General features: G+C 68.0%; 57 protein-coding genes (1 of these 57 cut by a window edge). 31 read left to right on the forward strand and 26 right to left on the reverse strand.

The window, feature by feature from the left end:
* The first annotated feature begins 605 nt into the window (after nucleotides 1-605).
* Nucleotides 606-1,064 carry a RidA family protein gene (locus tag ACTIEW_RS13555; protein WP_439478435.1) on the forward strand — a complete coding sequence of 153 codons (459 nt, stop codon included), beginning with the start codon at nucleotides 606-608 and terminating at the stop codon, nucleotides 1,062-1,064.
* Between the two features lie 157 nt (nucleotides 1,065-1,221).
* The gene (locus tag ACTIEW_RS13560; protein ID WP_439478436.1) at nucleotides 1,222-2,370 is read left to right on the forward strand and encodes a GNAT family N-acetyltransferase; all 1,149 of its coding nucleotides are present in this window, start codon (nucleotides 1,222-1,224) and stop codon (nucleotides 2,368-2,370) included.
* A 4-nt stretch (nucleotides 2,371-2,374) separates the two neighbouring features.
* Here ACTIEW_RS13560 and ACTIEW_RS13565 read toward each other — a convergent pair whose 3' ends face one another.
* The gene (locus ACTIEW_RS13565) at nucleotides 2,375-2,740 is read right to left on the reverse strand and encodes a phage holin family protein (RefSeq protein ID WP_439478437.1); all 366 of its coding nucleotides are present in this window, start codon (nucleotides 2,738-2,740) and stop codon (nucleotides 2,375-2,377) included.
* A 102-nt stretch (nucleotides 2,741-2,842) separates the two neighbouring features.
* On the opposite strand from ACTIEW_RS13565, the gene ACTIEW_RS13570 reads away from it, so the two are divergent.
* The 3 genes from ACTIEW_RS13570 (at nucleotide 2,843) to ACTIEW_RS13580 (ending at nucleotide 4,859) form a co-directional block, all read left to right on the forward strand.
* Nucleotides 2,843-3,280, forward strand: a complete 438-nt coding sequence (locus ACTIEW_RS13570) for an HIT family protein (RefSeq protein ID WP_439478438.1) — start codon at nucleotides 2,843-2,845, stop codon at nucleotides 3,278-3,280.
* A gap of 80 nt (nucleotides 3,281-3,360) precedes the next feature.
* Nucleotides 3,361-3,771, forward strand: coding sequence for a DUF1761 domain-containing protein (locus ACTIEW_RS13575; RefSeq protein WP_439478439.1), 411 nt, complete (start codon nucleotides 3,361-3,363; stop codon nucleotides 3,769-3,771).
* A gap of 44 nt (nucleotides 3,772-3,815) precedes the next feature.
* Entirely contained in the window at nucleotides 3,816-4,859 is a 1,044-nt protein-coding gene (locus ACTIEW_RS13580; protein WP_439478440.1) for a 2OG-Fe(II) oxygenase, read from the forward strand.
* On the opposite strand, the gene ACTIEW_RS13585 is transcribed toward ACTIEW_RS13580, so the two are convergent.
* Complete coding sequence (locus tag ACTIEW_RS13585) at nucleotides 4,856-6,706, reverse strand: ABC transporter transmembrane domain-containing protein (protein ID WP_439478441.1); 1,851 nt, start codon at nucleotides 6,704-6,706, stop codon at nucleotides 4,856-4,858. The genes ACTIEW_RS13580 and ACTIEW_RS13585 overlap by 4 nt on opposite strands.
* 132 nt (nucleotides 6,707-6,838) lie before the next feature.
* Between ACTIEW_RS13585 and rpmE the strand changes: the two genes are divergently transcribed.
* Together rpmE and ACTIEW_RS13595 are read left to right on the forward strand one after the other, a co-directional pair.
* Entirely contained in the window at nucleotides 6,839-7,063 is a 225-nt protein-coding gene (gene rpmE, locus ACTIEW_RS13590; protein WP_292028857.1) for a 50S ribosomal protein L31, read from the forward strand.
* A 176-nt stretch (nucleotides 7,064-7,239) separates the two neighbouring features.
* On the forward strand, nucleotides 7,240-8,796 hold the full coding sequence (locus tag ACTIEW_RS13595) for a L,D-transpeptidase family protein (protein WP_439478442.1): 1,557 nt from the start codon (nucleotides 7,240-7,242) through the stop codon (nucleotides 8,794-8,796).
* 5 nt (nucleotides 8,797-8,801) lie between these two features.
* On the opposite strand, the gene rcdA is transcribed toward ACTIEW_RS13595, so the two are convergent.
* Nucleotides 8,802-9,317, reverse strand: coding sequence for a protease adaptor protein RcdA (rcdA, locus tag ACTIEW_RS13600; protein ID WP_439478443.1), 516 nt, complete (start codon nucleotides 9,315-9,317; stop codon nucleotides 8,802-8,804).
* A gap of 108 nt (nucleotides 9,318-9,425) precedes the next feature.
* Nucleotides 9,426-9,650, reverse strand: coding sequence for a DUF1192 domain-containing protein (locus ACTIEW_RS13605; protein ID WP_284222166.1), 225 nt, complete (start codon nucleotides 9,648-9,650; stop codon nucleotides 9,426-9,428).
* Nucleotides 9,651-9,712: 62 nt separating this feature from the next.
* Here ACTIEW_RS13605 and ACTIEW_RS13610 point away from each other — a divergent pair, with 62 nt between their 5' ends.
* On the forward strand, nucleotides 9,713-10,684 hold the full coding sequence (locus ACTIEW_RS13610) for an NAD(P)H-quinone oxidoreductase (RefSeq protein WP_439478444.1): 972 nt from the start codon (nucleotides 9,713-9,715) through the stop codon (nucleotides 10,682-10,684).
* 4 nt (nucleotides 10,685-10,688) lie between these two features.
* Here ACTIEW_RS13610 and ACTIEW_RS13615 read toward each other — a convergent pair whose 3' ends face one another.
* Nucleotides 10,689-11,306: a beta/gamma crystallin-related protein gene (locus tag ACTIEW_RS13615; protein WP_439478445.1), complete on the reverse strand. Its 618-nt coding sequence runs from the start codon at nucleotides 11,304-11,306 to the stop codon at nucleotides 10,689-10,691.
* A 216-nt stretch (nucleotides 11,307-11,522) separates the two neighbouring features.
* Between ACTIEW_RS13615 and ACTIEW_RS13620 the strand changes: the two genes are divergently transcribed.
* Nucleotides 11,523-12,194, forward strand: coding sequence for a DUF1013 domain-containing protein (locus ACTIEW_RS13620; protein WP_439478446.1), 672 nt, complete (start codon nucleotides 11,523-11,525; stop codon nucleotides 12,192-12,194).
* Between the two features lie 156 nt (nucleotides 12,195-12,350).
* Here the strand turns inward: ACTIEW_RS13620 and ACTIEW_RS13625 are convergent, their stop codons facing one another.
* Nucleotides 12,351-12,524 carry a YdcH family protein gene (locus tag ACTIEW_RS13625; RefSeq protein ID WP_439478447.1) on the reverse strand — a complete coding sequence of 58 codons (174 nt, stop codon included), beginning with the start codon at nucleotides 12,522-12,524 and terminating at the stop codon, nucleotides 12,351-12,353.
* Between the two features lie 128 nt (nucleotides 12,525-12,652).
* Between ACTIEW_RS13625 and ACTIEW_RS13630 the strand changes: the two genes are divergently transcribed.
* From ACTIEW_RS13630 to ACTIEW_RS13640, 3 genes are read left to right on the forward strand one after another with little or no spacing between them, the layout of a single operon-like run.
* Nucleotides 12,653-13,267: a UbiX family flavin prenyltransferase gene (locus tag ACTIEW_RS13630; RefSeq protein WP_439478493.1), complete on the forward strand. Its 615-nt coding sequence runs from the start codon at nucleotides 12,653-12,655 to the stop codon at nucleotides 13,265-13,267.
* Entirely contained in the window at nucleotides 13,264-13,728 is a 465-nt protein-coding gene (locus ACTIEW_RS13635) for a TIGR02444 family protein (RefSeq protein ID WP_439478448.1), read from the forward strand. Before ACTIEW_RS13630 ends, ACTIEW_RS13635 begins: the two co-directional genes overlap by 4 nt.
* A 36-nt stretch (nucleotides 13,729-13,764) precedes the next feature.
* Nucleotides 13,765-13,989, forward strand: coding sequence for a YdcH family protein (locus ACTIEW_RS13640; protein WP_439478449.1), 225 nt, complete (start codon nucleotides 13,765-13,767; stop codon nucleotides 13,987-13,989).
* 8 nt (nucleotides 13,990-13,997) lie between these two features.
* On the opposite strand, the gene ACTIEW_RS13645 is transcribed toward ACTIEW_RS13640, so the two are convergent.
* The gene (locus tag ACTIEW_RS13645; RefSeq protein WP_439478450.1) at nucleotides 13,998-14,561 is read right to left on the reverse strand and encodes a GGDEF domain-containing protein; all 564 of its coding nucleotides are present in this window, start codon (nucleotides 14,559-14,561) and stop codon (nucleotides 13,998-14,000) included.
* 125 nt (nucleotides 14,562-14,686) lie between these two features.
* On the opposite strand from ACTIEW_RS13645, the gene purE reads away from it, so the two are divergent.
* Nucleotides 14,687-15,178: a 5-(carboxyamino)imidazole ribonucleotide mutase gene (gene purE / locus ACTIEW_RS13650; protein WP_439478451.1), complete on the forward strand. Its 492-nt coding sequence runs from the start codon at nucleotides 14,687-14,689 to the stop codon at nucleotides 15,176-15,178.
* Nucleotides 15,179-16,270: a 5-(carboxyamino)imidazole ribonucleotide synthase gene (locus ACTIEW_RS13655; protein ID WP_439478452.1), complete on the forward strand. Its 1,092-nt coding sequence runs from the start codon at nucleotides 15,179-15,181 to the stop codon at nucleotides 16,268-16,270.
* Between the two features lie 183 nt (nucleotides 16,271-16,453).
* Here the strand turns inward: ACTIEW_RS13655 and ACTIEW_RS13660 are convergent, their stop codons facing one another.
* The gene (locus tag ACTIEW_RS13660; protein WP_439478453.1) at nucleotides 16,454-17,134 is read right to left on the reverse strand and encodes a COQ9 family protein; all 681 of its coding nucleotides are present in this window, start codon (nucleotides 17,132-17,134) and stop codon (nucleotides 16,454-16,456) included.
* Between the two features lie 189 nt (nucleotides 17,135-17,323).
* On the opposite strand from ACTIEW_RS13660, the gene rpsU reads away from it, so the two are divergent.
* Nucleotides 17,324-17,581, forward strand: coding sequence for a 30S ribosomal protein S21 (gene rpsU / locus ACTIEW_RS13665; RefSeq protein WP_056621430.1), 258 nt, complete (start codon nucleotides 17,324-17,326; stop codon nucleotides 17,579-17,581).
* A gap of 290 nt (nucleotides 17,582-17,871) precedes the next feature.
* On the opposite strand, the gene ACTIEW_RS13670 is transcribed toward rpsU, so the two are convergent.
* The gene (locus ACTIEW_RS13670; protein WP_439478454.1) at nucleotides 17,872-19,260 is read right to left on the reverse strand and encodes an ABC transporter permease; all 1,389 of its coding nucleotides are present in this window, start codon (nucleotides 19,258-19,260) and stop codon (nucleotides 17,872-17,874) included.
* Nucleotides 19,257-20,216 (reverse strand): ABC transporter ATP-binding protein, encoded by a 960-nt coding sequence (locus ACTIEW_RS13675; protein ID WP_439478455.1) that lies wholly within the window; start codon nucleotides 20,214-20,216, stop codon nucleotides 19,257-19,259. The genes ACTIEW_RS13670 and ACTIEW_RS13675 overlap by 4 nt, the downstream gene beginning before the upstream one ends.
* A gap of 145 nt (nucleotides 20,217-20,361) precedes the next feature.
* Between ACTIEW_RS13675 and ACTIEW_RS13680 the strand changes: the two genes are divergently transcribed.
* The 8 genes from ACTIEW_RS13680 to ACTIEW_RS13715 all read left to right on the forward strand — a co-directional run bounded on the left by ACTIEW_RS13680 (nucleotide 20,362) and on the right by ACTIEW_RS13715 (nucleotide 29,629).
* Nucleotides 20,362-21,777, forward strand: coding sequence for a sensor histidine kinase (locus ACTIEW_RS13680; protein WP_439478456.1), 1,416 nt, complete (start codon nucleotides 20,362-20,364; stop codon nucleotides 21,775-21,777).
* Between the two features lie 137 nt (nucleotides 21,778-21,914).
* A complete protein-coding gene (gene pstC, locus ACTIEW_RS13685) occupies nucleotides 21,915-23,357 on the forward strand; it encodes a phosphate ABC transporter permease subunit PstC (protein ID WP_439478457.1) in 1,443 nt (480 codons plus the stop codon).
* Entirely contained in the window at nucleotides 23,350-24,636 is a 1,287-nt protein-coding gene (pstA, locus tag ACTIEW_RS13690; protein WP_439478458.1) for a phosphate ABC transporter permease PstA, read from the forward strand. The genes pstC and pstA overlap by 8 nt, the downstream gene beginning before the upstream one ends.
* Nucleotides 24,637-24,640: 4 nt before the next feature.
* On the forward strand, nucleotides 24,641-25,507 hold the full coding sequence (gene pstB, locus ACTIEW_RS13695) for a phosphate ABC transporter ATP-binding protein PstB (protein ID WP_439478459.1): 867 nt from the start codon (nucleotides 24,641-24,643) through the stop codon (nucleotides 25,505-25,507).
* A 10-nt stretch (nucleotides 25,508-25,517) separates the two neighbouring features.
* Nucleotides 25,518-26,240, forward strand: coding sequence for a phosphate signaling complex protein PhoU (gene phoU / locus ACTIEW_RS13700; RefSeq protein ID WP_439478460.1), 723 nt, complete (start codon nucleotides 25,518-25,520; stop codon nucleotides 26,238-26,240).
* A gap of 16 nt (nucleotides 26,241-26,256) precedes the next feature.
* Nucleotides 26,257-26,946, forward strand: a complete 690-nt coding sequence (phoB, locus tag ACTIEW_RS13705; protein WP_292028821.1) for a phosphate regulon transcriptional regulator PhoB — start codon at nucleotides 26,257-26,259, stop codon at nucleotides 26,944-26,946.
* A gap of 164 nt (nucleotides 26,947-27,110) precedes the next feature.
* Nucleotides 27,111-27,710 carry a PAS domain-containing protein gene (locus ACTIEW_RS13710; RefSeq protein WP_439478461.1) on the forward strand — a complete coding sequence of 200 codons (600 nt, stop codon included), beginning with the start codon at nucleotides 27,111-27,113 and terminating at the stop codon, nucleotides 27,708-27,710.
* 86 nt (nucleotides 27,711-27,796) lie between these two features.
* The gene (locus ACTIEW_RS13715; protein WP_439478462.1) at nucleotides 27,797-29,629 is read left to right on the forward strand and encodes a gamma-glutamyltransferase family protein; all 1,833 of its coding nucleotides are present in this window, start codon (nucleotides 27,797-27,799) and stop codon (nucleotides 29,627-29,629) included.
* Nucleotides 29,630-29,704: 75 nt separating this feature from the next.
* Here ACTIEW_RS13715 and ACTIEW_RS13720 read toward each other — a convergent pair whose 3' ends face one another.
* Nucleotides 29,705-30,289: a hypothetical protein gene (locus ACTIEW_RS13720; protein ID WP_439478463.1), complete on the reverse strand. Its 585-nt coding sequence runs from the start codon at nucleotides 30,287-30,289 to the stop codon at nucleotides 29,705-29,707.
* 125 nt (nucleotides 30,290-30,414) lie between these two features.
* Complete coding sequence (locus ACTIEW_RS13725) at nucleotides 30,415-31,338, reverse strand: Hsp33 family molecular chaperone (protein WP_439478464.1); 924 nt, start codon at nucleotides 31,336-31,338, stop codon at nucleotides 30,415-30,417.
* A gap of 151 nt (nucleotides 31,339-31,489) precedes the next feature.
* Here ACTIEW_RS13725 and ACTIEW_RS13730 point away from each other — a divergent pair, with 151 nt between their 5' ends.
* From ACTIEW_RS13730 to ACTIEW_RS13750, 5 genes are all read left to right on the forward strand, one after another.
* Nucleotides 31,490-32,896 (forward strand): SDR family oxidoreductase, encoded by a 1,407-nt coding sequence (locus ACTIEW_RS13730; RefSeq protein ID WP_439478465.1) that lies wholly within the window; start codon nucleotides 31,490-31,492, stop codon nucleotides 32,894-32,896.
* 53 nt (nucleotides 32,897-32,949) lie between these two features.
* Nucleotides 32,950-34,842, forward strand: a complete 1,893-nt coding sequence (gene serA / locus ACTIEW_RS13735; RefSeq protein ID WP_439478466.1) for a phosphoglycerate dehydrogenase — start codon at nucleotides 32,950-32,952, stop codon at nucleotides 34,840-34,842.
* A gap of 91 nt (nucleotides 34,843-34,933) precedes the next feature.
* Entirely contained in the window at nucleotides 34,934-36,748 is a 1,815-nt protein-coding gene (locus ACTIEW_RS13740) for an autotransporter domain-containing protein (RefSeq protein ID WP_439478467.1), read from the forward strand.
* Nucleotides 36,749-36,964: 216 nt separating this feature from the next.
* The gene (locus ACTIEW_RS13745) at nucleotides 36,965-37,579 is read left to right on the forward strand and encodes a M23 family metallopeptidase (RefSeq protein WP_439478468.1); all 615 of its coding nucleotides are present in this window, start codon (nucleotides 36,965-36,967) and stop codon (nucleotides 37,577-37,579) included.
* Between the two features lie 70 nt (nucleotides 37,580-37,649).
* A complete protein-coding gene (locus ACTIEW_RS13750) occupies nucleotides 37,650-39,932 on the forward strand; it encodes an ATP-binding protein (protein ID WP_439478469.1) in 2,283 nt (760 codons plus the stop codon).
* A gap of 8 nt (nucleotides 39,933-39,940) precedes the next feature.
* Here ACTIEW_RS13750 and ACTIEW_RS13755 read toward each other — a convergent pair whose 3' ends face one another.
* Nucleotides 39,941-40,150, reverse strand: coding sequence for a hypothetical protein (locus tag ACTIEW_RS13755; protein WP_439478470.1), 210 nt, complete (start codon nucleotides 40,148-40,150; stop codon nucleotides 39,941-39,943).
* A gap of 18 nt (nucleotides 40,151-40,168) precedes the next feature.
* Nucleotides 40,169-41,446, reverse strand: a complete 1,278-nt coding sequence (gene aceA / locus ACTIEW_RS13760; RefSeq protein WP_439478471.1) for an isocitrate lyase — start codon at nucleotides 41,444-41,446, stop codon at nucleotides 40,169-40,171.
* Nucleotides 41,447-41,599: 153 nt separating this feature from the next.
* Here aceA and ACTIEW_RS13765 point away from each other — a divergent pair, with 153 nt between their 5' ends.
* Entirely contained in the window at nucleotides 41,600-43,033 is a 1,434-nt protein-coding gene (locus ACTIEW_RS13765; RefSeq protein WP_439478472.1) for a helix-turn-helix domain-containing protein, read from the forward strand.
* Nucleotides 43,034-43,111: 78 nt separating this feature from the next.
* A complete protein-coding gene (locus ACTIEW_RS13770; protein WP_439478473.1) occupies nucleotides 43,112-44,881 on the forward strand; it encodes an ATP-binding protein in 1,770 nt (589 codons plus the stop codon).
* Between the two features lie 69 nt (nucleotides 44,882-44,950).
* Here ACTIEW_RS13770 and ACTIEW_RS13775 read toward each other — a convergent pair whose 3' ends face one another.
* Complete coding sequence (locus ACTIEW_RS13775; protein WP_439478474.1) at nucleotides 44,951-45,934, reverse strand: helix-turn-helix transcriptional regulator; 984 nt, start codon at nucleotides 45,932-45,934, stop codon at nucleotides 44,951-44,953.
* A gap of 86 nt (nucleotides 45,935-46,020) precedes the next feature.
* On the opposite strand from ACTIEW_RS13775, the gene ACTIEW_RS13780 reads away from it, so the two are divergent.
* Entirely contained in the window at nucleotides 46,021-46,251 is a 231-nt protein-coding gene (locus ACTIEW_RS13780) for a hypothetical protein (protein ID WP_284222325.1), read from the forward strand.
* Here the strand turns inward: ACTIEW_RS13780 and ACTIEW_RS13785 are convergent, their stop codons facing one another.
* The 11 genes from ACTIEW_RS13785 to ACTIEW_RS13835 form a co-directional block, all read right to left on the reverse strand.
* Entirely contained in the window at nucleotides 46,252-46,677 is a 426-nt protein-coding gene (locus ACTIEW_RS13785; RefSeq protein WP_439478475.1) for a DUF1801 domain-containing protein, read from the reverse strand.
* A gap of 14 nt (nucleotides 46,678-46,691) precedes the next feature.
* Nucleotides 46,692-47,417, reverse strand: a complete 726-nt coding sequence (locus ACTIEW_RS13790; RefSeq protein ID WP_439478476.1) for an alternative oxidase — start codon at nucleotides 47,415-47,417, stop codon at nucleotides 46,692-46,694.
* A 389-nt stretch (nucleotides 47,418-47,806) separates the two neighbouring features.
* Nucleotides 47,807-49,267 carry an NAD(P)(+) transhydrogenase (Re/Si-specific) subunit beta gene (locus ACTIEW_RS13795; RefSeq protein ID WP_439478477.1) on the reverse strand — a complete coding sequence of 487 codons (1,461 nt, stop codon included), beginning with the start codon at nucleotides 49,265-49,267 and terminating at the stop codon, nucleotides 47,807-47,809.
* A gap of 15 nt (nucleotides 49,268-49,282) precedes the next feature.
* Nucleotides 49,283-49,576: a hypothetical protein gene (locus ACTIEW_RS13800; protein ID WP_439478478.1), complete on the reverse strand. Its 294-nt coding sequence runs from the start codon at nucleotides 49,574-49,576 to the stop codon at nucleotides 49,283-49,285.
* A complete protein-coding gene (locus ACTIEW_RS13805) occupies nucleotides 49,573-49,911 on the reverse strand; it encodes an NAD(P) transhydrogenase subunit alpha (RefSeq protein ID WP_439478479.1) in 339 nt (112 codons plus the stop codon). Before ACTIEW_RS13805 ends, ACTIEW_RS13800 begins: the two co-directional genes overlap by 4 nt.
* A 2-nt stretch (nucleotides 49,912-49,913) precedes the next feature.
* Complete coding sequence (locus ACTIEW_RS13810) at nucleotides 49,914-50,297, reverse strand: hypothetical protein (RefSeq protein ID WP_439478480.1); 384 nt, start codon at nucleotides 50,295-50,297, stop codon at nucleotides 49,914-49,916.
* On the reverse strand, nucleotides 50,294-51,427 hold the full coding sequence (locus ACTIEW_RS13815; protein WP_439478481.1) for a Re/Si-specific NAD(P)(+) transhydrogenase subunit alpha: 1,134 nt from the start codon (nucleotides 51,425-51,427) through the stop codon (nucleotides 50,294-50,296). Before ACTIEW_RS13815 ends, ACTIEW_RS13810 begins: the two co-directional genes overlap by 4 nt.
* Nucleotides 51,428-51,506: 79 nt before the next feature.
* Nucleotides 51,507-51,752, reverse strand: a complete 246-nt coding sequence (locus tag ACTIEW_RS13820) for an aa3-type cytochrome c oxidase subunit IV (RefSeq protein WP_439478482.1) — start codon at nucleotides 51,750-51,752, stop codon at nucleotides 51,507-51,509.
* Between the two features lie 85 nt (nucleotides 51,753-51,837).
* A complete protein-coding gene (locus ACTIEW_RS13825; RefSeq protein ID WP_439478483.1) occupies nucleotides 51,838-53,178 on the reverse strand; it encodes a serine hydrolase domain-containing protein in 1,341 nt (446 codons plus the stop codon).
* 44 nt (nucleotides 53,179-53,222) lie between these two features.
* Complete coding sequence (locus ACTIEW_RS13830; RefSeq protein WP_439478484.1) at nucleotides 53,223-55,025, reverse strand: M3 family oligoendopeptidase; 1,803 nt, start codon at nucleotides 55,023-55,025, stop codon at nucleotides 53,223-53,225.
* An 81-nt stretch (nucleotides 55,026-55,106) separates the two neighbouring features.
* On the reverse strand, nucleotides 55,107-55,147 hold the 3' end of the coding sequence (locus tag ACTIEW_RS13835; RefSeq protein WP_439478485.1) for a DUF2059 domain-containing protein. Its footprint extends 541 nt past the window's final position; 41 of the gene's 582 nt are visible here — the last part of the coding sequence; its start codon lies beyond the right edge, outside the window; it ends in the stop codon at nucleotides 55,107-55,109.

The raw sequence follows: 55,147 nt of genomic DNA on the forward strand, positions 1-55,147 counted from the left end.
CAAGGTGCGCCGCGCCACCTCCCCATCGCTGCGCGACAGGGAGGAGACAGGAACTATGCTGCCAATCCGCCGATTGTCAGCATATCCCGCGCCGCCAACCATCTGATTCTGCACGCCTTCAAAAAAATACAGCGTCCTTATCCCGCCACAGCTGGCCCCCGGCCTAGACTCCGGCCCATCCCGTCGGTGGGGAGGGCGTCGGATCCACGCTCCTCGATGGCGGCGGGCTGTGGTCGAGCGATGAAGCCCGGGCGGAGGAGAGCCCGGGGGTCCTCGTGGAGGTCGATGGATGGCCTCTGCTTGCTCGCCGCGCGCCTGGGGATGGAACCGCTACTGACACAGTCAGCACGTTCCGCCGTCCGGTCTTCCCGCAAGGGCGGGCCGGGCAGCCGGTGAGGCCCGAGAACGGCCGCCAGCCGGCGGGGCGCGTGGAAAACGGCTGCGCGGGGCAGGTCTGCTTCGTCGAAACGGTAAAACAATCAAAGCACCGGGCGAGGCCCGGCCGCCCCGCGCCCTCCCCTCACTTTTCCGCGGAAACGCCGAAGAGCGATGACGCACGCCTCAACCCGCGCTAAACCGCCGCCGAACCTTCAGGAGCCCTGCCCATGACCGTCACCGCCCGCCTCGCCGAACTCGGCATCAGCCTGCCGGAACCCGCCAGGGCCGTCGCCAACTATGTGCCCTATGTGCAGACCGGCAACCTGGTCCACATCTCGGGCCAGCTGTCGAACGACGCCGCGGGCGGGATCAAGGGCACGGTCGGCGACGACGTCACCCCGGAACAGGCCCAGGCCGCCGCCCGCATGTGCGGCGTCAACCTGCTGGCCCAGATCAGCGCCGCCCTCGACGGCGATCTCGAGCGCGTCGTCCGCGTCGTCAAACTGGGCGGCTTCGTCCAGGCCGCCGGCGACTTCATCGCCATTCCCGCCGTCATCAACGGCTGCTCGGACCTGATGGTCGAGGTATTCGGCGACAAGGGCCGCCACGCCCGCTCGGCCGTCGGCGTCTACAAACTCCCCCTCGGCTTCGCGGTCGAGGTGGACGCCATCGTGGAAGTTCGCTGATCGGTCCTGTTGCGGACATATTCCGCTCATCCCGGCGAAAGCCGGGACCCAGTGCTTTGGGTGAACGGTGCAGCCTGATGCGTACAGCCGCCAATCCCCGAACGCCGGCGTCAAGCTGGACAGAACCGGGTCCCGGCTTTCGCCGGGATGAGCGGAATTGAGTTTCCAGATCCAGGTCCACAACCGGGTCGCCGACATAGGCCGCGAGGCCTGGGATGCCTGCGCGGCTCCCACCGGCGACCCGTTCGTCTCCTTCGACTTTCTGGATGCTTGCGAGACCTCCGGCAGCGCCGTCCCCGCCGAGGGCTGGGCCGGCCGCCACCTCGCCGTCCGCGACGCGACTGACCGGGTCCTCGGCGTCATGCCTCTCTGGCTCAAGGGTCACAGCCAGGGCGAATACGTCTTCGACCACAGCTGGGCCGATGCATACGAGCGCGCCGGCGGTCGCTACTATCCCAAGCTGCTGGCTGCCGTTCCCTTCACCCCGGTCACCGGCCCGCGCTTCCTCGCCCATCCCGGGGCTGACGCCGCCACGGTCCGCCAAGCCCTGCTGCAGGGCGCGATCGCCCTCACCGAACGGCTCGGCGTCTCCTCCCTCCACGTCAACTTCCCGACCGGGGACGACTGGACCGCCATGGGCGAGGCCGGCCTGCTGCAACGCCAGGACATGCAGTACGTCTGGCGCAACGACGGCTATGCGACCTTTGACGACTTCCTGTCGGCCCTGTCGTCCAGCCGCCGCAAGACCATCCGCCGCGAACGCCGCGAGGCCCGGGCCGGGCTCGACATCCGCGTCCTGACCGGCGCGGACATCACGGAAGCGCACTGGGACGCCTTCTTCGCCTTCTACATGGACACCGGCGAGCGCAAATGGGGCCGGCCCTATCTGACCCGCGACTTCTTCAGCCGCCTCGGCGCGACCATGGCCGACCGCATCGCCCTGGTGATGGCCTTCCGGGACGATGTCGCCATCGCCGGGGCGCTCAACCTGATCGGCCGCGACGCCCTCTACGGCCGCCAGTGGGGCGCATTGGAGGAGGTGCCCTTCCTCCATTTCGAGCTCTGTTACTACCAGGCCATCGAGTTCGCGATTTCGCGCGGCCTGTCCCGCGTCGAGGCCGGAGCGCAGGGCGAGCACAAGATCGCCCGCGGCTACCTGCCCTCCCCCGTCTTCTCGGCCCATTTCATCGCTGACCCGGCGCTGCGCGAGCCGGTCGCCTGCTATCTGGAAGGTGAACGGCCGGCGGTCGCGGCCGAGATCGACGTCATGACCGCCGAGTTGTCGCCCTTCCGGAGGGGCGAATGACGTCTCAAGTCGCCGCCGCGCGCTTCGGATCCTCGCCGATGAACCAGCCCGCGATCCAGCTGACGATGCCGGTGACGACCGCCGCTCCGATACCCGCCCACAGGCCGTCGACCACGAACCCGCCCAGCAGGCTGGCCACCAGTCCGATCATGGCGGCGTTCACCACCAGCAGGAACAGGCCGAAGGTGATGATGGTCAGCGGAAAGGTGACGAAGGTCAGGATCGGCCGCACCACGGCGTTGGCGATCCCCAACAGCAGGGCCGCCGCCAGCAGTGATCCGTTGGACAGGAAATCCACCCCGTCCACGACCCGCGACGACAGCCACAGGCCGAAGCAGGTGACCAGAAACTGCACGATGAAACGAAGCATGGCTCTCTCCCGACTCGAGCGGCACAATAACGCGAAACCGCGCGCCGGGCTCCCCGTTTCCGCCGCCGGTTGCTACGGTGTGGGCGAGCCACGGAGCCCGCGATGAGCCTTCACCACGCCTACGATCCCGACAATATCTTCGCAAAGATCCTGCGCGGCGAAATCCCCTCGGCGAATGTCTGGGAGGACGAACACGTCCTGGCCTTCATGGACGTCTTCCCCCAGTCGGAAGGCCATGTCCTCGTCATCTCGAAGACCTCGACCGCCCCCTCCCTGCTTGAGATCGAGCCCGAGGCCCTCGATCGCCTGACCGCCGCCGTCCAGCGCACGGCCCGCGCCGTCGAAAAAGCCCTGTCGCCCGATGGCTTCCAGATTATGCAGCTCAACGGTGAGGCCGGAGGCCAGACCGTCTTCCATCTGCATTTCCATATCATCCCGCGTTGGACGGACCGGCCGATGAAGGGCCATGGCCACGCCCCGATGGCCGACGCCGCCGTCCTGCGCGCGCTCGCCGACCGGATTGCCGCCGCGCTCGACTGAACACTGTTCCTTGACCACTCGCCTGTCAGGCGTAAGCATCACCCGACGGCGACACATCGCCGGCCTTGGGAGGGCGCAAGATGACCGCGAAATTTAACTGGCTTGGCATTGTCGTGGCGACGGTGGTCGCCTTCTTCATCGGCTTTCTCTGGTACGGCCTGATCTTCGCCGAGAAATGGATGGCCCTCACCGGCGTCTCCGACGAAAGCGGTGGAGATCCGATGTGGATGATGCTGGGTCTGGTCCAGACCTTCATCACCATGGTCGGTCTGGGCTGGTTCATCGCCCGTGACGGCGCCGCGAGCTGGATGGGCGGCCTGAAGATCGGCCTCGTCGCCGGCGTCGCCTTCGCCCTGATGACCTCGGCCTATGGCTTCATCTACCAGACCAGCCCCATGGGCCTGCTGCCCATCGACTGGAGCCATCTGCTGGTCGTCTATGCCGTCGGCGGCGCCCTCATCGGCGGGCTGCGCATGAAGCCGAAAGCCTGACGCGATCTTGAAGCAGGGGCGGTTTCCCGTGCATCGTGCCGATCATGGCGCTTCTGTACGGCGATCCCGCTCCCACCTTCGCGACCGCTGGAGTCAGCAATCCCCGCTACGTCTTCGACGCGGCGGCGGGCCGTTATCTGCTGTTGGCCATTGTTCCGGCTGGTCCGGCGGTCGCCCGCGCCCTCGCCACGATCGAACGGCAGCGCGCGGCCTTCAACGACGCTCACGCCAGCGCCTTCGTCGTCATTGTCGGCAAGGACAAGGGCCGCAGGAAGCGCGAGAACAGTCTCCCCGGGCTGCGCTTCCTGTTCGACGAGGATGGCGCGGTCGCCGCCCTCTATGACGCCGTTGACGCTGAACGCTGGTGCCTGGTCGACCCGGCCCTGCACGTCATGGCGATCGTCGGGGCGGACCAGGCTGCCGCGCTTGTCGACCGGACTCCGACCCTGCCGCCGCCCGGACGCCACGGCGGACCCGAGGGCTCCGCGCCTGTGCTGTTGACGCCGCGCATCTTCGAACCCGCCTTCTGCGAGCAACTGATCGCCCTCTACCGCGGGATCGGGGGACAGCCCTCCGGCTTCATGCGCGAGGTGGATGGCGTCACCACCCTGATGACGGACAAGGACCACAAGCGCCGCTCGGATGTGCTCATCGAGGATGAGACGCTGCAGAAGCAGGTCGTCGCCCGGCTGACCCGCCGCCTGCTGCCGCAGATCCAGAAGGCCTTCAACTTCAAGGCCACGCGGATCGAACGCTATCTGGTCGCCCGCTATGACGCCGAAACCGGCGGCTTCTTCCGCCCGCATCGCGACAACACCACCAGGGGCACGGCCCACCGGCGGTTCGCGGTCTCGATCAATCTGAACGCGGACTATGAGGGCGGCGATCTGCGGTTCCCCGAATTCGGGCCGCACACCTGGCGTCCCCCGCCCGGCGGTGCGGTGGTCTTCTCCTGCTCGATCCTGCACGAGGCCATGACGGTCACGAAGGGCGAACGGTTCGCCTTCCTGCCCTTCCTTTATGATGAGGCGGCGGCCCAGGTTCGTCAGGCCAACCTCAAATACCTCGACCCGGCCCTGACCGCCTAATCGGCCCGGAACTGGAGCTCGGCCAGACGGGCGTACAGGCCGCCCTGGGCCATAAGCGACTGGTGCGTGCCTTCCTGCACCACCCGGCCGTCCTCCATCACCACGATCCGGTCGGCCCGCAACACGGTGGCCAGACGGTGGGCGATGACGATGGTCGTCCGGCCCTGCATGGCCTGATCCAGCGCCGCCTGCACCAGCCGTTCGTTCTCGGCGTCCAGCGCCGAGGTCGCCTCGTCCAGCAGCAGGATCGGGGCATCGCGGACCAGCGCCCGGGCGATGGCCATCCGCTGACGCTGGCCGCCCGACAGGCTCTTGCCGCGTTCGCCAAGCGGGGTATCGAACCCTTCCGGCAGGGCTTCGACAAAGCCCAGCGCCTGCGCCTCTTCGGCGGCGGCGCGAACCGCCTCGTCGCTGGCGTCCTCGCGTCCGAAGCGGATGTTTTCGCTGGCGGAACCCGAGAACAGCGGCGCCTCCTGCGACACCCAGGCGAACCGGCCGCGCACCGCGACAGGATCGGCGGAACGCACATCCACCCCGTCCACCGAGACGACGCCGGCCTGCGGATCGTAGAATCGCAGCAGCAGGCGGAAGACCGTGCTCTTGCCCGCGCCCGACGGCCCGACCAGCGCCACCGTCTCACCCGGCCGCACCGTCAGCGAGAAGCCCTTGAGCGCCGGCAGGTCGGGTCGTCCCGGATAGGCGAACTGGACGGCGGACATCGAAACCTCGCCGGTTGGCGGCTCGGGCAGGACCACGGGCGTCTCGGGCGGGCGGATGGCCGCCTCGCTGCGCATCAGTTCGTCAATCCGCTCCATGGCCCCGGCGGCCTTCTGCACGTCGCCCCAGCTCTCGCCCAGCGCCCCGACCGCCCCGGCGGCGAACACCGACAGCAGCACGAACTGCAGCAGGGCCCCCGGCGTCATCCGTCCGGCGATCACATCCTGGGCGCCCAGCCACAGCACCAGGGTCACGCCGCCGAACATCACCACGATGATCATGGCGGTCATCAAGGCCCGCGCCTTCATCCGCACCAGCGAGACGCCGAACGCCGCCTCTACCGCGGCGCCGAAGCGCTCGATGGCGCTGGCTTCGCGCCCGAAGGCCTGCACCGTCTCGATCGCGTCCACGCTCTCGCCGGCGAAGCCAACGGCGTTGGCGAACCGGTCCTGAGAGGCGACCGTCAGCTTTCGCACCGTCCGCCCGAACAGGAAGATCGGTCCCAGCAGCAGCGGCACCACCAGCAGCACCATGCCGGTCAGCTTGGGACTGACCACGAACAGCAGCGCCGTCCCGCCGACCAGGGTCAGGAAATTGCGCAGGGCGAACGACACCGAGGTCGTCAGCAGGGTCTCAACCAGGGCGATGTCGGTGGTCAGGCGCGACAGCACCTCGCCCGTCCGCATCGAGGCGTAAAAGGCCGGGTCCAGCGTCAGGATCCGCCCGAACAGCCCCTTGCGCAGGTCGGCGATGACCCGCTCGCCGGTCTTGGTGACGAAATAGTAGCGGACCGCCGTGGCGAAGCCGAGGAACAGGGCGTTGGCGCCGAGCAGCAGGAACCACAGGTTCAACTGCGCCCCGTTGTTCTCGAATCCATTGTCGATCGCGCCGCGGGCGGCGGCCGTCAGGGCCAGAGAGGCGGCTGTGGACATGATCAGCCAGAACCCGGCCATGGCGACATGGCCCTTGTGCCGCATCGCATAGGGGAACAACCGGCCGAGCGGGCGAACGTCCCGGCGCCGCTCCCGGCGCTCTCCGGCCTCGCCCATCTGTTCGGCCAGTTGGGCGCCCGCGCCGGGTCGTCCCCGGATGTCGGCGGCGGCGTCGGGATTGGCGGTTGCATCTGTCATGGCGCGCGCCTCTTGCCCCGGAACGGCCCCCGGTGTAAACGCCGCCGCTCATTCCCGCCCCAAATGGCGGGATTTCTCATTTTCGCGCTCCGACGGTCGGCATCGTCATCGCGCAGAGACCGGACCAGGACCATGAAGGCGGATACGCACCCCGACTACCACTTCATCACCGTGACGATGACCGATGGTACGACCTATCAGACGCGCTCGACCTACCAGAAGGAAGGCGCCGTCCTGAACCTGGATATCGATCCGTTGACCCACCCGGCCTGGACCGGCGGCAACCAGCACCTGCTGGACCGCGGCGGTCGCGTTTCGCGCTTCAACAACAAGTTCGCCGGCTTCATCAAGAAGTAGGGCTGTTCCGCGCGGGCCGGGCTTTCGGGCCACACCCTGCGGCAAGACGACCACAAAGGCGTCGGTCTCCGGACCGGCGCCTTTCTGTTTGCCCGGAACGCCGATAACATGGTGGCGTTGGCTTCGGGGGCGTGGACGTGGGGTCCCGTGTCGAAGCGGGCGAAGAGATCTTGACGATGAATCGACGGCAACTGGGACTGGGCGCGGCCGTGTCGGCTTTTGCGTCGACCATTGGACTGGCGGCCCGGGCCCAGACCCGCGACCCGGGCGCTGTCGCCTTCTATGACAGCTTCAACGATCAGCTGGCGCGCCTGCCGGCGACGATCCAGCCCGATGTCCGCGCCTTCTATGAGTTGAACGGCTGGCGTCCCGTCTGGACGCCCGAACGCCTCCGCGCACTCCAGACCGCCGCCGGCCGCGCCGAGCGCCATGGTCTTTCCCAAACCGACTATTTCGACTTCGAAGCCCTCGCATCGGCGCCCGACGCCGCCGAAATGCGCACCACCGCCGCCGCCATGGGCTATGGCCGGGTTCTCGCCGAGGGCCGGGTTCGCCCCGAGACCGTCGAAGACCTTTGGGAGATGCAGAAGAACCGCGTCGACCTGCCCGTCGGGCTGAACGACGCGCTCGCCCAGAACCGTCTTGTCGACTGGTTTGAAGGGCTGGCTCCGACCGACATCGGCTATTCCAACCTTTCCGCCGGCTATGTCCGCTATCGTCGCCTGATTCGCGACGGCGGCTGGCCCGCCTTCCGTCAGGGCGCGACCATCGAGCCGGGCATGAGCGATGTCCGCATCCCCGTGCTGATCCAGCGTCTGGTCGCCGAGGGCGACTTGCCCGCCGCCGACGGCGCACGGCTAACCGAAATGGGCATCGTCTATGGCCCCGAGCTCCAGGCCGCGGCCCGCGGCTTCCAGGCCCGCCACGGCCTTGTCGCCGATGGCCGGCTCGGCACCGGCAGCCAGCGTTCGCTGTCGGCTTCGGCCGAGGACCGCGCACGCCAGATCGCTCTGAACCTGGAACGCCGCCGTTGGCTGAAACGCGAGGTCTCGCCCGAGCGGATCGAGGTCAACACGGCCGCCGCCATCATGGTCTATTGGAAGGACGGCCGCCCGGTTCATTCGAACCGTGTCGTCTGCGGTTCTCCCAGCAACCAGACGCCCAGCCTCGAGAAGCCGTTTGCCTCGGTCGTGGCCAATCCGCCCTGGTATGTCCCCGCCTCGATCGCCCGAAACGAGATCCTGCCGCGCGGCCCCGGTTATCTGGCCAGCCAGAACATGTACATTTCCAACGGCACGGTGATCCAGCGCGCCGGCCCCAACGCGGCCCTCGGCTATGTGAAGTTCGAGTTGCGCGACAGCTACGCCATCTTCCTGCACGACACCCCGTCCAAGGCCGTCTTCAACCTGGCCATGCGCCAGCGCAGCCACGGTTGCGTGCGGGTCCAGGGCGCGGTCGACTTCGCCCGCCTGCTGCTGTCCCCCGATCCGGTCCTGCTGGAGCAGTTCGACAACGCCCAGGACACGCGCGAGACCAAGCGTATCTCAACCGGTCGCGAGATCAGCGTGCGCCTGCTGTACTGGACCGCCTTCGTCGACGGCCAGGGCCGCGTCGCCTTCCGCGAGGATGTCTATGAGCGGGACGCCAAACTGGCGGAAGCCCTCGGCATCGCCCTCAGCCTGCCCAAGCCGGTCGATGACGGCGCGCGGGTCGCGAACGACGTCGGGCCGTAGGACTTCTAGATTCGGAACGCGGCCGTCAGCCTGTCCAGCTGGCTCTGCACCGGATTGACCGCGTCCTCTTCGGGCTCGTCGAGATACATGCGCCGATCCAGATGCAGGACCCGGTCGTACAGTTTTTCGGTCCGCACCAGATACTCGACCAGGGCGATCGGCAGTTCCGGATGGCTGACTCCGGTCGCCGCCGTGCGGTCGGCCAGGCGATAGCGCGCCTCGCAGGCCGCCTCAGCCGTCATGTCCCCCTCACGCACGGCCCGCTGAACCAGCAGCCATGAGGCGATCTGCATCAACCGGGTGGTCAGCTTCATGCTTTCGCCGGCGTAGAGCAGGGCCGTGGACCGCGACAGCAGCTTGGATTCCCGACGCCCGTCGCCGTCCAGATAGGATGCGGTCTCCTCGACCAGCTCCATCCCCTCCCGGAAGGTGCGGTCGAACAGTTCTGAACGCGCGAAGTCGTCCACGACCGCGGCGCGGCTGCGGCCCCCAGGCGAAAGCATCGGGACGTCAGTGGGCATGAACTCAACCAGACTCATGGGACAGGCGCATCCGTATCACGACCGGCACGGCATGGCGCGGCGCTTCCACGGTGTGCAACGGCCATGCCAGACGGAGGGTCGTCAGGGCTATGGCCGGAAATTGAACATGGCGTCGGCCGCATTGCGTTGCGACGACTTGCCTTCGATAGCGGCGTTGGAACGGTCGATCTCGGCCTGCAGCCCGGCGATCCGCTGTTTCAGGTCCTCGACCGAATAGCCGTCCAGATCCTCGCGCGTAAGGGCGATCAGAGGGGCTCCGCGCGCCGGACGGGGCTCCAGATCCTCGAACATCGCCGCCTCCTTCGTGGTCATCCGGTACGCAACAGCCTATTTCAACGCCCGGATACGGACGATTGCAAGAACGGGGCAGGTGAATGCGGGTAGTCGAGATCGCGGGCGATTCCGGTTCCGCGGAGTCCCTGGTCCTGACCGAACGTCCCGATCCGGTCGCCGGACCGGGCCAGATTCGCATCCGGGTCCGGGCCGCCGGGATCAACCGGCCCGACATCCTGCAGCGGATGGGCCGCTACCCCGCCCCGCCCGGCGCATCGGACATTCCCGGTCTGGAGGTCGCGGGAGAGGTCGATCAGGTTGGTGGCGGCGTGACGCGCTGGTCCGCCGGAGACCGCGTCTGCGCCCTGCTGGGTGGAGGCGGCTATGCGGCGTTCGCCGTCGTTGTCGCCCGCCACGCCCTGCCCGTCCCGAGCGACATGGATTTTGTCCAGGCCGCCGCCCTGCCCGAGACGGTCTGCACCGTTTTCGCGAATGTCTTCGAGTCCGGCGCCCTGAAGGCGGGCGAGACCCTTTTGATCCATGGAGCCACCAGCGGCATCGGGGTCACCGCCATCCAGATGGCCAAGGCGGCCGGCGCGCGCGTGATCGCCACCTCGCGCGGGGCCGCGAAGGCCAAAGCCGCGGGCCTTCTCGGCGCCGACCTCAGCCTCGACGCCGCCGCTGACGACATGGAGGCGGCAATCCGGACCTTCGGCGGCGCCGACGTGGTGCTGGACATGGTCGGGGCCGACTACGCCGCCCTCAATCAGGCCGCGTTGAATCCCTTCGGTCGCTGGGTGGTGATCGCCACCCAGTCGGGCGCGCTGGCGCAGGTCGATCTGGCCCGGCTGATGATGAAGCGGATCAGCCTGACCGGTTCGACCCTTCGGGCCAGACCCGCCGACGAGAAGGCCCGGCTGATAGCCGCTGTGGAGGTTACAGCATGGCCCTGGGTCGCCGCCGGCGCGGTCCGGCCGCCGGTTGAGGCGACCTTCCCGCTGGAACAGGCATCGGCCGCCCACCTCCGGCTGGAGGCAGGCGGCCATGTCGGCAAGATCGTGCTGACGACCTGAAGGGCTACCAGCGACCGCCGCCGCGAACCGGGCGCAGCGACGATATGCGGTCGTTCATGCCCCAGCGCTGCAGGTTCCGGACATCATCCCGGAAGGTCTGGCAGTGGCCGCGATAATGGGCGTCCGTGCAGGCCTCCCACTCGCCCCGGAACTGCATCGACGAAATGGCGTCGTTGAAGCCGGTGTTGGCCAGGTTCGGCATTTCATTGTCGAAACGGAATGAGGCTCCACGGAAATTCGCGTCCCGGAAGATGGTGACGGAGTTGCGACCACCTCCCCAGCCGCCGCCGGGCCGATCCGGACGATCAGGACGATCGGGCCAGCCACCGCCGCCCGGACGATCCTCATACTCTCCGCGGTTTGGGCCACAGACCAGCAGGCCGTCACGGTTGCGAATCTCGTAGTCGGAGCAGCGGTTCAGCTCGATCGAGGTGCCGCGGATCTGCCCACGGTTGTTGCGGCAGTCGGCATAGAGCCGGCCCCGGTTCACATATTCGCCGCTGCAGCTGTCGCGATAGTCGCCGCGCGGCGCGACCCGCTCGGGACCGCCCGGGATCTGCGGAGCGAACTCCTGTCCGGCGCCGGTGACGACCGCCGCGGCGGCCAGCATTTCGATCAGCATGGAAGTTCCTCCCAAAAAACGTTCTCAACGCCCAACGCGTCTGTGCAGCCACCGTTGCGGAGCCAGGATGAACCTTGGCTGTACGCGCTTGTCGGGTTCCGTTTTCTTTTCTGGCGAATGGGACTATATCGCGATCATCAACGCCCGGTCGAAAGGCCGGGCGCCGTCGTATCCAGAGCCCGGTTTTCGGGCTCGAACAAGCACCGGAACGCCCCCATGACCGACATCCTGATGCCCAAGGCCACCGCGGTCTGGCTGGTCGACAATACCTCGCTGACCTTCGAACAGATCGCCGATTTCTGCGGCCTGCATCCGCTGGAAGTGCGCGGCATCGCCGACGGCGACGTGGCCCGGGACATCCGCGGCGCAGATCCGCTGGTCAACGGCCAGCTGACCCGCGAAGAGCTGGACAGGGCCCAGAACGATGAGGCCTACCGCATGCTGGCCGTGGTCAGCCGCCACGCCGAACTTCTGAAGGTCCACAAGGCGCCGCCGAAATATACGCCGGTTTCGCGCCGTCAGGACCGCCCGGACGCCATCATGTGGTTCGTCCGCAACCACCCCGAGGTGACCGACGCCCAGATCGCCAAGATGCTCGGCACCACCAAGTCGACCATCGAGAGCGTGCGCAACCGCACCCACTGGAACAGCCCCAACATCAAGCCGGTCGACCCCGTGACCCTGGGTCTGGTCGGCCAGCTGGCCCTGGACGAACTGGTCAGGAAGGCCGCGGACAAGAAGGCGAAGGACGACGCCAAAAAGGGCGGAGCCACCCTGCAACCCGTCGACGCCGCTGCGGAGCCTGCCGAGCCCGAGTTCGTGCCGGAAGCCCGCGAGCGCCGCGGCGCCGAACCGACCGCAGCCTCGGTGTTCGGCTCCAAGGACTGAAGCATTCCTCCCCCACCGGGGGAGGGGGACCGCGTAGCGGTGGAGGGGCCCCTCCGTCTCGCCGGCTCCGCCGACGATCCACCTCCCCCATGGGGGAGGAAAGAAAAAACGGCCCCGGGATCGCTCCCGGGGCCGTTGTTCTTTCGGGAGGCCTCGCTAATGCGCCGAGGCCTCCAGGCTGGTGATTTGTTCCTTGAGCCGGAGCTTCTGCAACTTGAGCTCCCTTACGCGAAGCGAGTCCGTGGCCGGGTGGGTCGTCTCCTTCCGGATGGTCTCATCCAGGTTGCGGTGACGGTTTCCCAGTTCGCGGATACGAGCTTCGATGGTCATGGCTTGCGCCTCCATGTCTAAGGGACCAGTACAGTCAGCGCCGGGTCTGACCGGCTGTAGAATCACATTCCAGTGAACTGCCGACCGTCCTGATACGGACCACCCTGGAGCCCGAATTGGCCGAAGATGTGAACAGAGCCGTACGGAACCCTTCCGGCCCCACGCCCCCCAGACTGATTGTTGGAATTTCCGGAGCGTCCGGCGTCACTTACGGGGTCCGCGTGCTGGACGCCCTGCGCGAACTGGGCGTCGAGAGCCATCTGGTCGTCACCCGGGCCGCCCTGCTGACCCTGTCGCAGGAAACTGACCATTCCGCCGACGACCTGCTGGCCCGCGCCGACGTGTCGCATCGGCTCAATGACGTCGGCGCCTCGATCGCCTCCGGGTCGTTCCGGACCATGGGGATGATCGTCGCCCCCTGCTCGGTCCGCACCATGAGCGAGATCGCCACCGGCGTGACCTCGACCCTCCTGACGCGCGCCGCTGACGTGGTGCTGAAGGAGCGCCGCCCGCTGGTGCTGATGGTGCGCGAGACGCCCCTGCACCTGGGCCACCTGCGCACCATGACCGCCCTGACCGAGATGGGCGCGGTCATCGCCCCGCCCCTGCCCGCCTTCTACGCCCAGCCCGCCTCGATCGCCGAGATGGTCGATCAGTCCGTCGGGCGGGCGCTGGACCTGTTCGGCCTCGACTGGTCCGCCGTGCGACGCTGGGACGGCCTCAAGGGACCATCGGCGGAATGAGTCTGTGGGACTGGGCGCTCATGGCATACGCCGCCGATGGAGTCGCCGACGCCTGTCTGGAGCTTCAGGACGCCGCCGGCCAGAACGTGCCCTTGCTGCTCTGGGCCGCCTGGTGCGCCCGCACGGGGCGCGTCCCCGATGAGGACGCCTTCGAGGCCGCAAGCGACACCGCCCGGGCCTGGCAGGAGACCGCCATCGCCCCCCTGCGCGCCGTGCGCCGCGCGCTGAAGCCCCGCGCCCCCGACCTCGACGACGCCGACCGCGAAGCCGTCCGGGCCCAGGTCAAGGCAGTGGAGCTGGAGGCGGAGCGCCGCCTGCTGGCCGCTCTGGAGGCCCTCGCCCCCGGACCCTCCAGCCCGCCGCAGCCGCCGATCGATACACTGGTGGCGGCGGCCCGCGTCTGGTCGCCGATGACTCCGCGCGCCGGACTGGTTCGGCTGGCCGACCGCCTTCCGGCCTGACGCGACGCACAGTATGATCCCCCGACAGGGCCCGACATGAACGACGACGAACCTTTTCTGAGCGAAGAAGATCTGGCGCTGCACGCCCGGCTCAAGGTGCTTCAGCTCGAGCACGCCGACCTCGACGCCTCCATCGAGGCCCTCGGCCACATGCCCGTGCCGGATCAGCTGATGATCGCGCGCCTGAAGCGGAAGAAGCTGACCCTGCGGGACGAGATCACCAAGATCGAGGACCGCATCCTGCCCGACATCATCGCCTGAGGGCCGCGTCAGCGACCCTTCTTGCGCACCCACATGGCCGCGTCGGCCTCGGCCAGCCAGACCTCCGGATCCGTGTGGCCGGCGAAGGCGCGGACGCCGAATGAACCGCCCAGCGGCGCCTGCTCCCCGGCCCAGACGAATCCGTCGGCCTCCAGCGCGGCGGCCAGACGTCGGGCCTTGTCGCGGCCCTCGTCGAGACCGGCGTTCAGCATCAACAGCCCGAACTCGTCCCCACCCAGCCGGCCGACCGCGTCCGATTCGCGCAGATTGGCCCGCAACAGATCGGCCACATGCACCAGGGCGGCGTCGCCCGCTGCATGGCCCAGTGTGTCATTGACGTTCTTGAAGCCGTCGAGATCGAGATACAGCAGCACCGCCGGCACCTCATGCCGCTGGCAGAAGGCCATGGCGCTGCGCATCGCCGTCACGAAGCCGCGCCGGTTCAGGGCCGGCGTCAGCACGTCGTGATCGGCCGCCGCCTCGGCCGCCTCGGCGCGCAGGCGCAGGGCTTCGACCTCGGCGCGCAGGCGCTCGATCTCGGCTTGGGGGTCGATGACGGCCGCGTCGGTCACGAGCAGAGAAGGCTCCCCGGCCGGCGACTCAACACGTCCGGCCACCTGTGAGCCTAACGCTGTCGGTTGCGGGCGCAACGCGAGTCCTGTATCGCGCCGCTTTCCCGCGAAAAGGGCGCGCATCCATGACGACCGGGACACCACCAGTGGCGATCATCATGGGCAGCCGCTCCGACTGGCCGACGATGAAGCACGCCGCCGACGCCCTCGACCGGCTGGGTGTGGCCTGGGACGCCCGCGTGGTCAGCGCCCATCGCACCCCCAAACGCCTGTTCGACTTCGCCACCGGCGCCCGCGCCGCGGGCTTCAAGGTGATTATCGCCGGCGCCGGCGGCGCCGCCCACCTACCGGGCATGGCCGCCTCGATGACCGAACTGCCGGTGCTGGGCGTGCCGGTCGAATCGAAATCCCTCAAGGGCATGGACAGCCTGCTGTCGATCGCCCAGATGCCCGGCGGCGTGCCGGTCGCGACCCTGGCCATCGGCGAACCCGGAGCCAAGAACGCCGGCATTCTCGCCGCCCAGATCCTGGCTTTGTCGGATCCGGTCCTGGCCGGACGGCTGACCGCCTTCCGCGAGGCCCAGACCGAGGCCGTGCACGAAACCGTCGAGGACTGAGTGGCCCTGACGCTCAAAGCCTCGCCCCTGCCGCCCGGCTCGACCCTCGGCATCCTCGGCGGCGGCCAGCTGGGGCGGATGCTCAGCCAGGCCGCTTCGCGCCTCGGCTTCAACGTCGTCATCCTCGACCCCGAGGAGAACAGCCCGGCCGGCCGGGTCTCCCAGGGGCAGATCGTCGCCGCCTATGACAATCCCACGGCCCTGACCGTTCTGGGCCAGACCTGTCAGGCCGTCACCTTCGAGTTCGAAAACGTCCCCGCCGGCTCGGTCGAACGGCTGGTCGAGGGCGGGGCCGTCGTCGCGCCCGGCCCTACGGCGCTGGCTGTGGCCCAGGACCGCGTCGACGAAAAGACCTTCCTCAACAGCGTCGGCGCCCCGACCGTGGCCTTCGCCGCCATCGACACCCTCGAAGAGCTCCGTTACGCCGTCGACCGACTGGGGACGCCGGCCCTGCTGAAGACCCGGCGCGAGGGCTACGACGGCAAGGGACAGGTCTGGATCAAGGCGCCCGCTGAAGCCGCCAAGGCCTGGAAGACGATCGGCGAACGCCCGGCTATTCTTGAAGCCAGGGCTTCGTTCCAGCGTGAACTGTCCGTGATCTGCGCCCGCGGCCGGGACGGGGCCGTCGCCATCTATCCGCTGGGCGAGAACATCCACAAGGGCGGTGTCCTCAAGACCACCCTCGCCCCCGCAAAAGTCGATGCGAAGACGGAGGCGCGCGCCCACGCCATCGCAGCCGCCATTCTCGAGGGGCTGGACTATGTCGGCGTCATGGGGATCGAGCTGTTCGACCTCGGCGCCGGCCTGCTGTTGGTCAACGAGATCGCGCCGCGGGTCCACAACACCGGCCACTGGACCCAGGACGGCTGCGTCTGCGACCAGTTCGAACAGCACATCCGCGCCCTCGCCGGCTGGCCGCTGGGCCCGACCACGGCCCATGCCCGGGTGGAGATGATCAATCTGCTCGGCGACGACATCAGGAAGTGGGAAGCTCTATCCGCCAAGCCCGACGCCCGCCTGCACCTCTACGGCAAGGCCGAGGCCCGCAAAGGCCGCAAGATGGGCCATGTGAACCGGGTCAGGGCGCTGTAGTCCTTTTGCTATCGTCATTCCGGGCGGAGAGGCGAAGCCTCGGAGACCCGGAACCCAGCGGCGCCGCGGCGGCGGCGAAACACTGCTCTAAAAATACCCGACGCCGGGGCTCCCGACAGCTTCGCGCTCCCGCGCGCCGCTGGGTTCCGGGTCTCCGCTGCGCTTCGCCCGGAATGACGATAGCTATTGAGGAGCCTTCGCCCCGTACCGCATCCGGCTCAGCACATCCGTGACGTTCTTCAGCGGCGCGTCGAAATCCTTGCCGGCTTTCCACTTCTCGAAGGCCATCACGTTCTCGATCCGGGCCGCGACGAAAGCTTCCGCAGCCTCGCGCCCGTCGAACCAGCGCATGGTCAGGGCCGGGATCAGGATGCCCGACAGGATCGCCCGCTTGGAATAGTGGTTCCAGTCGGTCGCCGTGTCCCCGGCCCAGTTCCACAGGTGGTCGGCGCTCTCCCAGGCCAGTTTCAGCCCCAGATCGGCGTTGGGCGGCAGGGCCAGGAAGGCGGCGCAGCGGCGCGTGGCCTCCAGATCGGTCGCCCCGGCCTCCATGCGGGCGGAGACCGCCGCCGCGATTCGCTCGCGCATCTTCAGCGACTTCGCATCGACCTCGCCCAGTTCAGCCAGCGCCCGGTCGTCATGTCGCCGCGACAGCAGGGCCGCCAGATCACGCGCGCCGTTGGGCAGCAGCAGTTCCTCGTCGCCCAACGACAGGCCGCAGGCGTCGCAGGCCGCGCTCACCATCCGGCTGTTCCAGCCCAGCCGGGGCGCGAGGGTCAGGGCGGCGTCCAGCACGGTCTGCTCCATGCGGTCGGCCCAGTCTCCCTGGGACGGGTCGTTCGACAGGTGTGGCGCATCGGTCATGGCGACAGCATATCCCCGTCCGGCGGGCGTTTCGAGGCTTGAGATAGACGCGCGACGATCTGGACAGGCGGGGGGCGAACGTGTATCAGCCCGCCTTCATCCGCGGACCCTGTCTGCCGGACCGAGATTTTATTTGTCTGCCCGTCTCCCTTTCGAGGTGCGCGGCGGGCGGCCAAAGGAGAGTTCAACCTGGTACAGATTTTCGTTCGCGATAATAACGTCGATCAAGCGCTCAAGGCCCTCAAGAAAAAAATGCAGCGCGAAGGCAGCTTCCGCGAGATGAAGCGCCACGTGCACTACGAGAAGCCCTCGGAGAAGCGCGCCCGCCAGAAGGCCGAGGCCGTGCGCCGCGCCCGCAAGCTGGCCCGCAAGCGCATGCAGCGCGAAGGCCTGCTGCCGCCGCCGAAGCCCCGGGTTCCGGGCGTGGGCGGCCCGAGCCGCGGCTAAACCCCGGTCGACACCGAACGAACAGATCAAGGGCCGCCCCGGAAAACCGGAGCGGCCCTTTTCTTGCCTTGCTATCGTCATCCTCCGGCGAGCGTAGCGAGACCGGGGGACCCAGCGGCGCCGAAGGCGATCTGTTCAGGCAGGCTGTAGCGAACAACGGCGCTCCCGGCAGGATCGCGCTCGCGCGCGCCTCCCCCGGTCCGAGCTTCGCTCGGCCGAAGGATGACGATGGGTCCCCCGGTCTGCGCCGCGAAGAAGCGGCTTGCCGGAGGATGACGACAGCTTGTGCCCTATTTTCCTCCGCCCCGGATCGCGCCCGCAAAGCTCTTCCAGCTCAGCTTCACGTCGGACAGCGCGCCCGCCCGGAACGCCCGGCCGGCGATCCAGACCATGAACAGGGCGAAGGCGAACATGCCCGCCATGGTGCCGACGACCTCGATCATCGGCGGCTCGGACGGCGCCCGGGCGCTCATCAGGAAGGGGGTGAAGAACGGCACCCACGACAGGATCTGCACAAGCGGCGCGTCGGGAGTCCGCAAGGCCATCTGCATGACCAGCAGGGGAACGACCAGGATCATCATGATCGGCCCCATCAGGGTCTGGGCGTCGCGCGGAGTCTCGCAGAAGGCGCCTATGGCCGCGAACAGCACGGCGTACATCAGATAGCCGCCGATGGCGTAGGCCGCGAAATAGCCGAGCATCCCGCCTTCCAGCAGCACCTCGCCGATCATGCCCGCGTACTGCGGCAGGCCCGTCATCAGACCGATCGCCCCGATCCCGCCCCAGACCAGCAGGACTGTGGTGGTCAGCATGGCCACGCCCAGAACCTTTCCGGTCAGGATTTCGGTCGCCGAGGCCGAGGACAGCAGGACCTCAAGGATCTTGTTCGCCTTCTCCTCCATCACGCTGTTCAGCAGGATGGAGGCGCCGGTGATGATGAGCGACCAGAGCAGGAAACCCGACATAAGGCCGATGATGCCGGGCAGCTGGTCACGGAACGACACCTCCCCTCCCGTCGCGGACTTCGGCGACAGAGCCGTCACCGTCGGACGGAACCGTTCGGTCTCCTCGACCACGACCGGGTTGATCCCGGCCTGCTCAAAGACCTCACGCCGGTTGGCCCCCTTCAGGGCGTCGCGAACAAAGTCCTCGACGGTGTCGTCCGTGGCCCGACGGGTCCAGACGCGGGCCGTGGGCTTGCCGTCGATGCGGTTCAGCAGAACCACCGAATCCAGCTGGTCGGCCTCGGAGACATCATCTCCGAGATAGCGTCGCGCCAGCGCCTCGCGCGGCTGGCCCGGCCCGGCCGCGACCAGCTCCGCCGGCGCGGCCACGATCCGCAGACGCAACCCGCCCAGCCGGTTCAGAGCCTCTCCGGCGGCGGACGCGCCCGCCTTGCCGCCCTGCTTCTCAGCCATCGCAGCGGCTTCCTGCTGCCGGACTTCGCGCCGTTCACGCTCACGCCGAACAGCGTCCTGGACGGCCGCGGCCAGCCCCTCGGCCTGCGGACCTTCTTCCAGCACGACGACGTCGCGCGCCGGTTCTGAAGACATCATCAGGGCGGGCAAGGCGCCGCCTAGCACGCCGAAAATCGGCAGGGCCAGAAGCGACAGCCAGAAGCCCACCGTCTTGGCGTAGGCGGCGTACTCACGCCGCGCGATCAGCAGGATGCGTTTCATCGGGCGGCCTCCGCGCCGGTCTTCACCGACTGGTCGATATCGGGATTGTCGCCGGTCAAGCCGATAAAGGCGTCGTGGAGGCTGGGTTCGCGCAGCTCGAACCGACGCACATCCAGCCCGCCGAGGAAGGCGGCCTTGAGGGCGTCCTGACCCCGACCGCCCTGACCCAGCGCCGCCTTGAGGACGCGCACCCCGTCATGCTCGGACACCACCTCGACTGCGCTGACGCCGGGCAGGCCCGCGGCCTGTTCCGGCGCAATGGCGCCTTCCAGTTCCAGGAACCGCGGCGTTGTCGACCGGGCCTCGTTCACCGTGCCTTCGAAGGCCTTCTGACCCCGGGCCAACAGCACGACCTTGTCGCACAGCCGCTCGGCATGCTGCATCACATGGGTCGAGAACAACACCGTCGCCCCGTCCGTCGCCAGTTGGCGGATAACCGCCTCCAGCCCCTGCTGGTTGACCGGGTCCAGTCCCGAGAACGGCTCGTCGAGAATGACGAACTCGGGCCGGTGCACCACCGACGCGATCAGCTGGACCTTCTGGGCCATCCCCTTGGACAGCTCCTTCATCTTCTTGTTCCTGGACGCGCCCAGCCCCTGGGCGTCCAGCATTTCGCGCGCGCGCCTGCGGCCTTCGCCGGTCGGCAGGCCCTTCAGGGCGCCGAAGAAGGCGATGGCGTCCACCGGCGTCATCTTCTTGTAGAGACCGCGTTCCTCCGGAAGAAAGCCGATCCGGTCACGCACCTTGCGGCCGTCATCGGCCCCGAGAATGCCGATTCGGCCCGAGGTCACTCCCTGCAGCCCAAGGATCATGCGGATGGTCGAGGTCTTGCCGGCCCCGTTCGGGCCCAGGAAGCCGCAGATGGTGCCCTTCTCGACCTGAAAGCTCAGATCGCGCACGGCCTGGAAGTCGCCGTACCGTTTGCTCACCCCTTCGAGCGTCAACGCCGCCGCCATGATCTCTCCCCTGCCCGTCTCTGTTCCACTCAGGACTAGGTGTGTAAAGGACGTTTGACAAGCGGTCTCGCACCCCCGATGCCCCGTTGTCATCATTTCCGTGTCATGTTCGCCGACACGAGTCGCGCGTCCGATGAAAGCGTGAATGCCCTACGAAGTCTCTCCCTCACCCGTGGCTCTCCAGGCCGGATCACGCCTGTGGACGGCCGGCGCCAGCACGGGGATCGCCATCGCGGTGCTCGTCGCTCTGGCCGTCTATCAACCCGGCATGGCCCCCTGGCTGCTCGGGGGCGCGGCCCTGATCGGCCTCTCGGCCTGGATTCTGAATCGAAGTCCGCCTGCCTCGGCCCGGTCGACCGACGCGCCCGGCCTCGCTCCGTCCGAGGGGCCGCTGGAAGCCGAAGCGACCCTGCTGGAGAGCGTTTTCGAGGCCCTGGCCGACCCTGTCCTCGTGGTTTCGGGCGGCGAGGCCGACGACATCGCCGGGCGTCGCATCGTCCTGGCCAACGCCGCCGCCCGCGACCTGCTGCGCATCCAGCGCGAAGGCGGGCTGCTGGTCCCGGTGTTGCGCGACCCGGCGGTGCTGGAGGCGGTGGACGAAGCCCTGTTCGGCGGCCTGACCCGCACCACCGACTACGCCGGCGTCGGCGCCCAGACGCGGCACTGGCGGGCGGTGACCCAGCCCCTCGCGCAGGCGCAGTCAGGACCGCTGGCTCTCGTCATCCTGCGCGACGAGACCGACGTGCGCCGCATGGAGCTGATGCGCGTCGATTTCCTGGCCAACGCCAGCCACGAACTGAAGACGCCGCTGGCCTCCCTTTCCGGCTTCATCGAGACGCTGAAGGGCCACGCCCGCGACGACCCCAAGGCGCGTGACCGCTTCCTCGACATCATGGCCACCCAGGCCGACCGGATGAGCCGGCTGGTCTCCGACCTGCTGTCGCTCAGCCGGATCGAGCTGAACGAACACATCCCGCCCGCCGGCCGGGTCGACCTCGCCCGCGCCGCCGCCGATGTGGTCGATGCGGTCAGCGTGCTGTCCGCCGACCGCAACGTCGTCGTCCAGCTGGAAGATCGCGACATCAGCGCGCCCGTAAACGGCGACCGGGACGAGATCCTGCAGGTCGTCCAGAACCTCGTCGACAACGCCATCAAATATTCTCCCGCCAGCGGGACGGTCGAGATCCTGATCCGGCCCGACATCGCCCTGGACGAGGCCGCAGCCCCCTGGTCTGGCGGCAATCGCGGCGACGGGGCGACCCGGCTGCCATTGGTCACCCCGGACCGCGAGACAGGCCAGCGCTTCGCCGCCGTCACCGTGCGCGACCACGGCCCGGGCATGGCGCGCGAGCACCTGCCGCGCCTGACCGAACGCTTCTATCGCGTCGAGGGCCAGAAGAGCGGCGAACGCCAGGGCACCGGCCTGGGTCTCGCCATCGTCAAACATATCGTCAACCGGCACCGCGGCGGGCTGACGGTCGAGAGCGCGCCGGGGCAGGGTGCGGCCTTCACCGCCTACTTCCCGGTCGCCCCGCGCCGTGACGCCGTGACGCCTTCGTGACACGAGGCCCGCCCGAGGCCTCACAGCGTAACAGAACTGTCATGGCGCCGTCGTAATCCGCTGACCATTCCGGGGCAGTTATCGCCCCGGGGCGAACCGGGCGACCGGGCGGCCCGATTCTGCTCTCCCGGACGTCCATGACCTGGCTTTTCCTGCCGATCCTGATCGCCGCAGCCGTCGCCGCCTATGTCGGCGGCCGGACGATGGCGCGTCGGCGCGGCCTGGCTCTGCCCGCCGGAGAACGGTCCCATTCCCGTCCGGGCCAGCACGGCGCCTACGCCCTGATCTGGACCACGGTCCCGGCCCTGATCGTGCTGATGGCGGCCTCTGTCTTCTCGCCCGATATCGAGCAGCAACTGACCGCCTCTGGCGCGCCCGAGGCAGTGCAGCAGCTTGAACCATTCCGCCGCGAGGCCTTCTTCGCGGACGCCCGCGCCGTGGGCGACGGCAGGGCCGCGGTGCAGATCTGGCCCGCGCCCTACGCCGAGCTCCTGCCGGCTGAGGGCCGTCGCGCCGCCCGCATCGGCCAGATGCTGGACCTCGGCGGCATCGTGGGCGCTTCGCTGGCGGCGTTGGCGGGCGCCCTGTTCGTCTTCAGCCAGATCCGCCCCGGCATGCGAGCCCGCAATCGCGTCGAGGGGTGGATCATCGGCCTGATGTTCGCTTGTTCGGCCGTCGCCGTCCTGACCACCGTCGGCATCATCGCCTCGCTGATCTATGATTCATTCCGCTTCTTCGCCTCGGTGCCGATCACCGAATTCCTGTTCGGAACCCAGTGGAGCCCCCAGACCGCGATTCGCGCCGATCAGGTCGGTTCGACCGGCGCCTTCGGCGCCCTGCCCCTGTTCGCAGGCACCTTTCTCATCATGCTGATCGCCATGGCCGTGGCCGCGCCGGTAGGGCTGTTCTCGGCCATCTATCTGTCGGAGTACGCCGGACCGATCTTCCGCGCGACGGTCAAGCCGGTGTTGGAGATCCTCGCCGGGGTGCCGACCGTGGTCTACGGCTTCTTCGCCGCCCTGACCGTCGGCCCGGCCTTCCGCGAATTCTTCAACGGCCTGGGCGCCCTGATGGTCGGCGGGCCGCTGGACGGTCTCGGCCAGTATCTGATGCTGGTCCAGAATCAGATGGCCCTGGTCGCCGGCGCGGTCATGGGCATCATGCTGATCCCCTTCGTGTCATCCCTGTCGGACGACATCATCAACGCCGTGCCGCAGAGCTTGCGCGACGGCTCCTACGCCATGGGCGCGACGAAGTCCGAAACGGTGAAACGCGTTCTGCTGCCCGCGGCCCTGCCCGGCGTCGCCGGCGCCATGCTGCTGGCCATGTCGCGGGCCATCGGCGAGACCATGATCGTCACCATGGCCGCCGGCCTCGCCGCTCGCCTGACCCTGAATCCGCTGGACACCGTCACCACCGTCACGGTCCAGATCGTCACCCTGCTGACCGGCGATCAGGAGTTCAACAGCCCCAAGACCCTGTCCGCCTTCGGCCTCGGCCTGACCCTGTTCCTCGTCACCCTGGCGCTGAACATCGTCGCCCAGCGCATCGTCCAGACCTACCGGCAGCAGTATGACTGAGACGCCCGTCACCTCGAAAATGCGCGCCGAACGCCTGCGAGCCGGGCTCAAGCGCCGATACGCTCGGGAAGGGCGGTTCAAGCTTTACGGCCTGCTGGCCATCGGCGTGGCCGTTGGTTTTCTGCTGCTGCTGCTGGGCCGGATCATCGAACAGGGCCACACGGCCTTCTACACCCACAGCCTGACCGTGCCGGTCTATATGGACCCGGCCCGTATCGACCGCGGCTATCCGCAGGGGACCAATTTCGAACTGCTGGTGGCCGAGCAGCAACTGGTGCGGTTCGGCGTCGCCGACGATGCGCCGGGCACGCAGGCGACCGCCATGCGCGGCCTGTTCTCGTCCGAGCTGAAATACGTCGCCGCCGACCGGATCCGGTCCAATCCCGGCCTGATCGGCCAGACTGTGCCGATCGCGGCCCCCGTGTCCGACGACGCCGACCTGTATCTGAAGGGCGAGATTTCGCGAGACACGCCAGCCGACCAGCGCCGCCTGTCCGATGTCCAGATCGACTGGCTGGACCGGATGAAGGCCTCCGGCCAGGTCGCCGTCCACTTCAACACCGGCCTCTTCACCAGGGGCGACTCCACCGAGCCGGAGCTGGCCGGGGTGCTGGGCGCCGTGGTCGGTTCGGCCCTGATGCTGCTCGTCACCGCCTTCATCGCCATTCCGCTGGGCGTCGGCGCGGCGCTGTACCTCGAGGAGTTCGCGCCTCGTGGACGGATAACCGACCTGATCGAGGTCAATATCAACAACCTCGCCGCCGTGCCCTCGATCATCTACGGCCTGCTGGGTCTGGCCCTGTTCATCAACTGGATGCACCTGCCGCGCGCCAGCCCGCTGGTCGGAGGTCTGGTCCTCGCCCTGATGGCCCTGCCGACCATCATCATCGCCACCCGCTCCTCGCTGAAGGCCGTGCCGCCCTCAATCCGCGAGGCGGCCCTGGCCATGGGCGCGTCCAAGACCCAGACGGTGTTCCAGCACACCCTGCCTCTGGCCATGCCCGGTGTGATGACCGGCGCGATCATCTCCATGGCCCACGCCCTTGGCGAGACGGCTCCGTTGCTGCTGATCGGCATGGTCAGCTTTATCCCGGGCATTCCCGCCGCGATCGGCGAACCCAGCGGGGCCCTGCCTTCGCTGGTCTATATCTGGGAGAACGCCTCGGAGCGCGCCTTCCACGAACGGACGGCCGCGGCCATCCTCGTCCTCCTCGCCTTCATGATCGTCATGAACGCCGGCGCCATTTTTCTGCGGCGGCGGTTTGAACGCCGGTGGTAAGAAAATGAAGTTCAACCTCTTTCGCGCACCGGACGGATCGGAGGGCGGGGGCTCAGGCCCCGACACGCCCGTGATCGCCGCTCCGCCGGTGGTGCACAGTTCCGCGCCCATGGGACCGACCAAGATCGCCGCCCGCGACGTCTCGGTCTTCTATGGCGACAAACAGGCGCTCTACGACGTCTCGCTGGATATTCCGGACAAGACGGTCACCGCCCTGATCGGTCCTTCCGGCTGCGGCAAGTCGACCTTCCTGCGGACCATGAACCGCATGAACGACACCATCCCCGGCGCCCGCGTTGTCGGTCGGATCGAGATGGACGGCGAGGACATCAATGCGAAGTCCGTCGATCCCGTCCTGCTGCGCGCCCGTGTCGGCATGGTGTTCCAGAAGCCCAATCCCTTCCCCAAGACCATCTACGAGAACGTCGCCTACGGCCCGCGCATCCACGGTCTGGCCGCTTCGAAATCCGAGCTGGACGGCGTGGTCGAGGCCTCGCTGAAGCGCGCCGGCCTGTGGGAAGAGGTCGCCGACCGCCTGCACTCTCCCGGCACCGGCCTTTCGGGCGGACAGCAGCAGCGGCTGGTCATCGCCCGCGCCATCGCCGTGGAGCCTGAAGTCATCTTGATGGATGAGCCCTGCTCGGCCCTGGACCCCATCGCGACGGCCAAGATCGAGGAGCTGATCGATGAACTGCGCGAACGCTACTGCATCGTGATCGTCACCCATTCCATGGCCCAGGCCGCCCGGGTCAGCCAGCGCACCGCCTTCTTCCACATGGGCAGGCTGGTCGAGACTGGCGACACCGAAGACATCTTCACCAATCCCCGCGAGCGGCGCACGCTCGACTACATCACCGGCCGTTTCGGCTAGGACCGCCCGCATGCCCCAGCACACCGTCAAGGCCTATGGCGACGAACTGAACCAGCTGACCGCCGAGGTCGCCCGCATGGGCGGCCTGGCCGAGGCCCAGGTCGCCGACGCCGTCGATTCCGTGGCCCGCCGCGATGTCGCCCTTGCCCGCGCCGTGGTTGATCGCGACGCCCGGCTCGACGCCATGCACCGCGACATCGAGCGCAAGGCCATTCGCCTGATCGCCCTGCGCCAACCGGTCGCCTCGGACCTGCGCCGCACCCTGGCCGCGATGAAGCTGGCCGTCGATCTGGAGCGCACCGGCGACCTGGCCAAGAACATCGCCAAGCGGGGCCTGATCCTCGCCGAGGGCGAGCCGATGCAACCCCTGACCCGTTCGATCGAGCGGATGGGCAAGCTGGTCTCCATGCGGCTGCGTGACGTGCTGGACGCCTACGCCGCCGCCGAGATCGACCGGGCCATCGCCGTCTGGAACACCGACGACGAGGTCGACGAGCACTACAACGCCCTGTTTCGCGAGTTGCTGACCTATATGATGGGCGATCCGCGCACGATCACCGCCGGGACCCACCTGCTGTTCATGGCCAAGAACCTCGAGCGGATCGGCGACCACGCCACCAACATCGCCGAAACCATCTACTACGAGATCACCGGCCAGGAGTTCGCGGGCGAGCGCCCGCGCTGGAACCCCGACGCCGCCGAAACCGCTCCCGAACCGCTGTCGCCCGCCTGAACCGGAGACCACGCCCGTGCAGCCCTATGTGTTGGTCATGGAAGACGAGGACGCTCTGGCGACCCTCCTGTCCTACAACCTTGAGAAGGAAGGCTATCGCGTCGTCGTCGCCTCCGACGGCGAAGAGGGTATGCTGCAGATCGAGGAGCGTCTGCCGGACCTGGTGCTGCTGGACTGGATGCTGCCCAAACTGTCGGGGATCGAGGTTTGCCGCCGCATCCGTGGCAAGTCCGAGACGCGCAACATGCCGATCATCATGCTGACCGCGCGGGGCGAGGAAAGCGACCGCATCCGCGGTCTGGACACCGGCGCCGATGACTATCTGACCAAGCCCTTCTCGATGAGCGAGCTGATCGCCCGCATCCGCGCCGTGCTGCGCCGCATCCGGCCCGGACTGGCCGACGACCGGCTCAATCATGGCGACATCGTCATCGACCGCGTCGCGCATCGCGTCCGCCGCTCAGGCCAGGAAATCCACCTCGGCCCCACCGAATTCCGTCTGCTGGACCACCTGATGCAGCACCCGGGCCGGGTGTTCAGCCGCGAGCAACTGCTCGACGCCGTCTGGGGCTCGGACGTCTATGTCGAGGCGCGGACGGTGGACGTCCACGTCGGCCGCCTCCGCAAGGCCCTGAACGTCGAGGGCACGGTGAATCCGATCCGGACGGTGCGCTCGGCGGGGTATTCGCTCGATCTGGGGGGCTGAACTCAGACATCAGGCGGCGCGGCAGACAAAATTGCAACACTCGAGCACGACGTCGAGGAATAGCGGATCCCTCTGGCAACGATGTCGGCCTGACGCCCGTTGCCTATATTCGGTCGGCGCCACCGACTACGACCTTGTACATTCGGCGTCCGCAAAAGCTCACGATGCACGCCCTCCTTGCAAAGTCCGACGAAATACTGGTCTCGGCCCTGCGGTGGCTGGATCAGGGGGAAGCCGCGCTGCACGAGGCCCTCGAGGCGCTCCCCGTGCCGATCTACATGACCGACCCGGACGGACTGGTGTCGTTCTTCAACGCGGCCTGTGTCGGGTTCGCCGGACGACTCCCGGCGGTCGGCAAGGACCGCTGGTGCGTCACCTGGAAACTGTACACGGAAACGGGCGACTTCCTGCCGCACCACGAATGTCCAATGGCGATGGCGATCGCCTCCCGGGATCGAATCCGGGGCGTTTGCGCGGTCGCTGAGCGACCAGACGGAACGCGGGTGGTCTTCACGCCCTTTCCAACCCCCATCCTGGACAGCGACGGCGTTCTCATCGGGGCCATCAATCTGCTGCTCGACGTCACGGATATTCGGCAGATCGCGGAACTTCAGACCCAGGCCCAACGGTGCCGCCGGCTCATCGCCGGATTGACCGATCCGCAGACGATCCACGCCCTGCGGACTTTTGCCGAGGAGTGCGAGGCCAAGGCGGCCGAACTTGAGGCAGGCCTGCCGCTGTTGCGAGCGCCGGCCGCCGCCTGACGTTGCGGGACGCCGGGTCGAACATTCCCGCCTTCACACCGACTGACAAGCCGCTAGAGTCCATCCCTCAGTTCAGGGAGCCCCCCATGCGCCGTCGCACCTTCCTTACAACCCTGCCCGCCGGAGCGCTGTTGGCCGGAACAACCGCCGCGACTGCCGTGAGCGCGCCCTCTCCCGCCGCCGCCCGTCCCCGCCAGACCACTCCCGCCGATCCCTTCGCCGGCGTCGGCCCCGGCAACCGCAACAGCGGGGTCCAGTTCGTCGGCCGTTCGACCGTCTGGGGCCAGCACGGCGCCGCCGCCACGGCCCATCCGCGCGCCACCCTGATCGGCATCGACACCCTGAGGCGCGGCGGCTCGGCCATCGATGCGGCCATCGCCATCAACGCCGCCCTCGGCTTCCTCGAGCCCACCGCCAACGGCATCGGCGGCGACGCCTTCTGCATGATGTGGGACCCGGCCCAGCGAAAGGTCGTCGGCTTCAACGGTTCGGGAAACAGCCCGCGCGGCCTGTCGCTGGAGACGGCGCGGTCGAAGAAGGCCGAGGACGGCTACCTGCCCCCCTATGGCGCGGTCACGGTCAATGTTCCCGGCACGGTCGACGCCTGGTGGAGCGCGCATCAGCGCTACGGCAAGCTGCCGTGGAGGGACGTTCTGCTGCCGGTGGCCGAGCTGTGCGAGGAGGGCGTGCCCATGCCCCAGCTGATCGCCTGGTACCTCGAGCGCAACATGGCCAATTTCGATCGCCGCTCCGCGATCATCGAGGAGAACGACAACCGCAAGAAGGTCTATGCCCGCGACGGCCGCACCCCGGCGGTCGGCGAGGTCTTCGCCAACCCCGACCTGGGCCGCACCTACCGCCTGATCGCCGAGGGCGGCCGCGACGCCTTCTATGACGGCCCGATCGCCGACCACATCGAACGCTATTTCCGCCGCATCGGCGGCTGGCTGACTCGCGCCGACATGGCCCCGCACCGCACCGAATGGGTCGAGCCGATCCGCACCGGTTACCGCGGCGTCGAGGTCTATGGCCTCGGCCCCAACACCCAGGGCCTGTCGACCAATCAGATCCTCAATATCTGTGAACAGTTCGACCTCAAGGGCATGGGCTTCCAGTCCGCCGCCTCGATCCACCATCAGGCCGAGGCCAAGCGGCTGGCCTTCGAGGACCGGGCGAAATGGTTCGCCGACGAGCGCTTCAGCCGCACCCCGGTCGAATATCTGAACTCCAAGGCCTACGCCGCCGAGCGCGCGCGGCTGATCCGTCCCGACCGGGTCATGGACCGCGCCTTCCCCGGTGACGCGCCGACGCAAGGCGACACCACCTATTTCAGCGTCGCCGACAAGGACGGCATGATGGTCAGCTGGATCCAGTCCAACTATCGCGGCATGGGCTCGGGTCTGGTGTCCGACGGCCCCGACGGCGCCACCCTCGGCTTCATGTTCCAGGACCGCGGCGAACTGTTCAATCTCACCGACGGCCACCCCAACGTCTATGCGCCGGGCAAGCGGCCCTTCCACACCATCATCCCCGGCTTCGCCTGCAAGGACGGAGAGCCGTGGATGGCCTATGGCGTCATGGGCGGCGGCATGCAGCCGCAGGGCCAGGCCCAGATCATCATCAACATGGTCGACTACGGCCTCGACCCGCAGGAGGCCGGCGACGCCCCGCGCTGGCAGCATGAGGGTTCCTCCGAACCGACCGGCCATCCCGCCGAGGGCGTCGGCGTGCTGCATCTGGAAACCGGCGTCCCAGCGGCCTCGAAGGCGCAGTTGGAAGCCATGGGCTGGACGCTGGGCGGCCCCAACGGCGGCTTCGGCGGCTATCAGAATGTGGTGCGGCAGGCGAACGCGCGCGGGCCGTGGACCTATGGCGCGGCGTCGGAGATGCGCAAGGATGGGCTCGCGCTGGCCTATTGAGATCCCACCAGACAGCGATCCGCCTCCCGCGGGACAGCCCCGGGGAGGCGGTACGATACTTCACCACGGCCGCCGTCAGCGGAAGGTGCGGCTGGTGGCCGAGCCCCGCATGAAGGCCAGGATGTCGGCGTTCTCGATCCGCAGCTGATTGTTGGCCGCGTTCGAGTCGTCGTTGCAGTTGTTGCCGTCGATATAGATGTCGGGATCGTAGCTGATCGAGACGTCGACATGGCCGCCGAACTCGAAATCATCGAAGGCGTTGTTGATGTAGGGCGACGAGAAGCGGAGCATGGTTCCGCCCGCCGCCGCGCTGCCCGGCATGACCTGATGATTGCGGTACGTCCGGCCGGTGTTGCCGTTGTGGGCCGCCAGGTGAACGCCCTGCTGACGCGGTCCCGAACTCCAGGCGCTGCGGCCCTGGTTGACGATCTCGTAGCTGACGCTGACCTGACCGCGACGGCTGCCCTTGGTCAGGGTCACGCTGGCGACGGCGGGATTGACCTGACAGCGCGCTGTTACACCCGGAAGGATGCGCGGCATGGCGCCGGCCGGCAGCCGCGGGGCGGCCTGTATTCCGGACGGCAGACGATCCTGCGCCACGGCGGCGCCGGAGACGGTCAAGGCGAAGGCGCAGACGGCGCCGATTGAAAGGGTATTCATGGCAGTTGCTCCTCTTGGGTCCTGAATGGCCCGAAGCGAGGAGTAAACCGCGTTCGATGAACGTCGTCGGGAGCGCCGCGTTGTGGCGCGTTCATGTTCGCAATGAGGCGAGAAAGCGTCGTCCGTCAGGCCGCCGCGATCTCGTCCGGCTCGAGCTCATAGACCGTTGCGCAGTATTCGCAGGTCACCCGGATCTTGCCGTCGGCCTCGACCATGTCGGCCCGCTCGGCCGGATCGAACGACGTCAGCATCCCCGCGATCCGCTCGTGCGAACAGCGGCATTGCGCCACCAGCGCCCGGGCGTCCTCCAGCCGTACGCCATCCTCGTGGAACAGCCGGAACAGCAGGATCTCGGGCGTGATGGTCGGGTCCAGCAACTCGTCGTCGGCGAGGGTCTGGAACAGAGCCCGCGACCGGTCCCAGACCTCCTCGGTCGAGCCGCGCACATCGTCGCCGGCGATCAGCTGGATCAGCGCCCCGCCGGCGCGCCAGCCGACGCCCGCGTCGGTGACCACCGACCCGACCGCCAGCCGCACCTTCGTCGGGATCTGTTCGGACTGCTGGAAATAGTGCTCGGCCGCCAGCGACAGGCTCTCACCCTCGATCGGGGTGATGCCCTGGGTGCGCTCGAAATCCGGTCCGCGATCCAGGGTCATGACGAACACCCCCTGCCCCAGCAGCGAGCGCGCGCCCGGCCGGGCGAAACCCTGGGACGCCGCGGCGACCTCGTCCTCGTCGAAGCGGCAATAGCCGCGCATATGACCGTCGGTGTCGTAGTCGGCGACGACATAGCGCACCGGCCCGTCGCCCTGCGCCTGAACGATCAGCCGGCCTTCGAACTTCAGGCTGGAACCGACCAGGGCCGCCAAGGCGCAGGCCTCGCCCAGCAGGGCCGCCACCGGCTCCGGATAAGCATGGGCCGACAGGATGGCGTCGATGGTCTCGCCCAGCCGCACGATCCGGCCGCGCACGGGCCAGCCCTCGATCTGGAAGGCGGCGGCCAGGTCGTCGACGGGCGCGGCGGCTGTATCGTGCGCGTGATCGGTCACGGGCGGTCCTCGGAAAACGGCAAGAGACTGGAAGCGCCGTCAGATAGGCGTCCATATCGCGAATGGTAAGGCCTGCGTGCTACAGCAGGAACCGGCGGGGTTTCGGTCCCGTTCCAGCAGCCCGATACGAACACACCGACCCGGCGGTTTCATGACCAAAGCGACGCTCAAACCCCTGGACGAACAGTCCATCGTCATCACCGGCGCCACCTCGGGCATCGGGCTGGCGACGGCGCGGCGCGCGGCGCGGGCGGGGGCCTGCGTCTTCCTGATCGCGCGCGGCGAAGGCGACCTGAAGACCCTCACCGAAGAACTGCAGGCCACGGGCGCCCGCGCGGCCTGGGCTGTCGCCGACGTGGCCGACCATGCGGCGCTGTCCGTGGCGGCGGAGAAATGCGTGCGGCTGTTCGGCGGCTTCGACACTTGGGTCAACAACGCCGGCGTCTCGATCTACGGAGCCATCAGCGTGACCTCTCTCGACGACCAGCGGCGGCTGTTCGAGACCAACTACTGGGGCGTGGTCAACGGCTCGCTGGTGGCGGCTGAACATCTGCGGCTCCGCGAGGGCGGCGGGGCTATCATCAATGTCGGCTCGATCCTTTCGGACGCGCCCCTGCCCATCCAGGGCGTCTATTCGGCCTCCAAACATGCGGTGAAGGGCTTCACCAATGCGTTGCGCATGGAGCTGATGCGCGAACAGGCCCCGATCACCGTCAGCCTGGTCAAGCCGGCCGCGGTCGACAGCCCCTACAGCAAGCACGCGCGCAACCTGACCGGCTACGCGACCCAGAACCCCCAGCCGGTCTATGCGACCCATGTCGTGGCCGACACCATCCTGTATTGCGCCAGCCACCCGATCCGCGAAATCACCGTCGGCGGCGGCGGGCGGCTGATCGCCAGCTTCTATTCCGTCCTGCCCGGTCTGGCGGAACCACTTTTCGCCCGGTTCGCTCCTTCCCTGATGCGGGACAGGAGTTCCGCCTATGAGCCGTACGACGACGGGCTGTACGACCCGAGCGAAGACGGCCTCGCCGAAGAGGTTCACTATCCCATGGTCCGCCAGTTCTCCGCCCTCGCAGAAGTCCGCAAACACCCCGGCATCGCCAGCGGCGTCGTCGCCGTCCTCGCGGGCATCGGCATCGCCGCCCTGCTGCTGAGCCAGCGCAGCGGCCCGACCCGGTATGAGCGCCTGCGGGGCCGGATCGACCCGCGCGGCTGGATTGATGCCGGCGCCCTGCGCGATCGCTTCGGCGATCTGGCCGAGACCGTCCGACACAGCCTGTCCGAAGCGGGCGAGCGAGCCTCCGACCTCGGCGGCGACGCCCGTCATCGCGGCGAGCAAATCCTCCACGACGCGCAACATTCCTCACGCAAGGCGTTGAAGAAACACGGCAAGACCGCTCAGCGATATGCCCATGACGCGGGCGCCTACGCCAAGGACCACGCCAAGGAAGGCGGCGCCCTGCTGGCTCTCGCGACGATCGCCGCCGCCATCGGCGCCGCCGCCCTCGATGTCCGCCGTCCCGACAGCCGCATTCGCAGCCTCGGCAAGTTCTAGAGTCGCACCACTCTCTTATTGCTGCAACTGCGAAGGTCGGCCAAGGTCGGAGCATGGCTGACTCGACCACCTACGTCTTCGATTTCGACTCGACCCTCGTGCGTATCGAGACGCTGGAGGCGTTGGCCGACATAGCCCTCGCCGGCGCGCCGGACGCCACGGCGATCCGGGCCCGGGTCTCCGCCCTGACCGATCAGGCCATGGCCGGCGATCTGCCCTTCGGCGAGGCCCTGCATCGCCGTCTGGCCCTGCTGCCCCTGACCCGGGACCATGTCGCCGAACTGGCCGGTCGCATCCTCGACGAGGGCACGCCGTCGGTGCGCCGCAACCTGCGCTTCTTCCGCGAGAACGCGGGGCGGATTGTCATTCTTTCGGGTGGATTTCGCGAGGTCATCGCCCCCCTCGCCGTTCATCTTCACGTCCCGTCCGAGCGGGTGTTGTGCAACGACCTCGTCTATGACGCCGAAGGCCGCGTGACCGGCGTCGACGAAACCAATCCCCTGTCCCGGGCCGGCGGCAAGCCCGCCGTCATCCGCGCGCTCGGCCTGACCGGGCCCGTGGTCATGATCGGCGACGGCTGGACCGACGCAGAGGTGAAGCTGGATGGCGCGGCCGACCGCTTCCACGCTTTCACCGAGATCGTCCGCCGCGAGCGGGTGGTCGCCGCCGCTGACGCCGTGTCGCCGTCGATGGACGAATTCCTGCACGCCGAGGGTCTGTCCGGCCGCTGGTCCTACCCCCGGAGCCGCATCCGCATCCTGCTGCTCGAGAACATCCACCCCGCCGCCGTCGAACGGCTGGAGGAGGCCGGCTATTCGGTCGAATCGCTCAAGGGCGCGCTGGACGAGGACGCCCTGATTGAGGCCGTGCGGGGCGTCCATGTGCTGGGCGTCCGTTCCAAGACCCAGGTCAGCGCCCGCGTTCTGGAAGCCGCCGACCGGCTGATGGCCGTCGCCGCCTTCTGCATCGGGACCAACCAGATCGATCTCGACGCCGCCGCCGGCCGCGGCGTGGCGGTGTTCAACGCCCCCTATTCCAACACCCGTTCGGTGGTCGAACTGGCGGTCGGCCTGACCATCGCCCTAATGCGCGACGTCGCCGACAAGTCCGCCGCCATGCACCGGGGCGAGTGGAACAAGTCCGCGACCGGCTCGCGTGAGCTGCGCGGCAAGACCCTGGGCATCGTCGGCTACGGCGCCATCGGCTCGCAGCTGTCGGTGCTGGCCGAAGGGCTGGGCATGCGGGTGGTCTTCCATGATCTGACCGAACGCCTGGCGCTCGGCAACGCCCGCCGGATGAGCTCGCTCGACGCCCTGCTGGCCGAGAGCGACGTGGTCAGCCTCCATGTCGACGGGCGCACGACCAACACCGCCCTGATCGACGCCGCCCGACTGTCGCGCATGAAGCCGGGGGCCCTGCTGCTGAACCTGTCGCGCGGCCATGTGGTCGATGTCGGAGCCCTGGCCCAGGCGCTGGGATCGGGCCGTATCGGGGGCGCCGCCGTCGACGTCTTCCCCGAGGAGCCGGCCACCAACGCCGATCCGTTCGACAGCCCCCTGCGCGGCCTGCCCAATGTCATCCTGACCCCGCACATCGGCGGATCCACCGAAGAGGCCCAGGAAGCCATCGGCGCCTTCGCCGCCGAGCGTCTGCTGGCCTATCTGAACCGGGGCGACACCACCTTCTGCGTCAACCTGCCCAATGTGCAGCTGGCCGAGGTCGACGGCGCCCATCGCATCCTGCACATCCACCGCAATCAGCCGGGGGTGCTGGCCGAGCTGAACCGCGCCCTCGCGGCCGCCGGTCTGAACATCCTCGGCCAGCATCTGAAGACCGACGAGCACACCGGCTATGTCATAACCGACGTCGACCGGGACTACGATCCGGAGGCCCTGCAGAGCCTGCGCAGTGTGGCCGGAACGCTTCGGTTCCGGATGTTGCACTAGAAACCTTCCCCGGCGGCATCTTGCGCGCCCGCCAAACGCGCGCACAGTGTTCCGCAACGGTCGCATGATGACGGCCGAGGGAGGATCATCGATGTCTCGTTTCCTGTGCAACGCGGCGCTTGCCGTACTGACTGTGGCCGCCGCCGGCGGTGTCGCCTCGGCCGCCAGCGCCCAGACCTACAGCCGCCTGGTGGTATTCGGCGACAGCCTGAGCGACAACGGCAACCTGTACGCCGCCACCGGCAATACCAGCCCGACTTCACCACCCTATTTCCAGGGACGGTTCTCAAACGGCCCGGTGTTCACTGAACTGCTCGGCTTCAATGCCGGACGTTCGGCGGCCGGCGCATCCGTGACCGGGAGCATCAACTACGCCTACGGCGGCGCGCGGACCGATTCATCAGCCTTCCCTCCCGGCATGCGCAATCAGCTGCTGGGCTATACGGGCGCCGGCGGCACCTTCCGCTCCACGGACCTGGTCAGCATCCTCGGCGGCGCCAACAACATCTTCCAGGGCCTGCCCGCGGCCGGCGCCTCTGCGAACCCGACCGGAACCATAACCCCTGTTGTTCAGGCAGCGGCGGCTGACATCAATTTCCTCGTCAACAGCGTCGCCGGCGCCGGCGCGGGCACCATTCTGGTCGGCAACCTGCCCAGCCTCGGGATCACACCGCAGTTCCGCGGCACCGCCGCCGCTCCGCTCGCCGATTTTGCCGGCACCTCGTTTAACAGCGCCCTGCTGAGTGGGCTGATGGCCACGGCCGCCGCGCGACCGGGGTCCAACATCATCCTGTTCGATCTGTACAAGATCGGCGCTACGCTGGCCGCCAATCCGGCGGCCTTCGGCCTGACCAATGCGACCGACGCCTGCTTCAACGGCATCACGGCCTGCGCGACCCCGAACACCTACCTGTACTGGGACGGCGTACACCCGACGGCGGCCGGCCACCAACTGATCGCCCGACTGGCCAACGACTACCTCTACTATGGCGACATCGGCGCCCAATCGACCGTCCAGGCCGAAACCGGCTTCCGCCAGCGTGAGGATCTGCTGGATCTCGCCAGCGAGGGGATGTCCGGCCGCGCCGACTGGCAGGCCGGCACCAACCTGACCTTTGGCGCCATCGCCGACAGCGTCGAGACAGACGCCCGCGGCTCCGTGGCCGCCGCCGACGCCACCGGCTGGGGCGGACGGGTCGGGCTGGACCACGTCATGTCGCCCAATGCGCGCTTCGGCTTCGCCGGGACGTTCCGGACCGCCGAGGTTGAGGCCGGGGCCATGGCCTTCGACGTCGAGACCTATGCCTTCGACATCTACGGCGGCTGGCGCTCGGGCGGCCATTTCGTCAACGCCACGGTGGGCGGTTCGGTCGACCACTATGACGACATCACCCGCGTGACCTCCCTGGCGCCGATCATCCATACCGGCGAGACGACCGGCGGCAGCGTCGGCGCCCGCCTCCAGGGCGGCTTCTGGATGGACATGGGCGGCATCGGCCTGTCGCCCCGCGTCGCGGTCAACTACGTCTCGACCGACGTCAACGGCTATATCGAACAGGGCCCGGCGGCCCAGTACAGCTACCAGGACCGCACGGTCCAGGCCGCCAGCGGCGAGTTCACGCTGCGGGCCGAAGGCGGCGGCGAAGGCATGAGCTTCTTCGTCGAGGGCGGCTATCGCGACAGCTTCGGCGACGGCAGCGACGCAGTTCGCACAGGCATCGCCGCCAACCCGGCCCAGATTCTGGCCCGCCAGATCGATGATCCGTTCGGCGGCTCGCTGATCGCCTCGGCGGGCATCGAGGCCGACATGGGGCCAGTAAAGATGACCTTCGGCTACCGCGGCCGCTTCGGCGACACCGCCAACAGCCATGTGGGCGCTCTCACCTTCAGCCTGCCGCTCCAATAGCGGCTCACTCCCGCTAACGAAGCAGGGCGCGCGGCTTTCGGGTCGCGCGCCTTTTCGTTCCCGGCCTGCGACGACCTGCCGCCCCTGCCCGCCCCAAAGCAGCCCCATGGAGTCTTAGAACGGCGCTCTTCCGGTCGCTGGCCGCAGTGTGTCGCTCGTTGCGGCCGCCGGCGCCCCCTCCCGCTCGTTTGAGCCGAAGACGGAGCTGACGCCGCCATGCGACGCCTGTTGCCGACCGCCCGGTCGTTTCTCATCCATTCAGGCCAGGCCGCCAGCCTTGCCGGCGTCGCCGTACTGGCGATGGCCGCCGCGCCCCTGACCGCCCCCCCTGACTCCGCCCCGGTCGAAGCCCTCGCGGTGCCTGAAGCGCCGCCGATGACCGCCGTGGCCGAACCGGCGGGGCCGGTCACGCGGCTGATCTCCTTCGAGGCGCCGGTGCGGAACTATGAAATCAACTCGCCGTTCGGCCTGCGCCGCCTGCCGGGACAGGCCGCCCGAAACCACGCGGGTGTCGACATCGCCGCCCCGCGCGGCACCGGCGTCTATGTCTCGGCCGAGGGTTCGGTCTTGCGCACCGGCTATGAGCCCGCCGGCTACGGCCGATTCGTCGAGATTCGCCACCCGAACGGCATGACCACCCTGTACGGCCACCTCAGCCGTCTGGACGTGGCTTCCGGCGATTCCGTCGAGGCCGGTGCGCGTATCGGTCTGGTCGGCTCAACCGGCCGTTCGACCGGCCCTCACCTGCATTTCGAGGTGCGTCGCGGGGAACGCCAGGTCAATCCGGTCAAGGTCATGGGCCGCGCCTTCGAAGTCGTCGTGGCCGCCTGACGACAAGCGTGGCTGTCGCCCACGGTTTCTTCACCCCTTGGCTCCAGAATGGCCATTCGAAGGGGGCGTCTTGGACCGGATTCTCTACTGCATCGCGTTTGAACACGACTGGCGCTGGACGCTGGCCGCCGGTTTGACCTGCGTGATCGGTATCGGCACGGCTCTGCGTCTGCTGGTCGAGGCGAAGGAGATGTCCGGCCGCCGACGCCGCCACACGTCTTTGCTGGCGGCCTTCGTCGCCGGGCTGGCGATATTCTCGACCCATTTCCTGGCCATGCAAGGCTATCAGCCGGGTGGCGAGATCCGCTACGGCGTCTGGATGACCATTGGCTCGTTCGCCACGGTTCTGGTCAGTTTCGCGGTGGCCGCCGCCATCGGCATGACGCTACCGGGGCGGGTGCACCGCGCCCTTGGCGGAGTGCTGGCCATGGCCGGCGTGTCCGCCATGCATTTCGTGGGCATAGCGGCGATCGAGATGTCCGGCGCGATAAGCTGGCGGCCGGAGCTGGTTGTTGTCGCCGTCGCTGCAGGGATGACCATCGCCGGTCTGGCGGGGGCCTTCGTCTACGGCCCCGATCTGAAGCGGCTGATCGCCACCACGATATTGGGCGCCGTTGCGGTGGTCGTGCTGCACTTCACGTCCATGAGCGCCATGACGATCAGCCCTCAATCCGCAGCGCTGACAGGCGCGACCGTCTCGGGAACCGTCATGACGGGCGTCATCATCACCATGGTGGCGGGAATCGTGGGCATCGCCTGCATCGTCGCCTGGACGGGCTGGGTCAGCCGATCGAGCGCCGTGGGCCAAATCCGCGAGGCGATCGACGCCATGCCCGACGGCCTGGCCTTCTACGACGCCGACGATCGACTGGTGCTGTGGAACCACCGCTATGCCGAGATGAATCCCGAACTGGCCTCGACGCTGAAGGCCGGCATGACCTTCCGGGAGATCATCCGGATCGGTCTGGAGGAGGGTCTCTACGCTGACGCGCAGGGACGACAGGCCGAATGGATTCAGGAACGTCTCGACTCCCGTCGGGCCCTGACCACCACCATGGAACAGCGGATCGCGGGGGACCGGTGGCTGAGGGTCTCCGACCGCCGTACGGCGGCCGGCGGCATCGTCACCGTCTGCACCGACATCACCGACCTGAAGAACGACGCCCGCGCCCTGGCCGAGGCGCGCGACGTCGCCCAGTCAGCCAACAGCGCCAAGAGCCAGTTCCTGGCGAATATGAGCCACGAAATCCGCACGCCCCTGAACGGCGTCATCGGCATAGCCCAGGCGCTGGCCAAAACCTCCCTGTCGGCCCAGCAGGAAGAGATGCTGGAGCTGATCCAGTCCTCCGGCCTCACGCTACAGGTTTTGCTCAGCGACATCCTCGACCTCGCCCGGGTCGAATCCGGTCGTCTGGAACTCGCCAACGACGCCTTTCATCTCGGACAAGCCGTCCGCGAGGCGGCGCAACTCTATGAGACCTCCGCGGAGGCGAAAGGGCTGCAGTTCTTCGTCGAAATCGCCCCTGAAGCGGACCGCTGGATCCTCGGCGACGTGGTTCGCATCAAGCAGATTCTGACCAACCTCGTGTCCAACGCGGTCAAATTCACAGGAACCGGCTTCGTCAGCCTGACCGCCGCCCCCGGACCGGACCGGGCCGGCTCGCCTACGCTGCGTTTCTCGATCGAGGACACCGGCATCGGCTTCGACAGCGACACCCGCGAGCGCCTGTTCAGCCGTTTCGAACAGGCCGACGGCGCCATCACGCGCCGCTTCGGAGGGTCCGGCCTGGGCCTCGCCATCTCACGCCAGCTGGCCGAGTTGATGGGCGGCGATCTGGACTGCGAAAGCGAGCCGAGCGGCGGATCGGCCTTCATCCTGACCATCCCCTTCAACGCCGCCGAAGCGCCGGTCGCGGCGCCCGGCGTGGTCCTCCAATCGGCGGACGACGAAGCCGCCATCATCCGCGTGCTGCTGGCCGACGACCATCCGGTGAACCGGAAGGTCGTCGAGATGATCCTGGCCCAGGCGAACGTCGAACTGACCTCGGTCGAGAACGGCGCCGAGGCGGTTCGGGCCTGCCGCGACGGCGACTTCGACATCGTGCTTATGGACATGCAGATGCCGGTCATGGACGGCCTGACGGCGACCCGCGAGATCCGGCTGAACGAGGCGGCCATGGGTCTGGCCCGCACGCCCATCGTCATGCTCACCGCCAATGCCCTCGCCGAACATATCGCCTCGGCCGAGGCCGCGGGCGCGGACCGCCATCTGGCCAAGCCGTTCGACGCCGCCGAACTGCTCGAACTGGTGGCGACACTGCCCCATGCCGCGGCGGCTTCGCTCGCGGCCTAGCAGCAGCCCTATTCGTAGCCGTGCGCGGCCTCGTTGATGACCTGGGAGGGCATCCGCGAGAAGTCGACGCTGACCGGCTGGGCCGCCTTGGCGCGGAAGGTCTTGATGACGTGTTCGAGGCGACGACGCGCCTCGCGCTCGGCCTCGGTCCCCGGGTCCAGATTCAGCGGGGCGAGGCAGAAATCGATGATGGCCGTGGGGCTGTTCAGGGGTTGCATGATCTCTCTCCTGCCTGGTCAGGCCGCCACGAACTGGGCGGTCTCGGTGGAATCCTTGAGGGCGGTGGTCGACGACTGGCCGCTCGAGATGACGGTGGCGACCTGGTCGAAATAGCCGGTGCCGACCTCGCGCTGGTGGCGGGTGGCGGTGTAGCCGGCGGCCTCATTGGCGAACTCGCGCTGCTGCAGCTCGGAATAGGCCGCCATGCCCCGGTCGCGGTAGCCATCGGCCAGTTCGAACATCGCATTGTTCAGGCTGTGGAAGCCGGCCAGGGTCACGAACTGGAATTTGTAGCCCATCGCCCCCAGCTCGCGCTGGAATTTGGCGATGGTGGCCTCGTCCAGCCTGGCCTTCCAGTTGAAGCTGGGCGAACAGTTGTAGGCCAGCAGCTTGCCGGGATGCTCCCTGTGCACCGCCTCGGCGAAGCGGCGGGCGTCGTCGAGGTCCGGATGCGAGGTCTCCCACCACAGGACATCGGCATGTTTGGCGTATGACAGGCCACGCGCGATGCAGTGGTCCAGTCCGGTACCGGCCTTCAGGCGGAAGAAGCCCTCGGGCGTGCGGCTCTCGCGGTCGATGAAGGGCTGGTCGCGCTCGTCCACGTCCGAGGTGATCAGCTGGGCGCTCTCGGCGTCGGTGCGGGCCACAATGAGGGTCGGGGCGCCCATGACGTCGGCGGCCAGACGGGCGGCGATCAGGTTGCGCTCATGCGCCTGGGTCGGGATCAGCACCTTGCCGCCCAAATGGCCGCACTTCTTCTCGCTGGCCAGCTGGTCCTCGAAATGGACGCCGGCGGCGCCCGCCTCGATGAAGGCCTTCATGATCTCGAAGCTGTTCAGCGGCCCGCCGAATCCGGCCTCGGCGTCGGCGACGATGGGCACGAACCAGTCGCGCCTGGCCCCGCCCTCGGCGTGTTCGATCTGGTCGGCGCGTTGCAGGGTGCGGTTGATGCGGCGGCACAGCTCGGGCGCGGCATTGGCCGGATACAGTGACTGGTCCGGGTACATGGCCCCGGCGGTATTGGCGTCGGCGGCGACCTGCCAGCCCGACAGATAGATGGCCTTCAGCCCGGCCCGGACCATCTGCATGGCCTGATTGCCGGTCACGGCGCCGAGCGCATTCACGAACGGCTCGTCGTGCAGCAACTCCCACAGCCGGTTGGCGCCGCGCTCGGCCAGCGTATGGGTGATCGGGATCGAGCCGCGCAGGCGCAGGACGTCTTCCGGCGTATAGGGCCGTTCGATGCCGTCGAAACGGCCGACCGGGGACGGAACGAGGTGGGCGAAGCTGGTCATGTCGGTCTCGGCTCGGGAGGGCGGACATCGCCGCGGGTCTCGAGGAGCAGAACACGCGCCAGTCACGAATGACACTTCAGTCGCCACGACATTCGGGTCATTCAGTCATGATGTGACATAGACCGTTAAGTCATTTTGTGACTAACTGCGGGCATGGACGCCGCCGCTGACCGCAAGCTGTTCCTTGGAGGCCGCCTCAAGCGGCTGCGCCGCGATCTGGCCCTGACCCAGACCGCCATGGCCGGCGATCTGGGCGTTTCGCCCTCCTATCTCAACCATATCGAGCGCAACCAGCGCCCGGTCACCGCCCAGCTTTTGATGCGGCTGGTCGCTGCCTATGACGTCGACCTGCGCACCCTGGGCCAGTCCGCCGGCCCGGCCTCGGAGGCCGAGCTGGCTGAGGCCTTCGCCGACCCTCTCTTCCAGGGTCTGGCTGTGCCGCGCCACGAGATCGTCCAGCTGGCCGAGGACCAGCCCGCCGCGGCCGACGCCCTGCTGCGCCTGTACCGCGCCTTCTCCGACCGCCGCGCCCGCGACGGCGCCGAGACCGGAGGCGGCGACGACAGCCCCGCCGACTGGGTCCGGGAGTACGTCCAGTCGCGCCGCAACCATTTCCCCGAACTGGACCTCCTCGGCGAAGCCTTGGCCGGGGCCCTCGCCGCCGACGCTCCCGGCGAACCGTTCGAGACCCGCGTGCGGGCCCGCCTCCAGACCCGGCACGGTCTCACCGTCCGGACCCTGCCCGCCGAGGTCATGGTGGAATGGACCCGCCGCTACGACCCGCACCGCAAGCGGCTCCTGCTGTCCGAGACCCTGGGCCCCTCGTCCCGCGCCTTCGCCGTCGCCTTCCAGCTGGCCCTGTCCGAGCATGACGCCGAACTCACGGCGCTGGCCGGCGCCGCCACGACGCCCGACGAACCCACCCGCCGCCTGCTCAAGGTCTCCCTGACCAACACCCTCGCCGCCGCCATCCTGATGCCCTACAGCCCGTTCCAGCGCACGGCGGAGGAGACCGGCTACGACCTCGGTCGCCTGCAAGCCCGCTTCGGCGTCAGCTACGAACAGGCCGCCCACCGCCTGACCACCCTGTCGCGGCCGACGGCGCGCGGCGTGCCCTTCTTCCTCATGCGGGTCGACCAGGCCGGCAACATCTCCAAGCGGTTCGCCTCCGGCGCCTTCCCCTTCTCCCGCTTCGGCGGCGCCTGCCCACGCTGGCGGCTTCACAGCGCCTTCCGCACGCCGGGCCGGGTCATCACCCAGATCATCGAGACCCCGGACGGCGGCCGCTGGTTCACCCTCGCGCGCACTGTCGACCGGCAGGGGGCAGGATCGTCCTTTGGCGCCTTCACCGAGGGCCAGGATCTCGCCATCGGCCTCGGCTGCGAGCTGAAACACGCCCACCGCCTGACCTATGCCCGCGGTCTCGATCTGACAGCGCCCGAGGTCACCCCCATCGGCCCCGCCTGCCGCCTCTGTCACCGCCACCCCTGCGCCGAGCGCGCCGCCCCGCCCATCGATCGGCCGCTGGTGGTGGATGACTGGGCCAAGTCGGTCAGTCCGTATCCGTTTCTCCCTCAGTCCCCCTGACGTCTGTTCAGCACAGCTCCACGTTAACGCCGAAGGCACCAGTCCCGATGTAGTCAGGGCGCCGAGGGAGAGTAAGACTTGGCGTTCAGCAGTTTCCATCTCGGGTTCGACGCGGAATTTGATCAATCCGCTCCGGCCACGCGAGCCAAGACCGTTGAGCGAGTGCTGCTGTCGGTCGCTGTTCTTCTGGTTTCCCTGGCGCCGGTCGGCGGGCTGGCGGTCAGCTGGTGGGTTGTTTCGGTCATTGCCGAGGTCATGCTCTGGCGGTCGACCGATCCCGAATTTATGGGACGCCGCCCTGGCGCTGCGCGGGCCCTCAGGGTTGCAGCCTCGGCCGTCGCCGCAAGCGCCTGGGTATTCTGCGCCCTGCTGATGTGGTTCGCCGGCACTCCCGTCTCAACCCTGCTGGCCATCGCCCTGCTGGCCGCCATCGCCCTCTACATCATCGCGTCCTGCCACGAGACGCCGATCCATATGATCGCGGCGGGTACGCCTCCCGCCCTCGGCCTGTTGTCGCTGCCGCTCTGGCTGTCCGGCACTTTGACGGACCGGATCCTGCTGGGCCTGTCCATGGCGCTGCTGGTCTCGTTTGGGGCCAGCTCCGCCATCCGCTCCTACAGGGCTCACATGCGCCTCAAGCAAACGGCCGAGTTGCTCGAGGAGCAGACCCACAAAGCCCAGGCCGCCAATCGAGCCAAGAGCGAATTCCTTGCAAACATGAGTCACGAAATCCGCACGCCGCTGAACGGCGTACTGGCGGTCAGTGACGCCCTGTCACTCACGTCTCTCTCCGCCCAGCAGCAGACCATGTTGGGTCTTATCTCGTCGTCGGGGCGGGTGCTGCAGCAGCTGTTGTCCGACATCCTCGATCTTGCGCGGATCGAGACTGCGCGGATGGAAATCCACCCGGCCCCCTTCGACCTGTCAAGGGCGGTGCAGGACGTCGTTCAGCTGCATGCGGCGATCGGCGAGGCCAAAGGCCTGGAGATCGTTCTTGTGCTGGACGACGAGATTGACGTCCAGGTGCTCGGCGACGTGGTCCGGTTCAAGCAGGTGCTGACCAATCTGATTTCCAATGCGATCAAATTCACCGAGACGGGTCACGTCCGGGTGACCGGCTCGCGAGAGATGACGAAGGGAGCGCCCCGCTTCCATTTCTCGATCGAGGATACGGGCGTTGGCTTCGACGCGGAGAGCGCAGAGCGAATGTTCAACCGTTTTGAACAGGTTGACAGCTCAATCACGCGGCGGTTTGGCGGCTCCGGCCTCGGCCTGGCGATCTGCAGCGAACTCGTCGCACTGATGGGGGGTGAGATCTTCTGCAAGAGCGAGCGAGGACGGGGCTCGACCTTCAGTTTCGTGGTTCCGCTCGAACCTACGGCATCAACGGAAATCCAGCCCGAACCCGCGGCGCCCATGGTAGCAGCGCTACAGGGACCAGCACGCCGGCTCCGTGTCCTTGCCGCGGATGACCACCCAACCAATCGGAAGGTTGTGGAACTGGTCCTGTCCCAGGCGGACGTCGACCTGGTGCTGGTCGAGGACGGCGCCATGGCGGTTGAAGCCGTTTCCAATCAGTCCTTCGACGTCATCCTCATGGATATGCAGATGCCCGTCATGGACGGGTTGACGGCGACCCGGGCGATCCGCGCCATCGAGGCCGCCGGGACGCGGGCGCGGACTCCGATCATCATGTTGACCGCCAACGCCCTGCCCGAACACGTCGCGCAGGCGACGGCCGCCGGAGCGGACCGCCACATGGCCAAGCCGCTCAACGCCGCCGAACTGCTGAACGCCCTGGGCGCGCTCGAAGGCCCGGGCCCGTCCGGGATGACCGAGGTCGCCTGAAGGGCTGCCCGCCCGAACCATTGGAGGGCCTGTCGGCTTGCGCGGCACAGGGTCACACGGGACGCCCGTTCAGGAGGTTTTCAGGGCCCGGGCGGCCGCCTCGAGTTCGCCCTTCATCACGTCCTTCAGCCGCGCCGGGGCGACGATCTGCACCTGATCTCCCCAGCTGAACAGATGCCAGGCCAGTTCCCGCATACCACTGGCCCGGAACCGGACCTCAACGCCGCCGTCCGCCCGATCCTCGACGGTCTGGGTCGGGTGCCAGCGCCAGGCCCGGGCCTCGGCCGCGCCGCCCGGCGTGACCCGCAGCACCACATCCTCGATCTCGTCCTGATAGATGCCGAACGACTGGCTGGCGAAGGCCTGCAGGTCGAAGTCCGCGGGCGGCGAGGCGACGCCGTCCTCGGCCCGGACCGCGCTCATGCGGTCGAGGCGGAAGGTCTGGATCCGCCCGCTCTCCCGGTCGGCGGCGACCAGATAGTTGGCGCGGCCGAACATCACCCCGCACGGCGCCACGCTGCGCCGCCGCGCCTCGGCTCCCGGCCGGCTGTAGATGAAGCCCAGCGGTTGCCCCGCCAGGATCGCCTGCCGTATCTCGGCCAGCACCGCCTCGTCCGCCGACGGACGTGGTCCGGCCTGGACCGCGATGGTCTCCGCCCGCACCAGCGCCTCGAGGTCGGGGGCCAGCCGGTTCAGGGTCGTCGAGCGCATGGCCGACTTCAGCTTGCGCTCCAGCCCTTCCAGCGCCGCTGCCCGGCCGGGTTCGCCCGCCGCCCGCAATCCCTGCGCCGCCTTGCTGAGCTCTACCAGCTCGGTCGTCGTCGGGGCCTGTTCAAAGGCCGACAGGCCGCCGCGGATGCGCCAGCGCTTGTTGGGAGGGTCTGACACCTCCTCGGCAGCGGGATAAAGGGCCAGGACCGCATCCCGCATCCGCTCCGCGGTGCGACGGCCGACGCCGCTTTCCTGCGCCATTTCGTCCAGGGTCAAGCCTTCGGCGCTGGCGGCCATCCGCCGCGCCAGCTCGATCACCACGGCCGCCTTGTCCTGTCTCATGGAACCGAAGATCGCATACGACCGTTTTTGACGCAACGCTGCTCCATGGTGAGTCTCAACAGACACCCTCTTGCCGGAGACATCCCATGGCCCGCTCCTTCGCCCCCCACGCCGCCGTCGCCGCCAGCCGCTATCTGATCGTGCCGTGCGAGGCCGACGGCTGCGGTGATCTGGCCGTGATCTGGGACCGGCTGGAGGAACAGGTGATCGACGTCATCGACGCCCGCCTGTCGGCCCGCTACGCCGACGAGGACGCCTTGTGGGACGAAGCCCGCCCGGCCTTCGACCCGGCCGAAGACTTCCGCATGGCGGCCTGATCAGTCGTCGGGATAGAGCTTGCTCATGTGCGCCAGCGAGGCGACGGCCATTTCGCGCAGGACGCCCAGGTCGATCTGGTCCAGCCGGTTGACGTACATGCACGACACGCTGGTCTTCACCTTGCCGATGCGCGCGATCATCGTCTCCTGCCCCTGGAACCCGGACATGACGTAGACGACCGTCTGGGCCTTGCGCGGCGAGAACCCGAGCCGGGGCGCGTCGCCTTCATGCCCGCTGGCGTAGCGGTAGTGATACCGCCCGAAGCCGATGATCGACGGCCCCCACATCTTCGGCGGCTCGCCGCTGATCTCTGCGAACAGCGCGCACAGCGTCTCGGCGTCTGCGCGGCGTTGCGGGTTCTCGACGGCCGCGATGAAGTCGGCCACCGAGACCTCGGTCGGCTTGGTCCTGGCCTCATAGGCCATCGTCGCCCCTCCCCTCAGGCCGCGCCCCTCAACTCCGTGGCATGGGGCGGATAGGGGGCCGACGGTACAGGGCTGGGCGGCAGTTTGGCCAGAGTGCTGGCGAAGCCGTGGTTGACGTCGCGGTGGTGCGCCTCATCGGCCCGGACCTTGATCACCACGTCCCGCAACGTCGCGTCGGCCGGCAGCTTCCAGTAGTGGATGGCGATGGCCGGGGCCGGGATGTTGGGCGAGCGTCCCTCGTCGATCTCCTTCAGATAGAGGGTGTAGCTGATGACGGCCTCTTCCTCGAAATAGCCGACCACCCGGTGCGCCGTGCGCGACGAGATCAGGTAGAGCAGGAAGAAGCCGATATAGAAGACCGCCTGCGCCAGCTGGACCACCAGCCGCTCGAAATACGTCGGCCTGGCCACCTCGATGAAGGTCATCAGGTGCATCCGCTCGTTCTCCGCCTCCTCCATCAGGGTGCGGATCCAGCCCTCGTCGTCCCGCATCTCGCGCAGGCAGCGCAGATGCTGCAGCGTCGCCCCGACCATGCCGGGCACCGCCGCGACGGTCTCCAACACGATGGCCCGGTGGCCGTATTTCTTGGCGAAGAAGGTGTCGGCGCAGACTCTCAGGAGCTTGGTGAACCCGAGGGCGAACCGGTCGGAGAAGCCCTTGGGCTCGTGGTGGACGACGGGCTCGGCGTCCTTTTCTTCATCGAGGGCGCGGTCGTCGGGAGCGAGGATCTTGTTGACCATGGGGGTGGGCTTTCAGGCGCTTCGGCCCTGATGGGTCGGCACTGAACATCATAACGCGCCAGAGCCGTGAACAGCGCACACCCATTGTTGCAGGGGGCGGGCATGGTGACGCAGCGGGGTGTTCAGAGTGCCGGGCCACCTCCCCCCTCCGCTCATCCCGGCGAAAGCCGGGACCCAGTTCTGGACGTTCAAGCCGTGATGGGAGGCGAGGAGAAAAGACCGGGCCTGCCACCTTACAGGGACGCTGAGAATCCCAACAAACAGATCCCTGCGGCTCGGCAGTCGATTGATGCGCTCGTTTGGTTTGGCGATGACCAAACGGAACGGCTGATGCTCAACCAGTCGAACAGTGAGCGACATGCGCGTTGCGACACGTTGTTCGTGAAGCCCTAAAGCCCCTTCACGATCCCCTCGACCATCTTCTTGGCGTCGGCGAACAGCATCATCGTATTGTCGCGGAAGAACAGCTCGTTCTCGACCCCGGCATAGCCCGCCGCCATGCCGCGCTTGATGAACAGCACCGTGCCGGCCTTCTCCACATCCAGCACCGGCATGCCGTAGATCGGGCTCTGCGGGTCGGTCTTGGCGGCCGGGTTGGTGACGTCGTTGGCGCCGATGACGAAGGCGACGTCGCAGCTTGAGAACTCGCTGTTGATGTCCTCCAGCTCGAACACCTCGTCATAGGGAACGTTGGCCTCGGCCAGCAGGACGTTCATGTGGCCGGGCATGCGGCCGGCGACGGGGTGGATGGCGTATTTCACCTCGACGCCTTCGGCCTTCAGCTTGTCGGCCATCTCGCGCAGGGCATGCTGTGCCTGGGCCACGGCCATGCCGTAGCCGGGGACGATGATGACCTTCGAGGCGTTCTTCATGATGAAGGCGGCGTCCTCGGCCGAGCCCTGTTTTACCGGCCGGGTCTCGACCGCGCCCGCCGCGCCGGTCGCCGCGTCGCCGCCGAACCCGCCCAGGATCACCGAGATAAAGCTGCGGTTCATGGCCTTGCACATGATGTAGCTCAGGATCGCGCCCGAACTGCCCACCAGCGCCCCGGTGATGATCAGGGCGATGTTCTCCAGCGTGAAGCCCAGCGCCGCCGCGGCCCAGCCGGAGTAGGAGTTCAGCATCGACACCACCACCGGCATATCCGCCCCGCCGATGGGGATGATCAGGGTCGCGCCGAGGATCAGGGCGAGCAGGAAGATGCCCCAGAAGGCCCAGACCGCCGTCCCGCCCGAGGTGATCATCACCCCGATCAGGACCACGAGGCCGAGCAGCAGGCCGATATTGATCAGGTGCCGCGCAGGCAGAATGATCGGCGCGCCACTCATACGACCGTCCAGCTTGGCGAAGGCGATCACCGAGCCGGTGAAGGTGATGGCGCCGATGGCGAGGCCCAGCGCCAGCTCGATGATCGAAAGGGTTTTGATGCCGCTGAGTGGATCGCCGCTAACCTTCAGGATGTCGAAACTGTCAGGCGCATAGACCGCGCCGATGGCCACCAGACAGGCCGCCATGCCGACGAGGCTGTGGAAGGCCGCCACTAGCTGGGGCATCTGGGTCATCTGCACGCGGGAGGCGATCAGGGCTCCCGCCCCGCCCCCGACGACCACACCTCCGGCGATCAGGCCCAGGGTCATAGGGTCCAGCAACGGGATGGCTACCTGCGTCGCGGAGTCCAACTGGCTGCTGGTCCACAATGTCGCCAACGTCACGCCGACCGCCAGGGCCATGCCGATCATGCCGAAGGTATTGCCTTGCCGGCTCGTCTCCGGGCTCGACAGCCCGCGCAGGCTGAGGATGAACAGGACGCCGGAGACCAGATAGGCCAGGGCCGCGAAGGATGCATTCATGCGGTCAGTCTTCCCTCAATCTGATCGTCCGGGCGGCGGGCAGGCCGTGCGCGCCAGCCGCCACAGGGCGGCGGCGATGAACAGTGGCGCGACGAAGATCATGGCCCAGTCCCACATGCTCATCGGCTTTTCCTGGGCCACGATGCGCAGCAGGATGGAGGCGAACAGCAGCACCACCCCGCAGTCGAGAAAGCGCAGCTTGCGGATGGCGTCCTTTTCGCGGAGCCAGCTCCACAGCCACAGCCCCGCCCCGAGCCCCGTGGCGACCCAGGACGCGCCGACCGCGAGCTGGAGAGCGTCGAAGGTCACGCCTTGGCCGCCTCCACAGCCTTGGGCTTTTCCTTCTTGCGGTACATGGCCAGCATGCGCCGGGTGACCATGAAGCCGCCGAAGATGTTGACGCTGGCCAGGGTCACGGCCGCCACCCCCGCCCCCTTGGCGATCCAGCCGTTCGGCCCGGCGTCGCCGCTATAGGCCGCCGCCGCGATCAACCCGCCGACCACGATCACCGAGGAGATGGCGTTGGTCACCGCCATCAGCGGCGTGTGCAGGGCCGGTGTGACGCTCCAGACGACATAGTAACCGACGAAGATCGCCAGCACGAAAATGGCCAGCCGGAAGATGGTGGGATCGACGTGTTCCATACTTAGCTCCGCCCGTGAGTGCGCTGGAAATTCAATTTGGACTCCAAGTCGGCGTCTATCTCGTCGTCGGAAGCGGCTTTGACCCCCGGCGCTCCAAACTGCTCGCGGAGGACTGCTTCATCTTCGTTCCACTCACCCGGCGACACGTCACTTGCAATCGAATGTCCGGCAGCCTGCAAACGCTCATCTATCGACGCAAGAAGGCTCAGAATACAGGCCGAGGATGCGGCCGTGAGGAACACACCAAACGCCCAGCCGAACAGCACCAGTGCACTCCCGGCTCCATATGCTCCGAGCAAATTCAGGGCGGCAATGACCAGTAACAAGGCAGCCAAACACCCGACGACGAGCGTGCTCGTCGCTACGAACCGCGCAAGTTTTCTCATCCCCTCACCCCCTCATGCACCACGGCCCCGCCGTGCGTCACCGCCGACGCCTTGAGGATCTCGTCCTCCATATCCAGCGCCAGCGCCCCGTCCTTGATCATCAGCCCGACAAAGGCGACCAGGTTCTTGGCGTAGAGCGACGAGGCGTCCGAGGCGATCCGGCCCGGCAGGTTGGTATGGCCGACGATCTGCACGCCGTTGGCGGTGGTCACCACCTCGCCGGCCTTGGCGCCCTCGACATTGCCGCCCGCCTCGACCGCCAGATCGATCAGCACCGACCCGGGCTTCATCGTCGCCACCTGGGCCGCGCTGACCAGCACCGGCGCCGCACGGCCGGGGATCAGGGCCGTGGTGATGACGATGTCCTGTTTCCTGATGTGCTCGCCGGTCAGTTCGGCCTGTTTGGCCTGGTACTCCGGGCTCATCGGCTTGGCGTAGCCGCCGGCGGTCTGGGCGTTCTTGAACTCCTCGTCCTCAACGGCGAGGAATTTGGCGCCCAGCGATTCCACCTGTTCCTTGGTCGCGGGCCGGACGTCGGTAGCCGTGACCACCGCCCCCAGCCGCCGCGCCGTGGCGATGGCCTGCAGCCCCGCCACGCCCACGCCCATGATGAAGACCTTGGCCGGGGCCACCGTGCCCGCCGCCGTCATCATCATCGGAAAGCCCTTGCCATAGGCCCAGGCCGCCTCGATCACGGCGCGATAGCCGGCGAGGTTCGCCTGCGACGACAGGGCGTCCATCACCTGCGCCCGCGAAATCCGCGGCACGAACTCCATGGCGAAGGCGGTGGCGTTCGCCCCGGCCAGAGCGGTCACCGTCTCCTTGTCGCGATAGGCGTCCAGCAGGGCCACGACGATCGCGCCCGGCTTCAGCGCGCTGGTCTCCTGCGCCGTCGGTCCGCGCACCTTCAGCACGATGTCCGCGCCCGACAGCACCGCCTTGGTGTCCTTGGCCACGGTCGCGCCGGCGGCGGTATAGTCCGCGTCCGGAATGGAGGAGCCCGTCCCGGTCCCGGCCTCCACCGTCACGGTCGCGCCCATGGCGACGAATTTCTTCACCGTTTCCGGGGTGACGGCGCAGCGCGTCTCGCCGTCTCGGCGTTCGCGGGTCACAGCGATGGCGACAGCCAAGCGAATCCCTCCGTCATCTCTCGACGGACGACGTTAGGCTTATCCGGGAGGGCGCGTCAAAGAGCGCGCGTCAGCGCGCCTAATGCGCCTTGGGCGAGGACTTCAGGAGGAAGAACCCGGCTGCCAGCAGCACCCCGGTCGAGATCGCGGCGGGGATGAAGCCGCCGCCCGGCTGGAACCAGATGGTCAGGAGCAGCAGGGTCGCCGAGATGATCAGCGAGCCCCATTTGGTCAGGCCGACAAAGGCGTCGAACGTCGACTCCTGCTCGCTGATTTCCTGCGAACCGCGGACGTAGTCGTCGGAAGCGTGGTGCGGGTCGGCCATGATCGGGTCCGGGAATCTGGAACGGCGGGTGGCGTCCTTATAGCGAGCCCTGCGTAACGCTCAAGACGTCCGGATCAAATCGCCGTCACTCCAGGGCGGTCAGGACGTCGCGGGTGAAGGCGATGAAATCGAACCGTTTGCCGGTCGGGTCCTCGCCCCGCCGGACGATGACGATGTCGCGGCTCGGCACGATGATCACATACTGTCCGCGGTTGCCGTTGGCCGAGATCGTATCCGCCGGCACGCCCTCCGAATTGTTCATCAGCCAGAAGGTCGCACCATAACCCTGGGCGCCGCCCGGCTGGGGTCCCGACGGACGCGAGACATAGTCGCGCCAGCCCTCGGGCAGGATGCGTTCGCCGTCGGCCACGCCGTCATTCAGGTAAAGCCGGCCAAACCGGGCCAGGTCGCGCGCCGTGGTCCACACCTGACTGGATAGCATGTAGTTGCCGCGCCAGTCGGTCTCGGCCCAGGTGTCGTACATGCCCAGCCGCCGAAACAGCTCGGCCGGCGGATGCCGCTCGAACGTCGGCGCGATCGACAGCACCGCCAGCAGGGTGTCGTTGTTGGCGTAGCGGTATTGCGACCCCGGCGGCGCGATCAGCGGCCAGGTCGTGGCCTGTTCGTCGATGCCCACACCGCCGAAATAGAGCGCGTCGGTGCGGTTTCCGGCGGTGTCGCTGGTCAGACCCGAGGCCATCCGCATCAACTGATCGAGGGTGATCGCCGCGCGCGGATCGCCCGCCCGGCTCCAGTCAGCGATGGCGGCCGGGCCGTTCACATCCGCCTCGCCGCGATGGACCGCCGCGCCGATGATCGTCCCGGCCAGCGACTTGCCCACCGACCAGGTCCGCTGTGGCGTGTCGACGCCGAAGCCCATGCCGTATTCCTCCGCGACCAGGCGGTCGCCCTGAAGCACCAGCACGGCCGTGGTGTTGGCGCCCTCGCCATAACGGCCTTCGAAGGCCCCTTGGACGGTCTCATTCAGAAGGGCCGCATTGCCGCTCGGGTCGGCCACGACGAAAGGCTCGTTTACCCGCACGCCCGGCGGGAAAATCTCCGGGCTCTCACCTGTCCAGCCCACCGGCTGAATGGCGCACCCCCGGCCCGGCGAGAAGACGGCCACTCGCGGCGGCATGGCCTCGTCCCACGGCACAGACACCTGCCACGCGCCGATCTCGACCGGCATCTCCCGCACAATCGCGTCGATCTCGGGATAGACGCCGACCAGTTCATTGGCCTCAACGCTTTCGAGCGTCCGTGACCCGCCCGCCGCCTCGGCCGTCTTCAGGGCGCTGCAGACCGTCAGGGCCTTGTAACCGGCGGCCATGGCGCGGACGGCCGGCGACGGCGCGGGCGCGGGGGTCTGGGCGTGAGCGGACAGCGGGAGAGCGAGCAAGGCCGCGGCGAGGATCAGGGTGCGCATGGCGGGACGCTCGCGCGTACAAACCGGCCCGTCAACGCCGCGCGTCAGACCAGCGCCTCGAACCGGTCGATCAGCCCTTCCAGCCGCTTCGTGCCGATGGTCCAGAACGCCGGGTCCCGCGGGTTGAGGCCGAACGGCGCCAGGGCTTCGACATAGCCGCGCGATCCGCCGCCCGCGAGCAGCTCACGGTACAGCGGCGTGAACCCCTCGGGATCGCTGGCCCGCGTCTCCATCAGCGCCGCCACCAGCAGGTCCCCGAACGCATAGGCGTAAACATAGAAGGGCGAGTGGACGAAATGGCTGACATAGCTCCACCAGTGTTCATAGCCGGGGTTGAGCGTGATCGCCGGGCCCAGCGAGGCCGCCACCTCCTGCATCCAGATCTCGCCGATCCGTTCGGCCGCCAGCTCGCCCGCCGCCCGCTCGTCGTGAAACCGCGTCTCAAAGCGGTGGAAGGCGATCTGGCGCACCACGGTGTTCAGCCCGTCCTCGATCCGGCCGGCCAGCAGACCGCGCTGCTCAGCCTTGGGCGCCGTCTTCAGCAGCCGGTCGAAGGTCAATCCCTCGGCGAAGATCGACGCCGTCTCGGCCAGGGTCAGCGGCGTGTCGGCCAACAGACTGCCCTGCCCCGCCGCCAGCGTCTGATGCACCCCGTGCCCCAGTTCATGCGCCAGCGTCAGCACGTCACGCCGCTCGCCCATCCAGTTCAGGAACACATAGGGATGCCGGTCAGACGTCACCGGGTGGGCGTATGCGCCCGACTGCTTGCCCGGCCGCGCCTTGCCGTCGATCCACGGCCGGTCGAAGAAGCCCCCGGCCCGGTCCGCGAACTCCGGCCCCAGGTCGGCGAAACTCTCCAGCACCAGCTGCTTGCCTGCCGCCCAGTCATAGCCGCGCGGGGCGCTGGTCTCGATCGGGGCGTTTCGATCCCACTGGTCCAGCTTCGCCCTGCCCATGGCCCGGGCTTTCAGCGCGTAATAGCGGTGCGACAGGTTTGGATAGGCGGCGGCCACGGCCTCGGCCATGGCGTCCACCGACTCCCCGTCGACCTCATTGGACAGGTGACGCGCGTCCGCCGGTCGTTTGAAGCCCCGCCATTTGTCTTCCAGCACCTTGTCCGCGGCGACGGTGTTCATCACCAGCGCCATGGTCTGCGTCCGCGCCGCCAGCGCCTCGTTCAACCCCTCGGCCGCCGCCTTGCGCCGGGCCGCCTTGGGATCGGACAGACGGTTCAGCGCCTCGGACAGGGTCAGCTCATCCTTGCCCGCCTTGACCTTCATCGCCGCCAGCGTCTCGTCGAACAGGCGCGGCCACTGGGCGCTGATCGGGCCGCGCTCGGCCAGAAAGGTCTCCAGTTCGTTGGACAGTTCGTGCGGCTTCATCGCCCGCACCCGCCTCAGCCACGGCCGCCAGCGCGCCGCAGCCGGATTCGCCCCCAGCGCCGCCTCGATCTCGGCCTCCTCCAGCTGGTTGACCTCAAGGGTGACCCAGACCGTCGGCGTGGCGATGGCCGTCAGCTTCTCCCGCACCGTCGCCTCAAAGCCCTGGGCGGCGGCGTCATTGCGGTCCGTCGATGCGGTCAGGAATGAATAGGCCCCCAGCGCGCCGAGAATGTCGGACGCCTGCTCGTACAGGGTCACGGCCCGGTCCAGCCGCTCGCCCAGCGTTGCGGGCTCGCCCCGCGCCGCGACCAGCCGACCTTGCAGCGCATTCAGCTCGTCGACCATGCCGCGCGTGCGGGCGAGGTCAGTCTCGATGCGGGCGTCGTCGCGCGAGGCGTACAGGTCGGACAGATCCCAGACGGGGGCGTCCAGCGGATCGGTCGGGGTCTTGCAGGGTGCGTTCATGCCCTCCGTTGTGGGGATGGCGGCAGCCCGACGCAACGGTCAGCGCCGATGCATCATGTCGAGACCCTCGAGCGTGAACGGCTATTTGCTACGGCTGGCGCTGGCCGGCTCCAGACCGGCGC

This window comes from Brevundimonas sp. (assembly GCF_051860745.1).
Classification (GTDB): Bacteria; Pseudomonadota; Alphaproteobacteria; order Caulobacterales; family Caulobacteraceae; genus Brevundimonas.

Excerpts from the sequence above, each read along its gene's own strand:
- ACTIEW_RS13555 (WP_439478435.1), top strand. The coding sequence starts at position 606 with ATGACCGTCACCGCCCGCCTCGCCGAACTCGGCATCAGCCTGCCGGAA.
- ACTIEW_RS13565 (WP_439478437.1), bottom strand. The coding sequence starts at position 2,740 with ATGCTTCGTTTCATCGTGCAGTTTCTGGTCACCTGCTTCGGCCTGTGG.
- ACTIEW_RS13570 (WP_439478438.1), top strand. The coding sequence starts at position 2,843 with ATGAGCCTTCACCACGCCTACGATCCCGACAATATCTTCGCAAAGATC.
- ACTIEW_RS13575 (WP_439478439.1), top strand. The coding sequence starts at position 3,361 with ATGACCGCGAAATTTAACTGGCTTGGCATTGTCGTGGCGACGGTGGTC.
- ACTIEW_RS13580 (WP_439478440.1), top strand. The coding sequence starts at position 3,816 with ATGGCGCTTCTGTACGGCGATCCCGCTCCCACCTTCGCGACCGCTGGA.
- ACTIEW_RS13585 (WP_439478441.1), bottom strand. The coding sequence starts at position 6,706 with ATGACAGATGCAACCGCCAATCCCGACGCCGCCGCCGACATCCGGGGA.
- rpmE (WP_292028857.1), top strand. The coding sequence starts at position 6,839 with ATGAAGGCGGATACGCACCCCGACTACCACTTCATCACCGTGACGATG.
- ACTIEW_RS13595 (WP_439478442.1), top strand. The coding sequence starts at position 7,240 with ATGAATCGACGGCAACTGGGACTGGGCGCGGCCGTGTCGGCTTTTGCG.
- rcdA (WP_439478443.1), bottom strand. The coding sequence starts at position 9,317 with ATGCCCACTGACGTCCCGATGCTTTCGCCTGGGGGCCGCAGCCGCGCC.
- ACTIEW_RS13605 (WP_284222166.1), bottom strand. The coding sequence starts at position 9,650 with ATGACCACGAAGGAGGCGGCGATGTTCGAGGATCTGGAGCCCCGTCCG.
- ACTIEW_RS13610 (WP_439478444.1), top strand. The coding sequence starts at position 9,713 with ATGCGGGTAGTCGAGATCGCGGGCGATTCCGGTTCCGCGGAGTCCCTG.
- ACTIEW_RS13615 (WP_439478445.1), bottom strand. The coding sequence starts at position 11,306 with ATGCTGATCGAAATGCTGGCCGCCGCGGCGGTCGTCACCGGCGCCGGA.
- ACTIEW_RS13620 (WP_439478446.1), top strand. The coding sequence starts at position 11,523 with ATGACCGACATCCTGATGCCCAAGGCCACCGCGGTCTGGCTGGTCGAC.
- ACTIEW_RS13625 (WP_439478447.1), bottom strand. The coding sequence starts at position 12,524 with ATGACCATCGAAGCTCGTATCCGCGAACTGGGAAACCGTCACCGCAAC.
- ACTIEW_RS13635 (WP_439478448.1), top strand. The coding sequence starts at position 13,264 with ATGAGTCTGTGGGACTGGGCGCTCATGGCATACGCCGCCGATGGAGTC.
- ACTIEW_RS13640 (WP_439478449.1), top strand. The coding sequence starts at position 13,765 with ATGAACGACGACGAACCTTTTCTGAGCGAAGAAGATCTGGCGCTGCAC.
- purE (WP_439478451.1), top strand. The coding sequence starts at position 14,687 with ATGACGACCGGGACACCACCAGTGGCGATCATCATGGGCAGCCGCTCC.
- ACTIEW_RS13660 (WP_439478453.1), bottom strand. The coding sequence starts at position 17,134 with ATGACCGATGCGCCACACCTGTCGAACGACCCGTCCCAGGGAGACTGG.
- ACTIEW_RS13670 (WP_439478454.1), bottom strand. The coding sequence starts at position 19,260 with ATGAAACGCATCCTGCTGATCGCGCGGCGTGAGTACGCCGCCTACGCC.
- ACTIEW_RS13675 (WP_439478455.1), bottom strand. The coding sequence starts at position 20,216 with ATGGCGGCGGCGTTGACGCTCGAAGGGGTGAGCAAACGGTACGGCGAC.
- ACTIEW_RS13680 (WP_439478456.1), top strand. The coding sequence starts at position 20,362 with ATGCCCTACGAAGTCTCTCCCTCACCCGTGGCTCTCCAGGCCGGATCA.
- pstC (WP_439478457.1), top strand. The coding sequence starts at position 21,915 with ATGACCTGGCTTTTCCTGCCGATCCTGATCGCCGCAGCCGTCGCCGCC.
- pstA (WP_439478458.1), top strand. The coding sequence starts at position 23,350 with ATGACTGAGACGCCCGTCACCTCGAAAATGCGCGCCGAACGCCTGCGA.
- pstB (WP_439478459.1), top strand. The coding sequence starts at position 24,641 with ATGAAGTTCAACCTCTTTCGCGCACCGGACGGATCGGAGGGCGGGGGC.
- phoU (WP_439478460.1), top strand. The coding sequence starts at position 25,518 with ATGCCCCAGCACACCGTCAAGGCCTATGGCGACGAACTGAACCAGCTG.
- ACTIEW_RS13710 (WP_439478461.1), top strand. The coding sequence starts at position 27,111 with ATGCACGCCCTCCTTGCAAAGTCCGACGAAATACTGGTCTCGGCCCTG.
- ACTIEW_RS13715 (WP_439478462.1), top strand. The coding sequence starts at position 27,797 with ATGCGCCGTCGCACCTTCCTTACAACCCTGCCCGCCGGAGCGCTGTTG.
- ACTIEW_RS13720 (WP_439478463.1), bottom strand. The coding sequence starts at position 30,289 with ATGAATACCCTTTCAATCGGCGCCGTCTGCGCCTTCGCCTTGACCGTC.
- ACTIEW_RS13730 (WP_439478465.1), top strand. The coding sequence starts at position 31,490 with ATGACCAAAGCGACGCTCAAACCCCTGGACGAACAGTCCATCGTCATC.
- serA (WP_439478466.1), top strand. The coding sequence starts at position 32,950 with ATGGCTGACTCGACCACCTACGTCTTCGATTTCGACTCGACCCTCGTG.
- ACTIEW_RS13740 (WP_439478467.1), top strand. The coding sequence starts at position 34,934 with ATGTCTCGTTTCCTGTGCAACGCGGCGCTTGCCGTACTGACTGTGGCC.
- ACTIEW_RS13745 (WP_439478468.1), top strand. The coding sequence starts at position 36,965 with ATGCGACGCCTGTTGCCGACCGCCCGGTCGTTTCTCATCCATTCAGGC.
- ACTIEW_RS13755 (WP_439478470.1), bottom strand. The coding sequence starts at position 40,150 with ATGCAACCCCTGAACAGCCCCACGGCCATCATCGATTTCTGCCTCGCC.
- aceA (WP_439478471.1), bottom strand. The coding sequence starts at position 41,446 with ATGACCAGCTTCGCCCACCTCGTTCCGTCCCCGGTCGGCCGTTTCGAC.
- ACTIEW_RS13765 (WP_439478472.1), top strand. The coding sequence starts at position 41,600 with ATGGACGCCGCCGCTGACCGCAAGCTGTTCCTTGGAGGCCGCCTCAAG.
- ACTIEW_RS13775 (WP_439478474.1), bottom strand. The coding sequence starts at position 45,934 with ATGAGACAGGACAAGGCGGCCGTGGTGATCGAGCTGGCGCGGCGGATG.
- ACTIEW_RS13780 (WP_284222325.1), top strand. The coding sequence starts at position 46,021 with ATGGCCCGCTCCTTCGCCCCCCACGCCGCCGTCGCCGCCAGCCGCTAT.
- ACTIEW_RS13785 (WP_439478475.1), bottom strand. The coding sequence starts at position 46,677 with ATGGCCTATGAGGCCAGGACCAAGCCGACCGAGGTCTCGGTGGCCGAC.
- ACTIEW_RS13790 (WP_439478476.1), bottom strand. The coding sequence starts at position 47,417 with ATGGTCAACAAGATCCTCGCTCCCGACGACCGCGCCCTCGATGAAGAA.
- ACTIEW_RS13795 (WP_439478477.1), bottom strand. The coding sequence starts at position 49,267 with ATGAATGCATCCTTCGCGGCCCTGGCCTATCTGGTCTCCGGCGTCCTG.
- ACTIEW_RS13805 (WP_439478479.1), bottom strand. The coding sequence starts at position 49,911 with ATGGAACACGTCGATCCCACCATCTTCCGGCTGGCCATTTTCGTGCTG.
- ACTIEW_RS13810 (WP_439478480.1), bottom strand. The coding sequence starts at position 50,297 with ATGAGAAAACTTGCGCGGTTCGTAGCGACGAGCACGCTCGTCGTCGGG.
- ACTIEW_RS13820 (WP_439478482.1), bottom strand. The coding sequence starts at position 51,752 with ATGGCCGACCCGCACCACGCTTCCGACGACTACGTCCGCGGTTCGCAG.
- ACTIEW_RS13825 (WP_439478483.1), bottom strand. The coding sequence starts at position 53,178 with ATGCGCACCCTGATCCTCGCCGCGGCCTTGCTCGCTCTCCCGCTGTCC.
- ACTIEW_RS13830 (WP_439478484.1), bottom strand. The coding sequence starts at position 55,025 with ATGAACGCACCCTGCAAGACCCCGACCGATCCGCTGGACGCCCCCGTC.